68 protein-coding genes, 1 other RNA gene and 2 pseudogenes (1 of these 71 only partly in view) are annotated in these 56,309 nt (G+C 49.3%); 3 read left to right on the top strand and 68 right to left on the bottom strand.

What is annotated here, in order from left to right:
• Positions 1-620 carry the 3' portion of a hypothetical protein gene (locus OYT88_RS06390; protein WP_274398706.1) on the top strand. Its footprint begins 334 nt before the window's first position, so 620 of the gene's 954 nt are visible here — the last part of the coding sequence; the start codon falls outside the window, past its left edge; the stop codon is at positions 618-620.
• Positions 621-692: 72 nt separating this feature from the next.
• Here OYT88_RS06390 and OYT88_RS06385 read toward each other — a convergent pair whose 3' ends face one another.
• The 47 genes and pseudogenes from OYT88_RS06385 to OYT88_RS06155 form a co-directional block, all read right to left on the bottom strand.
• Entirely contained in the window at positions 693-971 is a 279-nt protein-coding gene (locus tag OYT88_RS06385) for a phage holin (protein ID WP_274398705.1), read from the bottom strand.
• A 15-nt stretch (positions 972-986) separates the two neighbouring features.
• Positions 987-2,123: a LysM peptidoglycan-binding domain-containing protein gene (locus tag OYT88_RS06380; RefSeq protein WP_274398704.1), complete on the bottom strand. Its 1,137-nt coding sequence runs from the start codon at positions 2,121-2,123 to the stop codon at positions 987-989.
• A gap of 18 nt (positions 2,124-2,141) precedes the next feature.
• Complete coding sequence (locus tag OYT88_RS06375; RefSeq protein ID WP_274398702.1) at positions 2,142-2,450, bottom strand: hypothetical protein; 309 nt, start codon at positions 2,448-2,450, stop codon at positions 2,142-2,144.
• A gap of 107 nt (positions 2,451-2,557) precedes the next feature.
• The gene (xerA, locus tag OYT88_RS06370; RefSeq protein WP_274398700.1) at positions 2,558-3,562 is read right to left on the bottom strand and encodes a site-specific tyrosine recombinase/integron integrase; all 1,005 of its coding nucleotides are present in this window, start codon (positions 3,560-3,562) and stop codon (positions 2,558-2,560) included.
• A 278-nt stretch (positions 3,563-3,840) separates the two neighbouring features.
• A complete protein-coding gene (locus OYT88_RS06365; protein ID WP_274398698.1) occupies positions 3,841-4,017 on the bottom strand; it encodes a hypothetical protein in 177 nt (58 codons plus the stop codon).
• Position 4,018: 1 nt separating this feature from the next.
• Positions 4,019-4,648 (bottom strand): acyltransferase, encoded by a 630-nt coding sequence (locus OYT88_RS06360; protein ID WP_274398696.1) that lies wholly within the window; start codon positions 4,646-4,648, stop codon positions 4,019-4,021.
• 125 nt (positions 4,649-4,773) lie between these two features.
• Positions 4,774-5,061 (bottom strand): hypothetical protein, encoded by a 288-nt coding sequence (locus tag OYT88_RS06355; RefSeq protein WP_274398694.1) that lies wholly within the window; start codon positions 5,059-5,061, stop codon positions 4,774-4,776.
• A gap of 15 nt (positions 5,062-5,076) precedes the next feature.
• Positions 5,077-6,747: an SGNH/GDSL hydrolase family protein gene (locus OYT88_RS06350; protein WP_274398692.1), complete on the bottom strand. Its 1,671-nt coding sequence runs from the start codon at positions 6,745-6,747 to the stop codon at positions 5,077-5,079.
• Between the two features lie 6 nt (positions 6,748-6,753).
• Positions 6,754-8,346, bottom strand: coding sequence for a phage tail protein (locus OYT88_RS06345; protein WP_274398691.1), 1,593 nt, complete (start codon positions 8,344-8,346; stop codon positions 6,754-6,756).
• An 11-nt stretch (positions 8,347-8,357) separates the two neighbouring features.
• On the bottom strand, positions 8,358-9,185 hold the full coding sequence (locus OYT88_RS06340; protein WP_274398690.1) for a phage tail domain-containing protein: 828 nt from the start codon (positions 9,183-9,185) through the stop codon (positions 8,358-8,360).
• Between the two features lie 4 nt (positions 9,186-9,189).
• Positions 9,190-12,357 carry a phage tail tape measure protein gene (locus OYT88_RS06335; protein ID WP_274398689.1) on the bottom strand — a complete coding sequence of 1,056 codons (3,168 nt, stop codon included), beginning with the start codon at positions 12,355-12,357 and terminating at the stop codon, positions 9,190-9,192.
• A gap of 18 nt (positions 12,358-12,375) precedes the next feature.
• Positions 12,376-12,513 (bottom strand): hypothetical protein, encoded by a 138-nt coding sequence (locus tag OYT88_RS06330; protein WP_274398688.1) that lies wholly within the window; start codon positions 12,511-12,513, stop codon positions 12,376-12,378.
• Positions 12,514-12,593: 80 nt separating this feature from the next.
• On the bottom strand, positions 12,594-12,941 hold the full coding sequence (locus OYT88_RS06325; RefSeq protein WP_274398686.1) for a hypothetical protein: 348 nt from the start codon (positions 12,939-12,941) through the stop codon (positions 12,594-12,596).
• A 13-nt stretch (positions 12,942-12,954) separates the two neighbouring features.
• Positions 12,955-13,764 (bottom strand): major tail protein, encoded by an 810-nt coding sequence (locus tag OYT88_RS06320; protein ID WP_274398684.1) that lies wholly within the window; start codon positions 13,762-13,764, stop codon positions 12,955-12,957.
• On the bottom strand, positions 13,764-14,099 hold the full coding sequence (locus OYT88_RS06315) for a hypothetical protein (RefSeq protein WP_274398682.1): 336 nt from the start codon (positions 14,097-14,099) through the stop codon (positions 13,764-13,766). The genes OYT88_RS06320 and OYT88_RS06315 overlap by 1 nt, the downstream gene beginning before the upstream one ends.
• Entirely contained in the window at positions 14,096-14,446 is a 351-nt protein-coding gene (locus OYT88_RS06310; protein ID WP_274398680.1) for an HK97 gp10 family phage protein, read from the bottom strand. The genes OYT88_RS06315 and OYT88_RS06310 overlap by 4 nt, the downstream gene beginning before the upstream one ends.
• Positions 14,436-14,738: a phage head closure protein gene (locus OYT88_RS06305; RefSeq protein WP_274398679.1), complete on the bottom strand. Its 303-nt coding sequence runs from the start codon at positions 14,736-14,738 to the stop codon at positions 14,436-14,438. The genes OYT88_RS06310 and OYT88_RS06305 overlap by 11 nt, the downstream gene beginning before the upstream one ends.
• Complete coding sequence (locus OYT88_RS06300; RefSeq protein ID WP_274398678.1) at positions 14,735-15,061, bottom strand: head-tail connector protein; 327 nt, start codon at positions 15,059-15,061, stop codon at positions 14,735-14,737. The genes OYT88_RS06305 and OYT88_RS06300 overlap by 4 nt, the downstream gene beginning before the upstream one ends.
• On the bottom strand, positions 15,051-15,212 hold the full coding sequence (locus OYT88_RS06295) for a hypothetical protein (protein WP_274398677.1): 162 nt from the start codon (positions 15,210-15,212) through the stop codon (positions 15,051-15,053). Before OYT88_RS06295 ends, OYT88_RS06300 begins: the two co-directional genes overlap by 11 nt.
• Positions 15,213-15,226: 14 nt before the next feature.
• On the bottom strand, positions 15,227-16,495 hold the full coding sequence (locus tag OYT88_RS06290) for a phage major capsid protein (RefSeq protein WP_274398675.1): 1,269 nt from the start codon (positions 16,493-16,495) through the stop codon (positions 15,227-15,229).
• A 2-nt stretch (positions 16,496-16,497) separates the two neighbouring features.
• Positions 16,498-17,196, bottom strand: coding sequence for a head maturation protease, ClpP-related (locus tag OYT88_RS06285; protein ID WP_274398674.1), 699 nt, complete (start codon positions 17,194-17,196; stop codon positions 16,498-16,500).
• A gap of 13 nt (positions 17,197-17,209) precedes the next feature.
• Entirely contained in the window at positions 17,210-18,316 is a 1,107-nt protein-coding gene (locus tag OYT88_RS06280) for a phage portal protein (RefSeq protein ID WP_274398762.1), read from the bottom strand.
• 59 nt (positions 18,317-18,375) lie between these two features.
• Complete coding sequence (locus tag OYT88_RS06275) at positions 18,376-20,049, bottom strand: terminase large subunit (RefSeq protein WP_274398673.1); 1,674 nt, start codon at positions 20,047-20,049, stop codon at positions 18,376-18,378.
• On the bottom strand, positions 20,046-20,411 hold the full coding sequence (locus OYT88_RS06270) for a hypothetical protein (RefSeq protein ID WP_274398672.1): 366 nt from the start codon (positions 20,409-20,411) through the stop codon (positions 20,046-20,048). Before OYT88_RS06270 ends, OYT88_RS06275 begins: the two co-directional genes overlap by 4 nt.
• 113 nt (positions 20,412-20,524) lie before the next feature.
• Complete coding sequence (locus OYT88_RS06265; protein ID WP_338000541.1) at positions 20,525-20,815, bottom strand: HNH endonuclease; 291 nt, start codon at positions 20,813-20,815, stop codon at positions 20,525-20,527.
• Between the two features lie 68 nt (positions 20,816-20,883).
• Complete coding sequence (locus OYT88_RS06260; protein ID WP_274398670.1) at positions 20,884-21,363, bottom strand: sigma factor-like helix-turn-helix DNA-binding protein; 480 nt, start codon at positions 21,361-21,363, stop codon at positions 20,884-20,886.
• A pseudogene (locus OYT88_RS06255) lies at positions 21,350-22,723 on the bottom strand (DEAD/DEAH box helicase family protein). Before OYT88_RS06255 ends, OYT88_RS06260 begins: the two are co-directional and overlap by 14 nt.
• Positions 22,720-23,001, bottom strand: a complete 282-nt coding sequence (locus tag OYT88_RS06250) for a VRR-NUC domain-containing protein (protein ID WP_274398669.1) — start codon at positions 22,999-23,001, stop codon at positions 22,720-22,722. Before OYT88_RS06250 ends, OYT88_RS06255 begins: the two are co-directional and overlap by 4 nt.
• 310 nt (positions 23,002-23,311) lie before the next feature.
• Complete coding sequence (locus OYT88_RS06245; RefSeq protein ID WP_274398667.1) at positions 23,312-25,720, bottom strand: virulence-associated E family protein; 2,409 nt, start codon at positions 25,718-25,720, stop codon at positions 23,312-23,314.
• 16 nt (positions 25,721-25,736) lie between these two features.
• Positions 25,737-25,907 carry a hypothetical protein gene (locus tag OYT88_RS06240; RefSeq protein WP_274398666.1) on the bottom strand — a complete coding sequence of 57 codons (171 nt, stop codon included), beginning with the start codon at positions 25,905-25,907 and terminating at the stop codon, positions 25,737-25,739.
• 181 nt (positions 25,908-26,088) lie between these two features.
• Entirely contained in the window at positions 26,089-26,838 is a 750-nt protein-coding gene (locus tag OYT88_RS06235) for an N-6 DNA methylase (protein ID WP_274398664.1), read from the bottom strand.
• A complete protein-coding gene (locus OYT88_RS06230; RefSeq protein ID WP_274398662.1) occupies positions 26,835-27,323 on the bottom strand; it encodes a terminase gpP N-terminus-related DNA-binding protein in 489 nt (162 codons plus the stop codon). The genes OYT88_RS06235 and OYT88_RS06230 overlap by 4 nt, the downstream gene beginning before the upstream one ends.
• Positions 27,324-27,334: 11 nt before the next feature.
• Positions 27,335-27,967 carry a beta clamp domain-containing protein gene (locus OYT88_RS06225; RefSeq protein ID WP_274398661.1) on the bottom strand — a complete coding sequence of 211 codons (633 nt, stop codon included), beginning with the start codon at positions 27,965-27,967 and terminating at the stop codon, positions 27,335-27,337.
• Positions 27,967-28,620, bottom strand: a complete 654-nt coding sequence (locus OYT88_RS06220; RefSeq protein WP_274398660.1) for a hypothetical protein — start codon at positions 28,618-28,620, stop codon at positions 27,967-27,969. The genes OYT88_RS06225 and OYT88_RS06220 overlap by 1 nt, the downstream gene beginning before the upstream one ends.
• Positions 28,617-28,826 (bottom strand): DUF7167 family protein, encoded by a 210-nt coding sequence (locus OYT88_RS06215; RefSeq protein ID WP_274398658.1) that lies wholly within the window; start codon positions 28,824-28,826, stop codon positions 28,617-28,619. The genes OYT88_RS06220 and OYT88_RS06215 overlap by 4 nt, the downstream gene beginning before the upstream one ends.
• A complete protein-coding gene (locus OYT88_RS06210; protein ID WP_274398656.1) occupies positions 28,823-29,041 on the bottom strand; it encodes a DUF3310 domain-containing protein in 219 nt (72 codons plus the stop codon). The genes OYT88_RS06215 and OYT88_RS06210 overlap by 4 nt, the downstream gene beginning before the upstream one ends.
• Positions 29,034-29,369, bottom strand: coding sequence for a nucleoside triphosphate pyrophosphohydrolase family protein (locus OYT88_RS06205; protein WP_274398655.1), 336 nt, complete (start codon positions 29,367-29,369; stop codon positions 29,034-29,036). The genes OYT88_RS06210 and OYT88_RS06205 overlap by 8 nt, the downstream gene beginning before the upstream one ends.
• Before the next feature lie 19 nt (positions 29,370-29,388).
• Positions 29,389-31,362, bottom strand: coding sequence for a DNA polymerase (locus OYT88_RS06200; protein WP_274398654.1), 1,974 nt, complete (start codon positions 31,360-31,362; stop codon positions 29,389-29,391).
• 76 nt (positions 31,363-31,438) lie between these two features.
• Entirely contained in the window at positions 31,439-32,008 is a 570-nt protein-coding gene (locus OYT88_RS06195; RefSeq protein WP_274398653.1) for a DUF2815 family protein, read from the bottom strand.
• A 19-nt stretch (positions 32,009-32,027) separates the two neighbouring features.
• Positions 32,028-33,206, bottom strand: coding sequence for a DUF2800 domain-containing protein (locus tag OYT88_RS06190; RefSeq protein WP_274398645.1), 1,179 nt, complete (start codon positions 33,204-33,206; stop codon positions 32,028-32,030).
• Positions 33,203-33,661, bottom strand: coding sequence for a hypothetical protein (locus OYT88_RS06185; protein ID WP_274398643.1), 459 nt, complete (start codon positions 33,659-33,661; stop codon positions 33,203-33,205). Before OYT88_RS06185 ends, OYT88_RS06190 begins: the two co-directional genes overlap by 4 nt.
• Positions 33,662-33,674: 13 nt before the next feature.
• Positions 33,675-34,085 (bottom strand): hypothetical protein, encoded by a 411-nt coding sequence (locus OYT88_RS06180; protein ID WP_274398641.1) that lies wholly within the window; start codon positions 34,083-34,085, stop codon positions 33,675-33,677.
• A 71-nt stretch (positions 34,086-34,156) separates the two neighbouring features.
• On the bottom strand, positions 34,157-34,327 hold the full coding sequence (locus OYT88_RS06175) for a hypothetical protein (protein WP_274398639.1): 171 nt from the start codon (positions 34,325-34,327) through the stop codon (positions 34,157-34,159).
• Entirely contained in the window at positions 34,327-34,614 is a 288-nt protein-coding gene (locus OYT88_RS06170) for a hypothetical protein (RefSeq protein ID WP_274398637.1), read from the bottom strand. The genes OYT88_RS06175 and OYT88_RS06170 overlap by 1 nt, the downstream gene beginning before the upstream one ends.
• Positions 34,615-34,657: 43 nt before the next feature.
• On the bottom strand, positions 34,658-34,882 hold the full coding sequence (locus tag OYT88_RS06165; RefSeq protein ID WP_274398635.1) for a hypothetical protein: 225 nt from the start codon (positions 34,880-34,882) through the stop codon (positions 34,658-34,660).
• A complete protein-coding gene (locus OYT88_RS06160) occupies positions 34,879-35,154 on the bottom strand; it encodes a DUF771 domain-containing protein (protein ID WP_274398634.1) in 276 nt (91 codons plus the stop codon). The genes OYT88_RS06165 and OYT88_RS06160 overlap by 4 nt, the downstream gene beginning before the upstream one ends.
• 4 nt (positions 35,155-35,158) lie before the next feature.
• Complete coding sequence (locus tag OYT88_RS06155; RefSeq protein ID WP_274398633.1) at positions 35,159-35,407, bottom strand: helix-turn-helix transcriptional regulator; 249 nt, start codon at positions 35,405-35,407, stop codon at positions 35,159-35,161.
• Between the two features lie 160 nt (positions 35,408-35,567).
• Here OYT88_RS06155 and OYT88_RS06150 point away from each other — a divergent pair, with 160 nt between their 5' ends.
• The gene (locus OYT88_RS06150) at positions 35,568-36,209 is read left to right on the top strand and encodes a LexA family protein (RefSeq protein WP_274398632.1); all 642 of its coding nucleotides are present in this window, start codon (positions 35,568-35,570) and stop codon (positions 36,207-36,209) included.
• 6 nt (positions 36,210-36,215) lie between these two features.
• Complete coding sequence (locus OYT88_RS06145; RefSeq protein ID WP_274398631.1) at positions 36,216-37,379, top strand: tyrosine-type recombinase/integrase; 1,164 nt, start codon at positions 36,216-36,218, stop codon at positions 37,377-37,379.
• 123 nt (positions 37,380-37,502) lie between these two features.
• Here OYT88_RS06145 and ssrA read toward each other — a convergent pair.
• The 21 genes and pseudogenes from ssrA to OYT88_RS06040 form a co-directional block, all read right to left on the bottom strand.
• Positions 37,503-37,860: a transfer-messenger RNA gene (gene ssrA, locus OYT88_RS06140) on the bottom strand.
• Positions 37,861-38,071: 211 nt separating this feature from the next.
• Entirely contained in the window at positions 38,072-38,356 is a 285-nt protein-coding gene (locus OYT88_RS06135) for an SsrA-binding protein (protein ID WP_274398630.1), read from the bottom strand.
• Between the two features lie 233 nt (positions 38,357-38,589).
• Positions 38,590-38,772 carry a hypothetical protein gene (locus OYT88_RS06130; RefSeq protein WP_274398629.1) on the bottom strand — a complete coding sequence of 61 codons (183 nt, stop codon included), beginning with the start codon at positions 38,770-38,772 and terminating at the stop codon, positions 38,590-38,592.
• A 60-nt stretch (positions 38,773-38,832) separates the two neighbouring features.
• On the bottom strand, positions 38,833-39,687 hold the full coding sequence (locus OYT88_RS06125) for a Cof-type HAD-IIB family hydrolase (protein WP_274398627.1): 855 nt from the start codon (positions 39,685-39,687) through the stop codon (positions 38,833-38,835).
• A 360-nt stretch (positions 39,688-40,047) separates the two neighbouring features.
• Positions 40,048-40,242: a GntR family transcriptional regulator gene (locus tag OYT88_RS06120; RefSeq protein ID WP_274398759.1), complete on the bottom strand. Its 195-nt coding sequence runs from the start codon at positions 40,240-40,242 to the stop codon at positions 40,048-40,050.
• A 647-nt stretch (positions 40,243-40,889) separates the two neighbouring features.
• Complete coding sequence (gene rnr / locus OYT88_RS06115) at positions 40,890-43,232, bottom strand: ribonuclease R (RefSeq protein ID WP_274398625.1); 2,343 nt, start codon at positions 43,230-43,232, stop codon at positions 40,890-40,892.
• A gap of 20 nt (positions 43,233-43,252) precedes the next feature.
• Complete coding sequence (locus OYT88_RS06110) at positions 43,253-44,002, bottom strand: alpha/beta hydrolase (protein WP_274398623.1); 750 nt, start codon at positions 44,000-44,002, stop codon at positions 43,253-43,255.
• A gap of 266 nt (positions 44,003-44,268) precedes the next feature.
• Entirely contained in the window at positions 44,269-44,499 is a 231-nt protein-coding gene (secG, locus tag OYT88_RS06105; RefSeq protein ID WP_274398621.1) for a preprotein translocase subunit SecG, read from the bottom strand.
• A gap of 116 nt (positions 44,500-44,615) precedes the next feature.
• Positions 44,616-45,350, bottom strand: coding sequence for a twin-arginine translocase subunit TatC (gene tatC / locus OYT88_RS06100; RefSeq protein ID WP_274398620.1), 735 nt, complete (start codon positions 45,348-45,350; stop codon positions 44,616-44,618).
• 38 nt (positions 45,351-45,388) lie between these two features.
• Entirely contained in the window at positions 45,389-45,643 is a 255-nt protein-coding gene (locus OYT88_RS06095; protein WP_274398618.1) for a twin-arginine translocase TatA/TatE family subunit, read from the bottom strand.
• A 113-nt stretch (positions 45,644-45,756) separates the two neighbouring features.
• On the bottom strand, positions 45,757-46,761 hold the full coding sequence (hypE, locus tag OYT88_RS06090; protein ID WP_274398616.1) for a hydrogenase expression/formation protein HypE: 1,005 nt from the start codon (positions 46,759-46,761) through the stop codon (positions 45,757-45,759).
• 3 nt (positions 46,762-46,764) lie between these two features.
• Positions 46,765-47,874 (bottom strand): hydrogenase formation protein HypD, encoded by a 1,110-nt coding sequence (gene hypD, locus OYT88_RS06085; protein ID WP_274398614.1) that lies wholly within the window; start codon positions 47,872-47,874, stop codon positions 46,765-46,767.
• On the bottom strand, positions 47,849-48,082 hold the full coding sequence (locus OYT88_RS06080; RefSeq protein WP_274398613.1) for a HypC/HybG/HupF family hydrogenase formation chaperone: 234 nt from the start codon (positions 48,080-48,082) through the stop codon (positions 47,849-47,851). The genes hypD and OYT88_RS06080 overlap by 26 nt, the downstream gene beginning before the upstream one ends.
• A gap of 71 nt (positions 48,083-48,153) precedes the next feature.
• On the bottom strand, positions 48,154-50,466 hold the full coding sequence (gene hypF, locus OYT88_RS06075) for a carbamoyltransferase HypF (protein WP_274398611.1): 2,313 nt from the start codon (positions 50,464-50,466) through the stop codon (positions 48,154-48,156).
• On the bottom strand, positions 50,451-51,110 hold the full coding sequence (hypB, locus tag OYT88_RS06070; RefSeq protein WP_274398610.1) for a hydrogenase nickel incorporation protein HypB: 660 nt from the start codon (positions 51,108-51,110) through the stop codon (positions 50,451-50,453). The genes hypF and hypB overlap by 16 nt, the downstream gene beginning before the upstream one ends.
• Positions 51,111-51,117: 7 nt before the next feature.
• Entirely contained in the window at positions 51,118-51,471 is a 354-nt protein-coding gene (locus OYT88_RS06065; protein WP_274398609.1) for a hydrogenase maturation nickel metallochaperone HypA/HybF, read from the bottom strand.
• Positions 51,464-51,892: a Rieske (2Fe-2S) protein gene (locus OYT88_RS06060; RefSeq protein ID WP_274398608.1), complete on the bottom strand. Its 429-nt coding sequence runs from the start codon at positions 51,890-51,892 to the stop codon at positions 51,464-51,466. The genes OYT88_RS06065 and OYT88_RS06060 overlap by 8 nt, the downstream gene beginning before the upstream one ends.
• Entirely contained in the window at positions 51,889-52,389 is a 501-nt protein-coding gene (locus tag OYT88_RS06055) for a hydrogenase maturation protease (RefSeq protein ID WP_332239095.1), read from the bottom strand. The genes OYT88_RS06060 and OYT88_RS06055 overlap by 4 nt, the downstream gene beginning before the upstream one ends.
• A 57-nt stretch (positions 52,390-52,446) precedes the next feature.
• A pseudogene (gene cybH, locus OYT88_RS06050) lies at positions 52,447-53,190 on the bottom strand (Ni/Fe-hydrogenase, b-type cytochrome subunit); the annotation flags it as partial.
• A 13-nt stretch (positions 53,191-53,203) separates the two neighbouring features.
• The gene (locus OYT88_RS06045) at positions 53,204-54,931 is read right to left on the bottom strand and encodes a nickel-dependent hydrogenase large subunit (RefSeq protein WP_274398607.1); all 1,728 of its coding nucleotides are present in this window, start codon (positions 54,929-54,931) and stop codon (positions 53,204-53,206) included.
• Positions 54,924-56,015: a hydrogenase small subunit gene (locus OYT88_RS06040; protein ID WP_274398606.1), complete on the bottom strand. Its 1,092-nt coding sequence runs from the start codon at positions 56,013-56,015 to the stop codon at positions 54,924-54,926. Before OYT88_RS06040 ends, OYT88_RS06045 begins: the two co-directional genes overlap by 8 nt.
• Between the last annotated feature and the right edge of the window lie 294 nt (positions 56,016-56,309).

Here is a 56,309-nt window from a genome sequence, read left to right as displayed (position 1 = left end):
AGTATGTAAAGCGCAAATGGTACCGAAAAATTATCGGTTTCCGCTCAGGCAAGCGATGGAAAATGGTCATGGCCAGTATAGGCTATTTGCTTATTATCTTGCTTATTATCGGATTGGCTGTTCCAAATGGTGATCAGCCTAAGGCACAGGCAGATAAACCGAAGACAGCGGCAACTTTACCGGCAAAACAGACACCAAAAAAACAATCAACAGAAGATAGGATTAAAGCCGCGATCCAGACAAATAACGCCTTCGGTACGACCAATTCATTTAATAATAAAAGTTCACTGATCAGCCTGAATTATAACAAAGATAACGGCTTTGTCTTCGCTCGTGTCTATGGCCAGGATAACTTATCCAATAATTCAATCAAAAAAGGCATGTGGATGAGTACGACCGCAGCCCTGAAACATTTAAAACCTGTAAAAGAAGTCAAAGAAGTTTATCTGAATATTGTCTTTCCAATGCAGGACGCTTATGGAAAAAAGACAGATTCTACTGTTATGAAAGTTGATTTTAAACGCAAAACAATTGATAAAATTGATTTCAGTAATTTTCAATCCGACAATGTTCCGGTTGTATCCGATCAATATTGGCAACATCCTAGTTTCAACAATTAAAATAATCTGATATAATATTCTTGTGAGTGAGAAAGCCATCTCTGCGTCCAGGAAGCGCAGGGATTTATTTTTTTATTTATCTTTATATGGTGCCTTGTATTTCAACGCCAGATCACTATCAGACAGTCCGGAAGTGGTCGGGTCATTGACCGTATGCCAGACACTCACGATCACCAGTGCCAGTACATAAGGATTTTTGACGGCCGCTACGATCAGACCGATCAGAATTGGCCAGCTGGTCACGTCAGCGCCGGTCAGTCCGGCATAAGCCAGGATCGGCAGAAGAACAGAAATGACAAGCTGAGCGATGAATACAGGATTTTTTAGACGGACGATCCAATTAATTTTCATGGTTACGTCTCTCCCTTATAGATAAATTTTTTGTCCCGGATAAATGGTATCCGTGGACAGATGATTCTTATTTTTCAGTTGCTGCACCGTCGTGTGATGTCTCTGGGCGATATCCCATAGCGTGTCACCGCTGGCAACTTTGTGATACGGACGGCCGGCCCGTTTTGCTGCGGATCCGGACAGCTTCAGCACCTGCCCGACACGGATCACGTTCGGGTTTCTGATTCCGTTCAGGGCGGCCAGCCTGCTGACAGTCGTCCCGTGTTTTGCGGCAATCGCTGATAGCGTATCTCCGGATCGGACGGTATACGTACCCGATGCCGCTGGCTTGGCTGGATGATTTGTCTTTTTAAGCCGCAGCACCTGACCGGGCTTGATCAGGTTGACGTTGCGGATACCGTTTAGCGCCGCCAGCGCCTGAACGTTTGTCCCTAAGCGACCTGCAATAGCACTCAGCGTGTCGCCCGGGCGTACCTTGTACGTTCCAGAGGATGGTTTGCTTGCTGGCTTCGGTTTTGAAGTTGGTTTATTGGCCGGTTTCGCCGCCGGAGCGCTTGCACTGGCGACCGCTGAGGTGTAGGCGATATTCTCGTCTACTCGGCCATTAATTCCTGGTACGCTAGCGTCTGAGCGGTGCTGCCAGATGTCTGCCTTGCGGTCGCAGTGATCGTTGTACTGGGCAATCCATTTAAGCAATCCCGGACGCAGCGCTGACTCAGTGAGACGATCACGGAAGAAATATAGTCCACTATAAATACCAAGTTTCGCATGCCCTGCTTTTGCCAGCTGGTCAAAAAATGCATTAACAAAGCCGGTCAGCGTTCCAGCATTCGGATTCAGATTTTTCGCTTCGACATCGCAGAACAGATACCCTTTGACGTTGATTCCGGCCAGATTTTTCAGGAACCAATCAGCTTCGGAACGCGCATCACTATCGGAAATTCCTCGGAAAAAGTGATAGATGTGGACGGCCAGACCGGCCGCCTCAGCGTTCCTCACACTTTCCCGGAAATAGGGGTTGATGTAGTGCGACCCTGCTTCGCTGCCTTCCGTTGCCTTGATGATAACGAATGAATACCCTGCTGCCTTTACTTTGTTAAAATCTACATGGCCCTGCATCGAAGCGATGTCGATGCCTTTGTACTGTGCCAACATGAATCCCTCCTATTTTTATTTGCTGAAAAAATAATTGACAATGATTGTGGCCAGCGTGACAACCCCGCCGATCGGTATGGCCAGTTTACCAATCGCTTGCCATGTCCAGATATGCGCTTCCTGCTTTTTTTGCTGAATACCTCCGAGCATCCGGATAACTTCCGTGTTTTGCTCGCGCAGATATTTATTTGATTCGTCATTTCTGGCATTTCCATCCTTGATCTGATCAGACAGGCTACTGATCCTTGCCTTTATATCCTCTTGCCCGTCCTCCAGCCGCTCAATGCGCTTTTCATGGTCTTTCAGCTGCTCCTGTGTATCCACCCTGCCACCGCCTCTTTTAAGCAAAATAAAAAGACCCTGATTCGGGTCATAAACTATCCTCCTTTAATGGGATGTGCGTATTAAAAAAGAGCCCGAAGGCTCTTATATTACTGCACCAGGTACTTCCGATGCTGATTATGTTTGTTTTCTTCAGTAACAGTCGCATATCGCTGGGTTGTATCCGGGCTGGAATGGCCAAGCAATTGTTGGACTCCGGCCAGATCTGCGCCATTGTTAAGCATCAACGTCGCAAAAGTGTGACGCATGACGTGCGGCGTAACTTTTTTACTGATCTCGGTACGTGCGGCAATGCTCTTTATTTCCCGTTCAATGGATCTGCGACCAAGACGCCGTGCTGGCTTGCGCTCAGTCACGAAAAGCGCAGGACAGTCATCTTCGCGGCTCTTTAGATATTTTCTAAGATGATACAGTGCCCTGAAGCTCAAATACACGATCCGTTCCTTGCTTCCTTTACCGAATACCTTTGTTGACATATTCGGCACATCAATGTCGGATATATTCAGTTGCTGAACTTCGGAAAGCCGGCAACCTGTTGAGTAGAAGAACTCAATGATCGCGCGCTCCCGTTCGTTTTCACATGCCTCACGCAGCATCTCCAGACCTTCAATATCCAAGGCTTTCGGCAGTAGTTTCGGCATTTTCGGTGCCTTGATCTTCTTGGCCGGATCACGGCTGATGATCTCTTCATCGGTCAGCCATCCAAAAAAGCTCCGAAGCACGAACAACTTTTTTGCAATCGTACTCATCATCACTTTGTCGCATCCGGCCAGATATACCCGAATATCTGCTGTTGTAATGTCGGCCACTCGCTTTTTGACATGTTCAGCAAAAGCAATCAGTTCTCGCTTGTATCCGTCAATCGTGAGTTCTGACATGCCTTCCAGTTTCTTCGCACTGAGGAAAAGTTTCAGCTTCTCTTCAACATCCGGATGAAAGACGTTCTCCGGTGTCCTGGTGATATGATACTTGGTCATGACCTGCGAGAACTTGCCCTTAATTAGTCGCAGATCGATACCTGGAATCAAATCCGTAAGCACACCGACAAACTCCGACAGCATCTGTTCGCCTGCAGAAAATTCTACCATATCCATATTCAATTCCTCCGTGGAAAGGAATAGTCGCTTTAGGATCGCACCGCAAAATAAAGAAGCAGGCGCGCTCCACGGTGCGCTGACGAACGGTTAGCTAGACCGTTCTACCTGCTTCTAAAATAGCATAGCATATTAAGCTGTCAACGCAAGCCCAGCATGGGTTTTGACAAAGTCAGATGTATGGTCGGATACTTTGTAAAAAATAAAAATTTTACTGCTTTCGGGTCCGCCTATGTCGCAGTAGCGTCCTTATTGGACATACTTTTTAATTGCATTCATCAATATAACGAATCGGTAACTGGCATTGTAAATAAAGGTATCGGGTAATTATTGCTTTTTACATCATCTTCTTTAGCCACAATAAGCATGCCACTGCTTCCTGTATCTATTATTCTATAAGCAACACCATCATGCTGTATCACCATATCTGTTTCCATTTTTTCACTATCAAACATTTTACATACCCCCGCATATTTTTTTGATGACTTTCGCAGGATTTCCAACCGCAATGGATTCTGCAGGAATATTACTTGTTACAACACTGCCAGTTCCAATTATAGAACCTTTTCCTATTGATACGCCTTTTAAAATTGATACATTTGCACCAATCCAGACATCATCCTCAATTATAACTGGCTTTTTCCCTAAAGAACAAAAATTTCTTCTGATTCCATTCCATATAATGTCTTCTGCATCCAGTCTGCGTTCTTTAATATCTTTTGGATGTGTATCATTATCAAATATATTGCAATTATGCGCAATTAATACATTATCACCTATTGTAATGTTTTCCGCTGACCATATTCTAGTTCCATCTCCTATGTAACATTTTTTACCAACATTGATTATACCGCCAGCACGTTGCACTTCAAGGTTTCCTCTAATAAAAGACTTATCTCCAATTGTAATTTTCCCAGATTCTTGCGTAGACAAATTTGTTTCTAAACATATTACTGCGCTCTCTGATACAAAAATACTTTTAGATGCTTTGTATGAAGCCCTTTTTCCCTTTATAATAATGCGTTGGTCAATATTAGTTATTTTAAACCTTATTTTTCTATATACCCTCCAAAAAAACTCAAGCATAGTACGCCTCCCTCAAAAAATATATAATCTTAGATTATCATATCCCTGCTCTCTAAAATATTATCCTAATTTTATCACTAATTTTTAGGCAATATAATATTTTTTTGAGCGTATCTTATAGATTATCATGTTTCTAAGACATCCGTTGCACCGTTAAAATCTGGCAGTGTCTTGATATAGTTATATCCCTGTGTAATAAAGTCCCCCGCTGTCGCACTCAGTGTCGGTACAAATACCTCTGTCCTATTATATCCATCAATCTGTGGTGCCCCCGCCTGCATGGACGCCTGATCCTTAAATGCAGCGAGTCGTAGTTGGCACTGATTTTTATCACCTTGATAACCTACAATTTTTACATATGCGTTTGGCACAATAATACCGCTCGGTAAAGTGATAGTAAGTTGTAAAGCCATATGTTCAGTCTCCTTTTAATTGGTTGCCAAATAAGATATTTGGTCGAGAGATAAATAAGTCGTCGGTGTGCCACTTTGAAGCACCACATTTCCTCCAGGACTAACCGTCACACGACATGTTCCACCATTGCTATCGACTAGAAACCATCGGTCAATATATGGACGAAATCCTGCAGGAATGTTAAATAAAATAGTACCTGCTGTTGTTGTTCCAGGTTTAATAAGCCCTTGAAAGTGTACCTGATTATCCCGGCTGATATAATACTCCGCTTGCGAAACACCTGCTGAATAGTCTTGCCAACTATTTTGCAATGCTGGACGGTTTATGATTGAGTTCGAGCTCCACACGCCCCATGTGTCACTTCCGTATCCACCATTTCTTAGTCTTGAAGCGATCTCATTGTCAGTATGATAGCCAACGTTTAACTGATAGACGACATTATCAGCTGATTTAAGGGTCATTAATCCACCGTTATAGAGTGCACCAGAACCGCTTACACGATAGAACGATAGTCCGAATGGAAAAAATGATGGTGGTTCATTCCCTGTTAAAATACCGTCGATTGTGCTTAGACTGCTTTTAATTTGGGACAGACCGTACATATCCCGAATTGATTTTGGAAAAATCACATCGAATATCAAATTAGCAATCCAAAGATTACGTACATCATTCGGATGGATATGCCGACCGTCTCCATATGGGTTATCCATATTATCAGCAGCATTTTGAGCATCGTATAGATATTGATACGTATTGATAAATACACACTGATAATCACGTGCTGCCTGTTTGATATAAGGTATTATTGCCTCATACCATTTTGCATCACGTCCGTTCGGAACATCATACGTAGCATTTGGAGCCATGAGAATTATTGTGAGCTGTGTGTAGTCTCGTTGATTACGAATCTGTTGCAATCCGGCTCTCAAGCTTATATTAAAGTCCTCTGGTGTCCGACGTAATACATCGATACTTGGATTTACAGAAGATTGATCAGGGAGAGCAGAATTATCCGTATGTGCGTAATACGGATCATTAATGCCCCACCGAGGGATGTAGAGATCTGGAGTTTGTGCCAAGTCCTGCGCGACATAAGTTTGATTCCAGTGTTCCGTATCCTTACCACTGTGACCGGCATTGATAACGTTAGTCATTAAAAGACCATTTTGTAGGGAAAGGTTCTTTATCAGTTGGTCAATGTGGAAAGCGGAAGAGCTTGTACTGTCGCCTGCTGTTGTACTATCACCTGAAAATATTACTTTTAAAAGGTTTAGCGCCTGCCCGTCTGATAAAACATTCCAGGCCATCAATTTTTTATGAAAATATGACATGTACTCACGTCCGAAGATAATGCCGCCTGCATTGTGTGCTGGGTTCGCAGTTTCTGCCAACTGCGACGTAAAGCCGGTATTAATTGTTCCCTGATCCGTCTTGTTCTGATCAATATTATCCTGCAGTGCGTTTCGATCTGCGGCGATCCGATCCCTGGCTGTAGGGTAGACAGTCCCGTCCTGAGCGGTCCGGATATCAACGACCTCAGATGGTTGCGGAGCGTTTTGCACAAGATTGTCGACCCGTGATTTTTGTTCCTGCATGTCGTCCCCGACATTTTTGAACAGACCGATAAGCTGGTTATAAAAGTCTTTCATGTACTCTGTTACGTTAAACACATATGGCCATTTCATTGATTATCAACCTCCTAAGGCGGTTATTCGATCATTTAGACTCTTTATCCAATCAGCGAGTGGCATATCAATCATTCCGTCGGGCTTAACGGTTGGATTAAATATTTGTGGCACAATGTCTGGATCACTTGTCCAACTTTTGAGCAGATTAAGATATTTTTTATCGATAGGTGCCATCAAACCGGGATCCGTAAGTGTGACTAAAGTGATCGCCCAATTCGTATCTTTTGGAATGCTGTTCCAAGTCTTATACATCTCCGGGAAAGCCAATCCTTTATCTGTAGCAGTAACGTTTAGCGCATTACCTTGTCCAGGTATGTCATCAAGTTTGTTTTTATCATCGGATGAAAGCAATCCGTCGCTGCTTCCTGTCGCAAGATCGTAGTAAGGGATATTAATCTGACTTGGATCATATCCAGCCGCAAATGTTGTACCCGGTCCAATCTGTGATTGATCTTCCTGCAGCTTTCCCTCAGACTTGGTCAGATCGAGTTTTCCATCCGGAGTAGTTAAATCATTGATTTTTATAACAGATTCCGATACCGTTGGACTTAACGCTGTGTCTTTAATTGACCCGCTGCTGTCGATCACCTTATTAACCGTACTAGCCGCGGCCGAAAATCCAGACATGACATTGACCGCGTCTTTAACGGTATTTGATGATGTGACTTCCGGCGGTTTATTCACGGCCGGATATTTTTTATAGGCAATAATCTGGACATCGATATCCAGATCCATCGGCTCATAGATCAGCAGTCGGTGCTCACCGCGCTGCACGTCTTCTTTCACCTTCAGTGGAGCCGTGATGCTGACATCCGGCTCATCATTGAGCTGCGACGGCAAGTAGGCACGCATCGAATCCTCATTTGTAAACCGGTCATCTCTGATCGGGTCAGCATGGCGTTCACCATATATACCAATATTCGGGCTTTCATAGGTAACCGGAGGAAACACATAGGACCCGTCTTCATTCTGTTTTCCATAGCCGCGAATGACCGTTTTTATGGCGCTTGTATCAATCGACATCTGAACTTCGTCTGTGTTGTACTGATACCTGATTTGCTTATCGGTCATCATGCCCCACTCAGCTTCTGAATAGATGATCAGATGCTTGTTATCAGCTTCGAGGACGCCGCCAAACTTTGAAAGAATATCGCTAAGCATAGATAGGGCATTCGCGTCGCCAAAATTGTCGATCTGTACTGTCGGAAAGCTTCCGACAGTCTCCCAGGTGAAGCCGTGCACATTTCCGCCAAAAGCCCAATCCATCGCTTCATCAATTGACCATATTTTTGACTGCTTATCGTACTGCCGATGGTCCTGGCAGGTAAAATAAATATGCGGTGCCGAAATATCTATCGTAGACAACGGACCTGTGCCCTTCGGGTCAGTATGATTAATGACAAACTGCTGTCCCTGGTAGATGATCTTGGATTCATTTTTCAGCATGGCGTAAGTGATCGAATTTCGGGCTGTCTTTAGTGCAGTAAGGCTGAGCGACCAGGCTGAGTTTTTCTGCCATTCTTCAGTCAGGCTGGCCGGATCATAATCGATTAAAATTTCTTCGTTTGTCCCATCGTTAACCAGCAAATCATCCAAAGTCGTTCACCTCACTTATATAGAAAATAAAATCCAAAAGTTGACTCCGGATTTGTGAGTCCGGATAGCTGCATATCATTCCAGCCAGGCGCCATACTGATCAGCCCATGATTGGTATCACGACCACAGCTGACGCCGTTTAACTTCGGATAAATACCGTCGATCGTCAACTCATCGCCGGAGGATAGCGCCGGAAAATACTGAAAAACTTCTCCGGTTGTCTGGTTCGTCAGTATCGGGCTGCCTGTCCCTTTTATGCTTATCAGGCAGAAGTGAAATCGTGGGTTAACTCGGACATTCCCGGCGTTAAATATCCGGAAACTGCTTTCCGTGTGGTGATAGATTAGGTCTTCATCCATCGGGAAGCCCTGGCCGATCATCTGATATTTTTCGGACTGCATATTGATCGGGTCAATATCCGTGCGTCCCTGGCTTTCAGCGAAACCCCGAAAGGCTTCAAACTGTATCGTGAATGTCCCGGATCGAAGATTACCTATTTTCGTAAACTCGAACGGTTTGCATTTGACTAAGTAGCGGAATCCCGGCATCCGTGACCAGCTGATATAAAACGGGTCATAATCAAATATTTCTGCCCATATCGCGCGCATGGCTAGCGCATAGTCCCAGCGGTCTGTACCGGAATAGAGAAAATCAGCCTCAATGATCCGAAGATCAAAAGTCGTCCCATTATCCTGCCGTCCGTCTACGCCGGACATCTGACCATAATCCGTCGCAGGCTGTGGGCCCATATCGCGAACGCTGAGGAGATGCGCGCCTTTAATATCCGTGACAGCCTTTTTTGTCCCATCCAGTTTTTCAATAATTAATGTTTCTGCCATGCGATCAGCCCCTCATATACGCTAACTGATTCAAGCGCTGAGCCTGAAGCCGGCTAACCGTCGACTCCATGGCTTTTTTGTCGATTATCACGTCGCTCGGCTTAACAAGCAATTTCATCAGTAAATCATTCTGCTGCTGGAGAAGATTGACCACTGCCGAATTGGATCCAGACAGCGACGAGTTATCGACAGCGCTTGATCCAGTTACTGATGGAGCGGTTACTGCCGGAATTGACGGTACCGCGGCCTGTGCCAGCTGTCCGGCCGCAGACGAAACAGAACCCGCCATTCCAGCAATACCATTGACCAGGCCTTGCCCGGTCATTTGGCCAACCCATGCCATGACCTTCGATGGCGAGTGGATGCCGAGCATGCTCATGATCTTCGATTTGATGCCGCCGGCAACCCGTTTCACCGCGTCCCAGACAGCGCCAGCCATTGATCCGATACCATTGACCAGGCCCTGGATGATGTTTTTTCCAATATTCCAGAGATTGATTCCGCGTAGAAATCCAATTGCCGCATTCCAGCCCCGAGAGACGGCACCGCGTACGCCGCTCATGACACTGCTGACGACACTGCGCATCGCATTGAAAGCACCGCTGACAGCTCCCCTGGCGCCGTTGACGGCTCCGGATATAGTTCCCCTTATTCCGCTCCATACGCCGGAGATAAAACCACGTATGCCGCCCATGACGCCGCTAACGATAGCGCGGATCACATTAAATCCGCCGGATACTGCGCCCCGTATGCCATTGATCGCCCCAGAAAAAACGCTTCTGATCACGTTCCAAACGGACCGGATGATTGATGATATTCCGCTCATACCAGATCGTGCAAGTCGTACATAAGCGCTAAAGCCACCGGTTACGAAACTCCTGATTCCGTTAAGGGCGCCCATAAAGATTGATTTGATCAGATTCCAGGCACCACGTATAAAGCCACCAGCAAGCCCGCCAAACGCTCTCAATGGCGCAAGAAGTTTAGATACAAAGAACAGATTAATCAGCCCCCAGATCAGCTGCAGTGAGCCGGAGAGCAGGTTCTTGATGCCAGACCAAAGTTTGCCCCAGTTTCCAGTAAACAGTGCCGCGAAGATCTGAATAATCGACATGATCACGGTCACAGCGCCCTGAATCGTATTCTTGATTGCGTCCCATGTGGACACAATTAAAACGCGAATAACTGGCCAGATCAGGCGCATAATCGACATAATAATTGTCATCACGGTACGAATGATCGTACTGATCACATTCCATACATTCATCGTCGCCTGCATAATCATCGCGCCGTTCTGCTGCCAGAAGGCCCTGATTTGGTTCCATATTGCCATGACAAACGGAAGAACGGCAGCCATGACCTGTCGGATCACATTTATAATTGCGTTCCAGACAACTGTAGCTGCTGCCTGAATTGATTGCCAGATGGCAATCACGCCATTTCGGAAAGCCTGGTTCCTGTTGTATAGCGTTGTAAAGGCTACCGTTAAGCCAACAATTACAGCTATAACCGCAGCGACAATTCCGATTATCACGCCAACTGGACCGGCAAGCGCGGTAAATCCAGCCATTAAGGCCGGAAGCGCCCCGATTAATAACAAAATCGGTCCGATAAGCAGGAGCAGAGCCGCTGTCACCGCCGCACCAATGGCGATAAAAGACTTCATTCCAGGCGATAACTTATTAAATCCATCTATGACAGACTGGACGACCTGGACAACAACTTTCAAAGCCGGAAGCAGTGCATTTCCGAGTGAAATACCTGCTGTTTCCAGCGATCCTTTCAGCTGTTCGACAGCGCCGCTGAAGGTATTCATCTTCTGGGCGGCCACATCTGCCGCGGTCACTTTACCCATCGCCGTAGACATATCAGTGGCACCCTTGGCGCCTTCATGCATCATGATGTTGGCTGCACGGACAGCATCAGTACCGAACATCGTCTTCAGTGCCTGCTGCTGTTGCGCAAGCGTGAGCCCTTTCAGACGGTCCTGCAGGATCTGCGAGATGTCGGACAGGCTCTTAAACTTCCCGTTCGCCCCGACAAACTCATTTGATCCGCTTTTTGTGATAATGCCTAGCTGCTTCATTTCATTTGCAGCTGCTTTGCTCTGCGGCTGTAGATTCAGCAGCATCGTTTTCAGCGAAGTTCCGGCATCCTGTCCTTTCAATCCGTTCTGCGCAAATTCTGCCAGAGCCGTCGCCGTATCTTTAAACGTAAATCCAGCACCAGAGGCAACGGCAGAGACGGCAGACAAGCCAAACTGCAGTTCACTTACATCAGTGGCTGATGCATTGGCTGCGCCGGCAAGAATATTCCCAGCCTGTGCCACAGACAAATTATCATTTTTAAAGGCGTTCAGAGCTGTCGAAGCGATCTGAGCCGCGTCAGCCAGATTCAAGTCGCCGGCAGTCGCCAAGTCAAGGGCACCTTTCAAACCGCCATGCATGATGTCTGTGACCGACACGCCGGCTTTCAGCAGCTCTCCAATACCATTTGCCGCCTCAGTGGCCGAATATTTTGTCTTGGCGCCCATCTGAATAGCCAGATCCTGCAGAGCGCCTTTGAACTTATTGACTTCATCCGGAGCCATGACTGAATAAGCATTGGCCATTGCCTGGTCAAAGTCTGCAGCACTTTTGACAACCAGACCGAGACCGGCAGCCATGCCCGCACCGGCAACCGTTACGGTACTACCGGCAGATTTTAAACTATTAAAGGTATTGTCTGAGGACTTTTTAGCGTCATCGAAGGCTTTTTTATAGTCCTGAGACAATTTTCCAGCCGCCCGGCCATTGTTTGCGAGTTCGGTATTCGTCGTTTTCAGTTTCCCGTCAAGATCCCGCAGCTTCTGTTCGGTATTAATGACTTCACGCTGAAAACCGCGATACTGAGATTCGCCGATTTTTCCGGAAGCAAACTGCTGTTCAACCTGAGACTGTGCAGACTTCAGCTGATTCAGCTTGTTCCGTGTCGCTTCAATCTGCGCCGTCAGGATCTTCTGCTTCTGCGCGACTAGGTCGATATTCCCCGGGTTAAATTTCAGCAGACGTTCGGTATCTCGCAATTCGGACTGTAGCCTGTTTGCCTGAGCATTGACGGAAGACAAAGCCTTTTGCAATCCGACTGTTGACCCGTCAATTTCAATCGTTATGCCTTTAATTCGTCCGGCCATGCTTCTACCTCCCGTCTGTTAAAATTGATCAAAGTCTGCCTGTGTCGCATCGCGTGTATTGCTATTACTGTTACTATCCGGATCGTCTGACTGCTGCATCATGTCGACGTACTCATTTACGTAATCAAGCGCTCCGCCAATCTCTATGTCGTCCAAATCCGCCCGCGTCAATCCGGTTTTATAACAAAGAACAAGGTACTGTTCAGTCGTGATCGGATCGTCAGTATCTTGTTCCTTTATACGTTTTTTTTGGTCTGTACCATCGACGTCAGCATATCCTGAATCTCAGGGATAATTTCCACAATGGGGAACGTCTCGAAGCCATCCAGCCAGGTCATCGGCTCCGGAATAGAAGGATCAGCTGTCTTGGCCATCGTCCAGACAAGATCATAAAAAATGTCAAAATCAACCTGGGCTAAATCGTCCGGAGTCAGTTTTTTCTTCTTTCCCAGCTTCTCAAAGGCTGTCATCCCCATTAATTTTGAGAAGAAGTCTTCATGAAACTGGGCCTTAAAACGCAAAGGAAAAGCGCCCGACGTTTTCAACCGGACGCTTTTTCCATCAATCGTTATTGTTTTTTCCAAATTTAATCGCTCCTTATGCCACAGTCACAGCGCAGGTATCGGTGAAGCTTCCATCGGCAGTCTTCGCTGTGATCGTTGCCGACCCTACAGCGACTGCAGTAATAAGACCTGTATCTGATACCGTCGCAATGGTCGGGTCACTGGAAAGGTAGGTGACATTACGGTTCGTCGCATTAGCCGGGCTGACCGTTGCCGCCAGCTGCTGGATTGCCCCAATGGCCAGACTAATTGTATCCGGAACGAGCGTCAGTCCGGTGGCAGGGACGAGCGTCGGCTCATAAACAGCATCATACCAGCCGTTATATACTGCATCCGAAACCGTGCTTGACGTATTCGCCTTAACGATCCGGTTATCGGGGCGCGGAGCGGACGTAAATTCAAGCGTCGTCGTCTGGACTTCTGTCTTGTCCGATTTCGTCGCACTAGCCTGCTCCGGACGGCTTGCCGAGCAATAATAAACAACATGGCGAGTCGCTTTCTTATCGCCCTGAAATTCAAACAGCAGCGCGAATTTGCTTCCGTGACTATCCGCGTTTTCAATCATGGCCTCGCCATTATTCGTCTCACCCAGACAATCTTTGCGGAAGTCCTCTGTCAGTCGAGAAAGTTCAAACTTTCCGTCGTAGCCGTTATTTGTGTCTTCCTGGTAATAAGTCGTGTCATCTGCAAAAAACTGAATCGGGTCGCCACTGGCCGTCAATGTCAGATTGACAGAACCGGGTAGCGGCTTCGGAATACCAAAAGAAAGGGTTCCGTCTGCGTTTTCGGTGATTTTAGAATAATGCGCATTTCGCAGGCCATATCTTACCTTATTTTCAGGCATTATCGAATCAACTCCACTTCATAAATTTTTTCAAAAAGCTTTTCTGTATCAATCCAGACCTCAGATGAGGTATAAGCAATGTCGTTGTCATCTAGCAGCTGTTCCAGAATAGCCTCGGTTGCCGGATCTTTCTTATCGGTATAGAGTTCAATCTCGACATAGTCGATTTTCTGATATACCCTATCGTCGGCAATCATGTTTGGAGAATCCGGCACCCAATAGCAAATAAACGGCGGAGGAGGACATACCGGATACTGCTGAGACGGCATCCAGTGTGAATAAAAGACCGGTTTCCCGGTCTGCAAAAGAATCTGATAGAGTTCAGCAAGTGTCATCCCCTCACCGCTTTCTCCGACGCGCTGGTAAACTTATCAATCACTTTCTGTTCAACCGGTGCGATGTGCGGATAAGCCCGCACACGACCGCCGTTACGCTTTGCATGTCCATACTCTAGCAGATGCGTCAGTTGATAATCGGTCCGGTTATGGACGACATAACCATATTTTGTTTTCTTCCGAGTCCAGCCTTTTGCATAGTCTCCGGTCTTTTTCGGACTCGTCGTCCTTAGCTCGGAAACAGCCTCTTTCGAGATTTTATCCTTTGCATCGTCGAGTTCCTGAGTCACGTCATCCGTGTATTCTTGCAAAGCCTGAGCGATTTCATCAGCTAGATTAATGGGCACCGGATCTCACCTCGCAGTACAGCTCAATCGTCTCGTCATGCGTTTCATACTTCCGATAGATCGAGTAGACAACGCCCTCAAACTTCACCGTTTGCTCATTCTGATAGTCGAACTGCCCGACGATCAGACAGATTTCCGGTTTTATTCCCTGCTGACCGCCGGCGAAAAATTCGCTTTGCGGAATCGGCTTCCTGTCGCAGAATATTTGCCGCGAATAGTCAACAGTTTGCGTCGGCTGCCCAAGCTCATCGGTCGTTTCTGTGATTACAGGAAAGAACAGAATATAGTTCATGGCGTCGTCGTCCCTGTCGTCGTGGTATCCGGATCCTGATAATCACCAGACAGTGCGAGATGCGTTTTCAGAAGATCGTAGGACAGCTGAAAGCGTTCCGTATCGGCCACATTGTCCAGAAAGTTTGCTTTGCAGTATACAACAATGGCCCGCTTAATCAGCGGGTCAATTGAGTCAGTAGCTTCTGAGACCGCCTGTCCCACGCCGCTATAAAATAAGTCCTTCCGGGCTGCCAGAATCAGGTCATTAATCTCGGAATCAAGCGCCGTATGAGTTACTCGAAGCGCCGTTTTCACATCAGGAAGCAGAACATCAGTTGCCATCAGGAATCACCCTCAGGGCGGAAGGCTTTGCGACAAAACCTTTTTTAGCGAGATCATTAATTCTTCTACTCTCAGCAGAATACTCATCCCCGATCTCGAAGATTTCACCGGTTTTCTTATCCTGAAAAGGTTTAAGCACCATTCCGGTCATATGTCATCACTCCCTTACGCATTCGGAAGATTGCGGATGAGCGCGAAGGCCTGTTCGTCGATAACATCACCGTCAACAACACCATAAACCACATAATCGGTCGTACGCTCTTTGGCGTGGTCTTCAGTAACCAGAGACAGCGCTTCGTTGACGTTGAAGATAAGGCCCTGACGAGTAGCGCCGAACAGGATATTTCCAGCAGAGAGACCCGCGTCAGGCTTAACGGTCATGCCAAAGATCCGGCCGACGCCGCCGCTCGTTACGTCTGGGATAAACAGCGGGCGTCCCGTGTTGTCTTTAAGCGTTGCCAGCTGATTCCAGATTGTCGCATTGTTGGCATAGATTGAAGCGCTGTTTGCATAAGACGAATGCAGCTTAGCCACCGCCTGGACTAGCATGTCATAGGTCAGCGGTACCGGTGTCGTTGCATTGTCCGGATCGTAGGTCACGATCTGCGGTGTACCCGCCTGGGCAATCAGAGCCGTTTCAACGCCGCGCGGTTCCGGAGGTGTTGCCGTGGATCCTTTGCCCTGTGCCGCTGCATAGCCGAGGGCAACGCCGCAACGATCGCCGAGCTCATTCTGCAGGAACGGAAGAAAAGCATCCATGGCCATCGATTTCAGTTTCCATGACACGGTTGCGGCTTTCGACAGCTCGCGGCCGTCAAGGTCAAAGGTGCCAAAGGTATTCTGCTCGTCTTCTGTCGGTGTCGGTTCGTCATACCACTTTGCGTCACCGGCGGCAATTCCTGTGTGTTTCGGGATGGAGAATTTACCGGAAACGCCGAATTTCTGGGCATCGGCATACAGCGGATAGGCCTCTTCAGCCCGCTTCCAGATAGCCGTAGCCACTGTTTCAGGAATCAGGATACCAGTGTTACTTGTATCGTGGGTAAATGCGTTCTGGGGCTGTCCAATCTGTGGCTGAATATTTTTGGCTTTGTAGATATTTTCTTCGTCCGCATTCATGGACCGGTTAGTCAGTTTTTTGTAAAAGGCGACCTTGTAAAGACCAGATTCATCTTTCGGCTTGATTCCCTCAATTTTCCCCACCTGCTTTGCCCCCTCAACAGCTACGCTCTTGTTTTCCAGTACAAGGCCTTTTGTTTTGTTCTGCAGAGCAGCCAGATTCGCCTGTTCCAGCTTGATATCATCCCACTGCTTATCCAGTGCTTTTACCTCTTCCATTTTAGCTTTGGCTTCTGCAGCTTTTCCGTCATTGATCAGGGTCTGTGCGGCAGCCATCAGCTCATTTCGCTGTTTCAGATACTGTTCTTTATTCATTGTCAGTCACGCTCCTTAAGCGATAGTAGATTAAATTCAGCGATTAAAAGGTCCGTCGTATCAGCCGGTTTCGGCTTAACGATCGGGCCCAATTTGTTACGTATTTTATTAATCACGGACAGAGGCAACATCTGCTGAACGGATGCTGTCGCAACCAGCGGCGCGGGCTCGCTATTTAGAAACATGACCTCATCGGCAAACCCTTTTTGAACAGCGTCAGCCGGCGTCATCCAAGTTTCGTGATCCATCATGGCCTTTAATTCCGCGTCATCTATGCCTGTCTTCAGCTTGTAGGCGTTGCGCGCGGTCTCATTGGTCTTCTGAAGCCATTCGGACGCGTGGTCCATTGCACGGTAATCGCCGTCAGCTGGCATCGACGCGTTGTGGATCATCATCTGTGCCGTTGGAGACATCAGCACTTTACTCCCGGCCATAGCGATTAGCGACGCTGCAGAAGCTGCCATGCCGACAACTTTCACGACGACATTACCCGGATACTCTTTCAGAGCTGTATAAATCTCGCTGCCGTCGAAGACTGATCCGCCTGGAGAATTGATCTCTACTTCCAGATCGTCGCCGTTTGCCGCCATCAGCTGGCTATGCACCGAATTCGGGCTTGTCGCATCCATCTCCAGCCAGTCATAAACCCACTGATAGTCGTTCGGGATAATGACGCCCTTAATACCAATCTTTGTTGTCACATTTGATCACCTCCTACTGTGAGCTGGGCGGCTGCGATGTTGGCTGAGTATCTAGCCGGCGGATCATCGTGTCGCCGCCATCAACCGGAGCCATGTTCAGAATGGACCGGACTTCATTCGGCGACATAATACCGCGATCAACAAACTGAACAAGACCGAGCTTGGTTTGCATGCTGGCAAACGTCAAGTTTGAGCTTTCAAACACGATCCGGTTTCCAAAGCCGCGTTCACGCCGGTTAAATAATTTTCTGGTATATTCACCGCTTAGCTGCATGGCATCCGGTTCAATCGTCGCCTCGTAATAACTGATCCATTCGTCTTCGTTATAGGTGCTTTGAACGATTTTATCGTTCGTATTGAAAAAAGAATAAATCCTCTGTTTGGCTAGATCCATCTGTTTTTCATTTGGAACGTAGTCTTTCGGGTCAACCTGTTTTGCATCCGCCTTGGCGTCCGTGGCAGCAACTCCGACCGTATCGCTTTCAGTGTTCAGATAGTCATCGACGAACCGCTTGACCTCTTTCTTCTGGTCCTCTGGCCTCAGCGTCGTTGTAAACTTCAGCAGCCAGCGGATCACCGCTGAATTTTTGATCGCGTAGACAATACCCTGGTCGGTTGTATTCACGACCTCCATGACGGAAGTCAGCGCCTGTGATGGATTCTCGCCAAACAGATCATCCGTATTAAAATCCTTTCGGAGATGTATGATGTCCGTATAGTGAAAGGTGACTGTCCGGCCATTCAATAAACTGAATTGCAAGAAAAGCTCTCCGGAATCATCAACCAGACCTTGTACGCCAATTGCCGTGATCGGGTAAATCTCCATCGGTGTGCCGTTCGGATCACGATTAATATAGGCAAACGCGTTATTGTTCAGTTCCAGCTGCACGGCCAGCTTTTCTTGCAGCATTTGCCCGGTCATATAGGGATTTGGCTCTTCGAGCAGCATCCTCATATAGACATCCGGATTGACTGACGAGCCTGTCGCCGAATCCCGGATATGCTTTCCAATCAGCTTACCCATTGCCCGCGCTTTCGGACGTATAGCCGCGCGCACAATATCGGACTCATACAATTTCCCAGACCAAGAATAAAATCCGTTGCCCTGATCAGTAATCATTTTAAACTTCTGAGTTACCTTGACAGCTCGATTAAACGGCCACAAGCCATCACCTCCCTTCAGATCATGTTGCTGTACTCATCAAACATATCTTTCAGAACAATGTAGCCGTCAGCCAGGGAAGCCACGCCGTCAATACGTTTACGGTTGTCCATTCCCTTCACCAGCTGAATATTCCCGTTGATATCCGCCTTAATCTCCGCATTGCTCAGGCACCACATATCAATTGGATTTCCGTTATGGACAATCTTTCCGGCATGCAGGTCTGCTTTCAATTCCTTCAGCGGCTGGGACATCGTGGCCGGTCCCTGCCGGATCGGAATCATGCTGTTCGGCCCGAACTCTCCCTGAAACATGCGCAGTGTCGCATCATCGACATGCCAGGGATCGTAGCCGATGTACAGGATATACAGGTCGTCGTCGTCCCGCAGCTCTTTAAACCAGTTCAGAAAAACGATCTTGTCCACTTTGTTGCCCGGATAGGATCGAAGTAGCCCCTGACGTTCCCAGAGCAGATATGGAACGCTATCGCGCTCCCTGCGGTTGCCGTCCTGCGTCATCTGATTGAGCACTTCTTCAGGCAGCCAGTACATCGACTTCAGATAAATCTTGTCATCGTTCGGTCGCATGCACAGCGCATGAGCACTGTTTAGGTCCGTCGTATCGGCAGCATCGAAGCAACCGATACCATAGCGGAAACCCATCTTGTCAAATTCGAACCGTTCCTTATTCTCGATCTCGTCCCAAGTGAGCCAGGCGCTTGCCGAGTTTTCCTTGATGTTAAAATCCTTGACCATGACGGTCGGCCGGAATCCCGGATCCTGCTTTGCCTTTTCAACGTTTCCTTTCAGGTACTCAAACGACTTGATGGTTCCCAGCCCCGGGTTCGCCTTGATCCACATTTTCGAGTTGTCCCACTCATCGCGATCATCCAACTCATAGATCAGCGGCAGGAAACGATCGTCTTTGATCTTCCCATCCAAAACACCGATTGCGTAGTCATACTGAGCATCAAAAATACTGCCACGGACAAAACCGTTTGTCGTGATACAGGTCAAAAGCGGCTGACGACGTGAGGACATCGACTGCTTCATTAAGTCGTAAATATCGCGGTTCTTAATGGCTGCCAGTTCGTCGATAATCACCGCGCTGGCGTTCAGGCTGTCCAGAGTATTCGTATTACTGGCCAGCGCCTTAATCGATCCGAGATTAAACGACGAATATAAATCTGACTGCCGCTTTCTCAAATGCCGGCGAATATCTGGGCTTTGCTTCGTCATGTTCCAGGCTTCGACGAATCCTTTTTTCGCCTGGTCCTGCTTCGTCGCAATGAAATAGACTTCCGGAGCACCTTCGCCATCGGCAATATCGAAGTACAAGGAATCGGCGGCAAGCTCTGTTGTCTTACCGTTTTTCCGTCCACGGATGTCCAGCACTTCCTGATACTGCCGCTCTCCTGTCTGCGAATTGACGAAACCAAAAACCGCCTGATGCTTCGCCTTTTGAAAAAGTTGAAGTTCAAGCGGTGCTCCAATTGTACCTTGAGATTGTTTGCAAAACTTTTCGATGAACTCAATCGGCCGGTTCCCGGCATCTTCATCAAAGATCCACGGTTTATATTTCTCCGGATGCTCCAGCTTGTCCAAAAGCATCTTGTAGACCTGCTTAATACGGTGGCAGGCGACGATCCTGCCACTCAAGACGGCGCGTGCGTACTCTTCCAGGTAGGTCATGACTTGATAAAGTCCATCAGTGCGTCTTGCTTTTCTCCATTCTTTCCGATTCCCTGATCGGGAAGGAAGTCGCAGAGCTGTTTGACGACCGAGGAATAATTTTTAATCATCGTGTTGTACACATCAACTTCGGGGCTCTTTTTCGTCCCCCATTGATTCTCGCCGTTTTGATATTTACTGATCACGCCGTTTTCATTGATCGCTTTCTGCAGGTCTTCCAAAGTCACCGCCATAAAAGCTGCATTATTCATCAGCGACTGAACCGATGTCAGCTGATTTTTTGGTAAACCTTTGAAAATTCGCTTCAGGCGATTATACTCTTTTTTTATCCGGCCATCTTTCGACAACTCCTTTGATGTCATGGTAAAAACTCCTTTATCAGACTACACCCTCGCATATAATTTCATATCCAGCTAAATTGTTGTCCGTTCACCGGTCTCCGTGAGGTGCCAACGTTTTTCTTGACAGGGGGGGTCTATTTGTGTATCAAGTTACCTTCATTGTCGAATGCAAATCCATTTCTCGTCGCTGAATATTTTTCAAAGTGTTCTTTGTTATGACAATCTTTACACAACAATTCGAAGTGTTCATCATTCAGTGCAATGCTTGGATTGTTTATGTTCTTTGGACTGAGATATATCTTGTGGTGGACGATCGTTCCCGGTTGCCCACATCGTTCACATAATCCATAGCGTTTAACGATATATGCATGCCTGGCCTTCTGCCATGCTGCTGACCGATAGAACTTCTTTGCCCATGGCTTCATGATTTATCACGCCCATAATAAAAAGCGCCCTCATCAGGCGCTTAAATACCCTCTCACTAATAGTGACGCTATGGGCGACAAATGGGCGACAAGTATCTATTTATTTTTTCTTTTGCTCGATCAAAATATGTTCTGACTGTGCGGCGAGATAAATTAAGCTCATACGATATCTGGCGTTCTGTAAGTAAGTAGGCTTCATGCAAGATATAAATGTCTCGTTCTCTCTTGGTCAGAATCATCAGTACCGATGAAATCATTCGCTTCTCATCCTCGGTTAGTTCTTTCTCTGGCTCTGCCTGTAGCGATGGGAATAACTCGGTATCATAAATGACTGTTGTCTGATAGTTCCGTTCAGCACCACGACGACTTCCCGGCTCGCGTCCATGCTTCATCCAGGTCAGGCTGTACGACAGGTTCGAGATCAGGCGGTTCACCGCTGACCGTTCTTCAGCGCTGTCTATCTTTTCGTGATAATCCTGAAGTTCGTGCATCGTGGTCTCATATTCGTCAATTAATTTCCCGACCCACGGCATCTTACTGATGGTCACTCTTGACCGCCTCCAATCGCGCCTTTACCGCTTCAAGCAGCGCGTTCTGTCCAGCTGCCTTTTTCTGCAGCACCTTCATGACCTGTTCATCGACGGTCCCTTCAGCTACCAGATGATGCACAATCACGCTTTGCGTCTGACCTTGCCGGTCTAGTCTGGCATTCGCCTGCTGATAAAGTTCCAGTGACCAGGTCAGCCCAAACCAGACAATGATATGGCCGCCATCCTGAAGATTCAGGCCATGACCGGCACTCGCAGGATGGACCAGCAGCATCGGGATCCGGCTGGCATTCCATCTCTCGATATCCCTCGAGTCTGTCAACTCGCGCGCATCTTTGAACCTTGCTTTCAATCGTTCCAGATCATGCTTGTACTGGTAGAATACGAGAATCGGCTGACCGTTCGACTCTTCGACGATGTCTTCCAGCGTGTCCAGTTTTGCGGAATGCAACTCCTGCACCTGACCATTCTCGTTATATATGGCTCCATTCGCATACTGCAGCAGCTTGTTCGACAGCACCGCCGCATTGTTCGCGACGATATCGCCGGTAGAAAAGGGAAGCAGGAGATCACGTTCCAGCTGCTTGTACTGTTTTTTTGCCGCCGGACTCAGCCTGACCGATACGACATTATCGATGCGCTTCGGAAGGTCTAAATAATCAGCTGCCTTCATGCTGACACAAATATCTGAAATCTCATTCTGGATCACCTCTTCGGCATGATCCTTCAAACGCCAGCTGTAAACAATCTGCCGGTTACGCTGATCCGGTTCAAAGTATCGGGCACGATAGGCGCTGATCGTTTTTCCCAGTCGCTCGCCGCCATCCAGAAGATATATCTGTGGCCATAAGTCGATCAGTGAATTCGGTGCCGGCGTTCCGGTCAACCCAACAATCCGATGGATCAGCGGCCGGACTTTCTTCAGTGCCCGAAACCGCTTGGCTTTTGACGACTTGAAACTCGACAGCTCGTCGATCACCACCATGTCGAATGGCCATTTTTTTGCGTAGTAGTCAACCAGCCAGACGACGTTTTCCCGGTTCGTCACGTATATGTCCGCCGGCTGCATTAATGCCCGGATCCGCTTGTCCAGCGATCCTAAAACCTTCGACACACGAAGACTTTTCGTATGATCCCATTTTTCCGTTTCCCGTGACCAGGTATCTTCAGCCACCCGCTTTGGCGCGATCACCAGCACTTTCGCCACGTCGAAATAGTCATATAGCAGTTCGGATATAGCCGTAAGAGAGACAACTGTTTTGCCTCAACCTAAGCCCATATCCAAAAACAGTCCGGACGCTGGCATCTTTTCAACTCGATCAATGCAGTAACTCTGATAACTGTGGGGTATGAACTTCATCGTGGCATCACCTCCTGAATTAAGTCGTCAATTCCTTTGTCCGAATCTATTTTCACGGCTTTAAAGCCAAGACCGTTTAACTGTTTTTTTCGATATTCCTGCAGCGCTCTCAGATTTTTTCCCGGTGCTTTCATCTCGACAAACACGATCCGGCCACCTGGAAAAAGTAGAATCCGGTCCGGTACTCCTGCCAATCCCGGAGACACCCACTTTGCGGCTATGCCTCCCAGTTTCCTGACCTCGCGTCCCAATCGTCGCTCCAATCTGCTTTCCTGCATTGATGCCTACCTCCCCTGAAAATCTTTACAAGGACCAAGGACCAATCTTTTGAAAAACATATATAAACCCTGTTTATAGAATATAGATTATAATCATTCTAATCTATAATCTATATATCCTATTATTATTATTATTATTATTATTAAGGTCCTATGGTCCCTTATATAGGTTTAGGTACTGATATACTAGGCTTTTACTCTGGACCAAGATATAGACCATGACCGGGACCTTAGAGGTCATGGTCACCATACTGTAAATTTATTACTTTTTATTACATTTTTTACTAGGTCCCTTTTTGACCTTGGTCTCCTACTGTTGGTCCTCCAACACATAGGCCTTTTGCTTTCCATAAATTTTAAATTTCATGCGCCCTCTGTTTTTGTCATAAGGCACCCAGCCGCTGATATTTTCCAGAATGTCGCTGATCTCTCTGGACCGCATCGGATTCATATCCTCCGGTCTGTTCCCGAAGCATTCAGCCCAGATTTCCATCGCACAGGTTTTGTCGCGGATGTTTACACCTTTTTCCCGAATACTCGGATTTTCAGACAACCATGCCCGGCGCTGACCGAGTTCCCAGTCGTCCCAGCTGGCCGGCGTGTTCGTGTTCAGGTATTCTTCCACCAGGCCGAACTTGTCGTCCTCTTCCAGGTGCGCTTCCTGCATCGCCTGGGCGGCTTTTTCAAGTTCAGGAGACAGCAGCAGTGACTCGTGCTGATCCCAGGCGTGCTTTGCTTCCGCCCATATCTGATCGAGCTCGTCGCCTTTAAGATCGTTCCAGACATCCTTTTTGTGCGCGCATTTCTTAATTGTGACTGGCCACCAGCGGCGGTTTCCGGTCTTGTCGATCAGGAACATACTGATGTTGGTTGTCCCAAAAAACACGCACTGCCGCGGAAACTCCTCGACATGATGGCCGTAACTGACCCGGAACCGGTCAACCTGCTTTGCCGTGAAGTGTTTGACCGCTTCTGTCTCTGCACGTCGTGTCGCCTTGAGCTCGGCCAGTTCGATCAGCCAGGTTCCCTGCAGCTGCTCGTAGGCATCCTTGCCCTTAATCGTATCCAGGCTGTCGCTTGTCCAGCCATGGCCAAGGCGGCGAATGAAATAGCTTTTCTTTGCCCCCTGTGGACCAACCAGGACAAGAATCTGGTCAAACTTGATGCCCGGCTTCATGATCCGTCCGACCGCGGCAATGAGCATCTTCCGTGTCACGGCCCGGACATACGGCGTATCATCGGCGCTGAGATAGTCGATAAGGATCGTGTCCAGTCGCGGCGTTCCATCCCACTCGAGCCCGTTCAGGTAGTCACGGACCGGATGAAAGGCGTTGTCCTGGTTCACTTCATCAACAGCGTCAGCGACGTTCTGCTTATGGCTGATGCCGTAAATGTCGCTGAGGTAGTTACGCAGGCAGGCATCATCTGAGTCCTTCCAGGCGACGCCCCGGCTGCGCTTTCGCCATGGCAGATCGTCGATCAGTTCTTGGCGGTGCGTGAAGTCATTCAGCGCAAACTTGCCGGCAAGATTTTCATCGTTGCGCAGAATGATCTTGATATTCTTCACCGATTTGTCAAAACTGCCGTCCTTGTTCTGGTCCAGTCTCTTAATCCAGTCGCTATTATCCTTGAAATCCTCACTCGCTTCAGCCAGCCGCTCTTTAATATTCGTTTCCTTGACTTTTCCGTCCTGACGGGCAAAGTCGATCATGGCACTGTAGCTTGGCAGCTTCACCGTCGGCGTCCCAAACTCGGCATCGTCGTCTAGGTCATGAAACTTGTGGATCCGGACCAGATCGAAGGCATTGACCAGCTGTCCGCCCATCGGATCCGTTCCGTGATGGCTGTACGCGAATAGGTCATCGTCATAGACAATCATGCCGCCGGTCGTTGATCCGGCCGTGTATGTGTACCGGTGCGCGCCGGCTGCGGGTGCATAGACATCCGGAAGAAAAGTTTCGAGTGCTTCGGTGATCGTGTACGCCCGGCAGAAAGCGCCGACCATTCCCGGCTTCTCCAGTGGGTTTCCCTGCTTGTCGGCCAGTTTCTGCCGCTGCTGTTTCTGCCGGCTGGATTCCGGCCAGTAGGACGGATCCTTCCAGTCCGGATACCGGGCAAGCACACTGTCAGGATCCAGCCAGGCAGTATCCTGGAAGCGGAAGAAGTAGGGCACGTCAGACGGCGATGACGGCCAGTACATGAGGCGCTCTGCTTCATAAGTCGTGTCATCGAAGAAATCAATGCCCAGGTCTTCCGCGATCTTCCGTGCGAGCGGCTGGTATTCATCTGCCGTTACTGGACGCGACAGTGGGATGATCAGCCGAAGCCGCGGTCGAGCTGGCGTGTGCTTGTGCGTACTGTAGGCGACAATGGCGCAGTCTAGGGCGATTTCGACCATGTCCCATAAGTCGCCTTTGATAAAATCGGCGTCCAGCGTCAGCAGGCTTCTGAAAGCCACCTGTCCGCTCTTGCGCCGGCCACTTTTAAGCGTTCCGCCTACAAAGCCACCACGGTCTTTCACAGCGTCCTGCTGGGGCTTTGATAGTTTCATATAATCGCTGTGCGTTTCGCCCGTGACGGCTGTCTTGCGCAGTCTCGCGACAAGATCTGACCACAGCAGCTGTTTATTTTTCCAGTGCATCTCTTTCCGGCTCTTACCGACAGCGATCGTCAGCTGGCCGTCATGCTGCACCTGTTGTTGTTTTGCAGGATCGTTCATTCGTTCTCACTTCCTGTCATCGTTCATTTCTATATAGCTTAAAAAATAGTTCATTACGTTCGTCTTGCCATTCTTTTCTTGGCTCATAGCCGGCCGCATAATAGCGGTCAATGGCTTCGAGCAAATCGTCAAGCCTTTGCTGTAACCAGATATTTTTAGGCATAATGCCAAGTGGTGGCTTAACCATGACCTCCGCTCCTTTCTTTTATGGCGCATCCGTGTCGAACTGCGAATTAAAAATATCCTGAACAATCCCAAAGGCTAAGTTGTCCTTTAGCTTTTATTGGACTCAGTAATGCTTGCACCGGCCTTGTACGTTTCGATCCAGTCATCGTAGTAATCGACAAAGTTGATTACCCTTTTTCTTGTCATTTTGCTGTTGCTCCTTTCTCTATTTGATAAGTTATCTTTTTAAGCTTTTCAGCAATTTTGTGCTGGTGATCTTTCCATATTTTGTGTTTTTCATAGTCTTCCAGGAACAGTGGTACCTCCGGGCTCTCAATATGATCCAGATACCGCTGATCTTTCCAATTCACACCGAGTTCCCGGGCGTTTGCGTCGGTATATGGAATCACGTTCAGACTGCTGAACTGCAGGGCATCGTCGTTGTCATTTTGAATAAAGAATGCGCCTCTAGCTTCCCTTGTCAGCACATCGCAATGGACAACGCAGGCGTTGACACCACGGATTATCAGGTTGAATAATAAAAATGGAATTGCCCTATCGCTTAGATCCTCACAGTGGTAAAAATGATCTGATGGGAAGTAGTCCATCGGCGTGTATTGCATCCGATCATGCTGCCACTTTTGAATGGTCAGCCCGCCGGTACCGGCCGCGCAGTCATAATTAGTCCCTTTATCATGCCCGATGAGTGTTGACAGCACACGACTGACTGACACCGGTGTAAAATCCTGTTTTTTCTTTACACGGTCGGCTGCTTCGTCCTGAAAATATTGATAAAACCAGTCATAGCTGACATCCGATTCGATCGTTAGGAATTCACGAAATAACTTTTCTCTACGTTCACGGTCAAACAGGATCTTCATTAGTCGGTCCGGGGCCTTCCAGCTATCATCAACGCCGAAGAGCTCATTTATCTTTTCCGTCGTCAATTTCATTTTTTATCTGCTCTCTTTCCGATACCGTGTTTATTCAAAATTTTGTAGATATGAGGTCTTCCGCAATGCATTTTCTTTTCTATTTTGTTCATAGACAATCCGCTCAGATAGGCGTCGATGATCTCCTGATCAGATGCTGGAAGTTGTCTTTTTCGTATACCATTTCTATGTTTCCAGCTGCTAAGTGTCGTGCGATGGATACCGATTTCATCAGCTATCTCTTCATCACTAAATCCCCGTCTTCGGTAGTCAAAGTATTGTCCGCGCGACATGTTTAATTTTGTCGGATTTCCTACCTTTGGCTTTTCCTCAATCGCGGCCAGCCTTTCGCCGGCATCCCTGATCTTCGCGTACAGCTTGCAGGTGCCGCACTTTTTTTCCGGCCGCGTGTGGCTGCTGTACGAGTAACGTTTTGGACAGGTTCCGCACTGATCCAGAAGATGGCATATTTCCAGTCGCACCTGCGCTGCTTTTTCTCGGTCCATAAGCGATCACCTCAGAACGTCCACACTGGCATAATTAGTGCCAGCAGCTCGTCGTGTATAATAACAATTGGTCGCGTCTCGCCAAAATACTGCAGCGTTGCCCCGTCGTATCCGGCATCCCGGAACAGGTCAAGCGCTTCGAGCAGGTAAGTAGCCCGTAAAGTCTCGCTGACTGGTGTATCTTCGCCATTACTTCCGCCAATAACGAGTTTTGCAGGTACATAGTTTTTACGTGTCTTGGTAATTAAGTCCTTAAAAGCAGTCACGAGGTCGATCAGCTGATCTCCTTTTTTATCCGGTTTGTCTTCATATCTGGAGTATCGGGCAAGCTCGGAAAAAGGCTTCAGCATAGGCACGATTCGGTCAATGCTTTCCAGCTGAAATTCTGCCTTAGGGTTGTCGGGTATGATCTTGTCCGTATCCGGATAAACTCCGTCGATCGTTTCACCTGTCACCGGATTAATCACGGCATCCGTACCGCCGCTGTAGACGCCGGTTGCTTTATACAGACGATGGCTGTCAGTGGCTATCAGAGCGCCACCTTTTGCTCGGTGAAAAACGCCCTGAAGAACTGGTCTTGCTTCGCCGACATGCTTTGTAAGTTTGCTAGCGTGCTTAATAAAAGTTGTGTAAGAGATGGTCATTATTCAATTTCCTCCTTTCTGTAGCCAAGCTTGATCGAATTTAATTCGATCTTTTTAAAAAATTGATTAATAATTTTTCCCGCCCATGATCTGTGGATGCTAAAGTATCTTGCTACGGCTGCCTTGCTTTCGTTTGTGTTTAGGTATCTGATAATTATTTTTTGATGGTCAATGCTAAACTCACCAAGCGTCTTTTTGACAACGTCCCCAGCGAGAAACATAATATTTATTTTTTCTGTGCCGCCGGGCTGAACGATGTCAATAAATTCTGATCCATCTTCATCGGCGGCAGCATTGAGGCTTAGAGTGATTCCGTCGCGCTTTTTCCTTTTTTTAGCTTTTGCCTCATTCGCAAAACTGTGATCCATAGCGGTGCTGATCGTTTTCAGAAAATATCTGAACCGATGGTCATAGTCAGCAGTCTGATTAATCCTGTAGCTCTTTAAACGGATCAGGCATTTATAGCATTGGAGTCTGCCAATGTTGACAGCATCGTCGAGTTCCATGGACCAAGGCTTTAACCGGAGTGCTCTGGACTTAATAAAGGGCTCGCAGGTTTTAATAATCTCGTTGTTTATGTCTTTTCCCGCGTCGTATGATTTTAAAAGGTCAATTCCTGAATAAAGCATAATGTCAAACTCATTTTTCTTCATTTTTTCTCCGCCTCTCTGATTTCCCATCCACCGTCGATATACTCATTGCTCCATTCCTGCCATTTCTCCTCAAGAAGCTTATCAATATCGGTATTGGTATCAATTTCCGGGTCATATCCGAGTTCGTCAAGTGTGAACGTTTCTTTCTGATCGCATCCATAGAGGCCAATATTCAGGTTGAAAGTTACCTTAGTTTGCGGATTCATTTTTTCTCCGCCTCCCGAATCAGTTTGTTAAGATAAACCCGTGCCTTTTTCAGATCCTCGACGCCGTTTTTCTCTTTCCAGCGGACGACGTATTTGACGACGTTCCCCTCGAGAAAATCGAGTCGTTTGTCAATGATAAAGTCCCAGGTATCGATCTTGCCGCGCGTGTAGTAGGCGGGTGCGTTAATATCTTCCGCCTTGATGACATTACTCATGGACATCCACCCGCTTTATGCTGTCGGCACTGTTAAACCCGTCCGGATACCGTGTCATCAGCTTGGCAATGTTTGACTCAGCGACTTCGTTAAAACTGATTGCCGCCAGCTGAGCAATCAGTGAGGCGTACCAGAGGACGTCACCCAGCTCCTTGATGAGGTCCTCCTGTTTCAATTCGTGGCCGTGAAACCGGTACTTCTTGATTAGGTCGGCGACTTCTCCGGCCTCACCAGCCAGTCCGAGCGCAAAGTTTGCCAGCAGGTCACGACCCTTTTCATCTGAGTTTGCTGTTCGGCTTGATAATTCCTGATATGTGTCAAATTCCATCGTTTATCATTCCTTTGATTTAATCTTTTTTATAGTAGTCAGTTTGATAACTGTCGGCCTTCAGCGGCAATCCTTCCATCCATGCCGCTTTCCGGCACATGATTGCTGACATCTGATCCGGCGTGATGCTGCCTTCCCCAACTTCAGCGACCAGTTCGTCGTGAACATGGAAAACGATAGGAATCCCGGCTTCATCAACGTGTGTCATGGCATTGGCTAGAGCGTCCCGGGCGGTTGCCTGGACAATGTTCTCGACCAGTTTCCCGCCATACGTCCGGAGCCGGACCCAGTTTGTTGGCATGCCCGGGATCCGCTGCTTACTTTGTCCTGTTCCCTCATACGTCAGGCTGTCCCTTCCGTGCTCCGGATCCTCTTCGATCCGGGGCTTAGCAAAAGCAATCCGCCGTCCGCTGGGAAGTCGGATGAACAGGGTTCCGGCTTCATAGCTGAATTTCAATCCCCTCTGAAGCGTTAACGATGTTTTTTTCTTCACAGCTTCAAGCGCCGCAGCGTCGCAATCTCGCCATAGTTTGACAATCGCCGGGCTGGCTTTCCGCCACTTGGTGACAATGTCTGGCAGTTCATCCTCTGTCAGTCCCATGGAGAGAGCGCCCATAGTAATCAGCGCATGCGGTCCGCCCCCGTAACCCAGCGCGAGTTCTGCGACTTTGCCCTTCTGCCTTAGAGGATCACCCTTGTGGATCGACCCGATCGGCACGTGAAACATCTGAGACGCCGAAGCTTCATAGATTTTCCCGTGTCCGCGGAAGACTTCGAGCCGCCATTTCTCGCCGGCAAGCCAGGCAATTACTCGCGCTTCGATCGCTGAGAAATCAGAAACGATGAATGTGTGCCCTGATGCCGGCACAAGCGCTGTCCGGACCAGCTGAGAGAGGACATCAGCGGTGTCGTCAAACAGTAAGCCAATAGCTTCCTTGTCGCCGGCCTTGACCAGCTGGCGGGCCGTATCCAGATCCGTGTTACTCATGTGATTCTTGGATAGATTCTGCGGCTGAATAATTCGTCCCGCCCAGCGCCCCGTGTGTGATGCGCCGTAAAACTGCATCGTCCCGCGCACACGGCGGTCATGGCAGGCAGCTTCTTTCATCCGCGTGTATTTCTTCACGGACGTTTTTGATGTTGCCTGACGGATCCTGAGGACTTCACGAACCGTCTCATTCGGTGCCTTTTTGATCAGTCCAGGCATCAGCTTTTTGCCGAGGCTGCCAACCTTTTGCATGCCCTGGTCTTCCAGCCAGCCTTTGATCTGAGCCGGGCTGTTCGGATTCGGCAGCCCCGTCAGCTTCTGCGCTTTTTCGAGATAATAGGCACTGTTTGCCGCATCGATCCGGATTGCGTTCTCGACCAGCTGCGGATCGATGCCGACGCCTCGATCGTTAATCCTCTGATCGATTGCCCACAGATGATTCTCAAAGTCACTCGGTGCGTATTTTAAAAGCCGGTTCCGGATCCCGCGTTCAACTTCAGTGTCCTGGCCACAGTAATACTTGAACCGCTCCCAGCCGTCCGGATCATCATGCGGCAGATGCCGCGTCCTGCCTTCATTCAGCAGGTCCGGCTTGCACGGCATAGAGAAAAACTTGATCAGCGCTTTGCCGGCAGCGTCTTTCTGCGCGTCCAGCTTCAGCACTTTAGCCACTCCGTCAAGGCTTGCCGGCAGGCCCAGCGTCAGGGCAAGAATCATACTGCAGCGCCATTCGTCCGGGTCCATGTAGTGAAAAGATCTGCCCAGGCAGGTGCGTTCAAAACTGGCGTTGAAAGCAGTCTTGATGACGCCTTTCATCGTCAGCGCGTCTCTCACGTCCTTTGGCAGATTATCACCGCGGGCCAGGTCGACGACTTCAACCGGATCGCTGTCAAAGGCAAACGAGCAGATCAGGATCCGAAACTCTGGTGTATCGACATACTTGTAAACGCCGTTGTCAATGCTGTTGTCACTGTATGTTTCTAGATCAATCGCCAAGGTTGTCATGATCTCTTAAGCTCCTTTCCTATAAAAATGAGAGGGAGAGCGTATGTGCTTTCCCTCTCAGTCAATTTGCTAGATTTTATCCGAGAAAATCTTCTGTTTCCTGCTGAACGTCTCCGGTATCGATCGCGTCGAAGTCGTCTTCAGCCTTCGAACGTCCGCCGAGATAGTCGCCGTCTTCCATCTTCTGCAGATTGTTCAGTCCGGCGGCAATACCTTTATTTCCGGCTGCGTTATAGGCATAGAAGTTCAGGCTTGCGCGGCCGTAGCAGCCGCTGTACAGGTCATCTGAATCGATGATCGCGTTCAGGTGCTGGTCGACCACGCCAGGCTTCGTCTTGCTTGATGCGTTTAGGAAGTAGCAGCCCTTGTATTCTTCCTGGTCCGGCCGTTCAGCGTCGCCGTCACGTAGTGGCGTTTTCAGGTTGGCCGGAATCTTTCCGCCCCACTTGCTGGCTCCGGCTTTCTTAGCGGCATCAGTGGCCGCTTTGATCTTCCGCAGGGTCGTTGTATCTGATTTCGGGATCAGCAGAGAAACCGAGTATTTCGGATCCTGCCCGTCCTGGATAGCAACGGCCTCAAAGCAGTGCAGATAAGAGAAACGTACTTTTCCGGTAACGACTTTCGTGTCAGTGTTTCTTGTAGCCATAATTCAATCAATCTCCTTTTTATTTAAAATCTTCAGCGGCTGAGGCAGTGGATCCGATTTCCGGGCGCTTGTCCGATTCCGGTACCAGCGTCGGTTTTCCGGCCGGCTTCACGATCAGATCACCGAGCAGCGTTTCAAACCGTTTCTTACCGAGCAGCTTCTGCATTTTCGTGATGGCCAGAATCTTTTTCTGGTAAATATCGTCTTCCGTGTATTCTTCAGCGATCAGCCGGACTGCGACCTGGTCTTCATCGGTGTATTTCCGATTGCTTCGACCCTCGACCAGCTTCCATCCGGGGAACTTCTCACCGTTCTCTGCATGGACCAGAGCATAGTTCTCAACATCTTCCGCCCACTTCCGGAGCTCGTCTGCCTTGGACAGCACATCACCAATTTCCTCATTGCTGAGTGTTGGTGGATCGGCAAATTCTTTCTTGGCGAGTTCCAGATTGGCTTCAGCGCGGACTCGGCAGACCGCCTTTGCCCGGCAGAACCGGCACCAGTCACCGGCTTTGTATTCGCCTTTGCCAGCAGCTGCTTTCTCCGCAGTTGGCTTGGCAACCTCTGCCGCCCATCTGGTCAGCTCTTCGACCGTCAGCTGATCGGTGGATATGCTGTCAAGTCTGGGCTGTACGATAGTCATACGGACATGATCGGGCTCATATAATACGCCGTACCCATTGAGTGCCCCTAGCGCATATAGTCTCATCTGGGTGTTCCCGACTGCACTGACGGGGACACCTTTGCCATACTTGAGGTCGCATATTTCAATGGCTTTATCGCTGATAATCAGTGCGTCACCGGTACCGAATCCACCGGGAACCCAGGGCGAGAAGTCCAGTTTCTGTTCGATCATGACGAACGCGTCTCCGGATTCTGCCTTGGCCGTGTTCAGCCGTTCCATAACCGTCGTAATGTAGCTGTCGATGTAATCGATCATGTCCGGACTGAACAGTTCATTCTTTTCCAATGCCTTCCGCTTCCGGTTGAACTCAGGCGCCTTGATCTGATGGGTCGCGTAAAGCAGATACAATTCCGCAAACTCATGTGCAAGCGTGCCTTCCTGGGCAAAGACGCTTTCCTTACCGTCATCCGGGAATTGCTGTTCCAGCTGTGCCGATGGCGGGCAGGAAAGCCAGCGTTTGGATCCGGATGCGGACAGAACCGCATGTGCCCGGAGTTCGTGATGGCCACTCATGCGATCTCTTCAGCTTTCTTCAGGACCTCAGCAAACTTCTCAGCCGGGATCGCTGACAGCTTCTTAAATCCAAAACTGGTAATCAACGCCTTGACTTCCTTCTGCTTTCCTGCCTGGGCAAGCTTGGCCAGTTTCGCGCGGACAGTCTCCAGTTTGATCGGCGGTTCAGCTGTTTCTGTAGCAGGAGCAGCCCCGCCGTGTCCGTTTTTACAGCTAATTCCTGACGGTGTATCAAATTGGAGCTCACCGCAAACGCTGCATTTTGTTCCGGTGTATTTTGGCTTCGGGTCTTCGTCTGGATGCTGTAATGGCTTTTCTTCCGGTGGGAAGCTTTCTGTCTTTGCTTCGCTCCACTTCTGCTCACGAGCCAGTGCTTCAGCGCTTTTATCGCTCAAAGCTGCGGCCAGTCGGTTTAAGGCTGTAGCCAGGTTATCAATGGATTGTTCCAGTGCCATGCTTATCTCCTCCTCAGATCTTGTTCCGGAATTGTTCGATCTCCTGCTTGTGCGCTTTGCGCTGATGCAGGACGTAGGTCTCTTCGTCGTACTTGTACTTTTCAAAGTCTTCCGCCGTCAGCTTGCCGGCTTCAACCAGTTTCGCAATACCGGGAGCATTCATATCAGAAACAGCTACATTGAGGTTCAGGGCCAGTGAGCTGAGATCAAGCTTGGTCGTGACACGCTTAACTGTCTGGATCATGGTCGGTTTGTCTTCATCGTTTACCGGATTGTAAACAAGCGTTGGTCCCTGGGTCCGGCAGTAGTCGATCAGTGCCTGCTTCCGTTTTGTGATGGACTCGCTTGTCGCCCGTCTCTGGCGTTCCAAGTCTTTCATATCCCGGAAAACACCATTTGCTTGTGCTGCGTTTTCAATTGCCATGTCTAAAAACCTCGCTTTCGTGGTACAATGACCACAGGTAGGATTTGAGCCGCTTTGCAGAGCGGCTTATTTTAGTTTTCAATCATTTCCACATCGGCGCCGCAAACTTCAATAGTTCCGTCGGCCAAATGTTTGAATCTGAACTTCACTTGATCAAAGTCAAGATCAGGGCTTTGCACATATTTCCTGATCGCGTCTTCGAGTTCATTCCGGTTGATTTTTAACAGAATCACTTTGTCCATCACTTATCGCCTCCTTTAATGGGATTCGCCCAATCGCCCATCATATTTCTCACAAGCTCATAGCGACCACGTAAATCCGAGTTCAACGGCATTCCAGCTTTGATGTAGCAATCCGTGCAAAGAAACAACCTTGTGTTTGGATCAAAGGTACCCTCATCAAGTAACACAACTTCCTGCGCACTGTTAAACGACTCAGGTTCTTCTCGCGCCCGGTCACGATATTCCGGGATTTGCTCTGGCCGTTCCCCACAGCCGGCACAACGTACAATGTAATTTTCATAGCCCATATAGCTCCACACCCTTTCACCCTTAGTAACGTTTGAAATTTGATTACTGACCCTTCTTCATGGCCCGAAAATACTTTGACTTCATCCGCAGTGCCCATCGGGCCATCTGCATCCGGTGTTTGGCCACGGCATGATCCTGAACACCCTGAAAAAACCAGTACAGCTGAACAGCTGTTTCAGGCGAAACAGTGGCTACTCGACGAATGGTAGGCACCGGAGTATCAGATAAAACTACCCTGATTGTCTTGATCCTTCTAACTGCTCTCATTTCGTTCTCACCTCCTTATGGCGGCTCCATTGGTGCCTATGGTCAATTCGAAGAATCTCAGCGAAGTGTATTTCCAGAAATTTCTTCATCGAAGACGCCAGGAACTGCCACATATCACCTGGTCGATCCGGATAATAAACAGGTCCGCCATTTTCGATGTCAAGCTGATCACGGTATTCTGGACGATAGAGGATATTACTCAGCAGCCATTTCCGCTTAAATCCCGTTGCACTTTCAAGGTCCTTCATGTTCCACCAGAGTTTCTCTGCCATATGATCATCCCTTTCTTACTTTCGTGTTACGTAAGTTACGGACAAAAAAAATCTCCGTCGCTTCCTGAGGATTTAACTTTAACGCATGATAAATCAAGTTCATCGCTCTAAAGGACGGAGATGTTTTGCCGCTGATGATCAGACCGATCGTGTTGCGATCAAGTCCAGTCGCCTCAGCAAGCGTTTTTCGATTGTAACCAGCAAGAACCATTTTCGCTTTCAGCTTGTTTGAATTAATGATAGGTGTATCCATGGGTTTTCAGCCTCCTTTCGTATCACGTAAGTCAGTATATCATGGCTTATTTTGTCGGTCAAGCATGAAACGTAAGATTTAAGGATTTAATATAGAAATATCTTGCATGGTGCGTACTATTAGTATAAAATGAAGGCATCAAAGGAGAAGAAAAACTACTATGATAATATCCGATCGAATCAAAGAAATGCGATTGAAAAGAGGCTTTACTTTAAAGCAGCTTGCAGAAGCAATCGGTAAAACGGAAGCAACCGTCCAGCGCTATGAAAGCGGGAATATCAAGAATTTAAAGAGCGATATAATTTCACAAATTGCAGACGTTTTACACTGTGCACCTGCATACCTTATGGGATGGTCTGATGTTGAGCAGTCTGACATGGATGTGAAATTAGATCCTAGGGTGAAAAAAATTTATGTCTATGGAACGGTCAAAGCAGGACCAAATGGTTTGGCTTATGAGGAGGTTGAACCGGATCCGGAATTTTTTGACTATGAGTATATTGTAGGCGATTATTTTGCTCTCCGAGTGAAGGGCGATTCGATGATTGGCGATGGAATAAATGAGAACGATATTGTTTTAGTAAGGGAAACCTGTGAGATTGCATTTAACGACCAGATTGGAATTGCGATTGTTAACGGTGAAGAAGGAACAATTAAGCATATTATTAAAACGGAAAACTCGCTAATACTCCGGGCATCAAATCCAAATGTTAAGTCTCGCGAATTTATCGGGGAAGAGATGAATAAAGTGCGAATCGTTGGCGTTGTCGTCGAAATGAAGCGCAAATTTGGAAGGAAGTGAAATGCAATGGCAACAATAAAGCAACTTGAAGACGGATCCTGGGAATTCAGGGTCCGTTATTATTCAGGAGGAAAGCAGAAAGAAATTCGCCGGCGGGGTTTGAAAAAACGTGAAGCCGTAAAACAGGCGAATGAAATGGAAAACAAGGTACTTAAAGGCTACGATTTGCAGGGTGGTAATGTAGAATTTGGTCCCTATATGCGTGACTGGTACGAGACTTTCCGGAAGGGCGAACATTCTGCCTATAATGATGAGGAAATAGAACGATCGGTACGGTTTGCCGAAAATAACTTTTCTGGCGTGAAGCTCAGAGACCTAACTAGAAAAGAATATCAGCAAGCCATCAATCAATATGCTTCCGGGCATTCAACAGCCAGCGTGCGAAAGATCCACATGTATATGAAAGCCTGCTTACAGGATGCCATTCAGGACGGCGTGATCTACAAAGACCCTACCTATCGCATAAAAACAAAGGGACGCATTAAACCAAAAGATGAACAACTGAAGTTTCTCAATCTGGCCGATACGGAAAAGCTGTCCCGTTATATTCTGAAGGACCTGAAATGGCGTTATATTAGCCGGCATATGATCCTCTTTGCTCTGGCGACTGGCTGTCGTTTCAGTGAAGTATCCGGGATGACCTGGGATTGTATTGATCTGGATAATAAAACTGTTCGAGTAGATAAGAAATGGGATTGGCATAATACGCACACCTTTGGCCCGACAAAAACAGCGTCCTCGAAACGATTGATCACAATTGACGATGAAACAGCTAAATGGCTCGAGCATTTGAAGGTCGAACAGTCAGCGCAAAAAGCCAAGTTGAAAGAGGATCCGAATCCGAACAACCTGGTCTTTGTAGATAAGACTTATCATCTTGTCTCCGATAATGCGGTTAATAAGACATTGCGCCTTCTTGCCGATAAGCTGTCCATAAAAAAAGTGACTTTTCATGCACTCAGGCACACACATGCGAGCATTCAGCTTTACAGTGGCCGGTCGATCAGCTGGCTTTCAAAACGACTAGGTCATGCCAGTATTATGACAACCTATAAAGTTTATATCCATATCATTGATGAATTGTTTACTCGCGAAAATGAAGAATCAAATGAAACCATGAGTACCATTTTCAAACTTGATGCCAAGCAAAAAGTCGTGAATATCCGCTGATGCTTGCCCTTGTTTTGCCCTTATTGATCATAATTAGTACAGTGTGGCATACAATGGTATGTACTAAAAAATCCCTCTATAAAGGGATTTTATGGATCATCAGATCACTGTGTACCAGCGAAATAATGGAGACGGTGGGAGTTGAACCCACGTCCAGAAGCATCGTAATTAAAGTTTCTACGAGCGTAGTCGATGTATTAGCAGTTCATCCCGGCGTCGGCCCGTCGACAGGCTTCCGCGGGACTATCCCGATTGATCTCTTCCCTGGCCCTCAGGATGCGGGCTTCCGGCGTATCCCACTAAAGTGAGTCCCTTACCCTACCACATGGGCGATGGAGGGAGGAACCGCTAAAGCTGATTAGGCAGCTAAAGCGAGGTTTTCGTTCTTTTTGCCAGTTATGGCTTTGGCGTTTTTACGAGGCCGACCCCCTCGGCTCGCCGCTTAAACCCGACCTACCCCTGTCGAATCCGAAACGTCCCCGAGTTAAACAATATTCCCTGCTGACAATTTTATACCAGTCAGCGCATGTATTATAGCAGATAATATTTTAAAATGCAACTTATAATTTTTGACGTCCATAGAACGATTTCTTAATTTCGTGTCGGGCCGTTTGTTTTTTTCAATGGTTTCGCGCTTATCGCAGCTTCTCTTATCCCGACCCAGTCCGACAGGCATTTTTGCGACTCTGTTTTTACATATACATTAAGCGGAATAAAGGCATAGCCTGCTTATCTGCAGCGGCGCCAAATTTATAGATTTCTTTCTGATCCATGAGAAGCTTGCGTATTCTGAGCGGATCATAGTCATAGCGGTTGGCCCTGCCCGCCGGCGGCCGCTTATCGGTCCGGACGATGGTTTCGGTCTTCTCAGCCGGTTTTTCGGTCAATTCAGGCTCGCTTTCGGTCGGCGCAAGCAGTTTTTCGGTCGGGAGCCATCCTTTTTCGGTCGGTTGCGGCCGCTTATCGGTCCGAAGCAATGGTTTCGGTCTTCTCAGCCGGTTTTTCGGTCAACTCGGGCTCGCTTTCGGTCGGCACAGGCAGTTTTTCGGTCGGGAGCTACCCTTTTTCGGTCGGGAGCCATCCTTTTTCGGTCGTCCGCAGCCGCTTATCGGTCTGGGACGATGGTTTCGGTCTTCTGCCGCACTGAACAAGCCCATCAGTCAGCGCCGGATAACCTGGCAAGCAATCCGCAGTCGAAACCGGCCGGTCATTATTTTATTCTTTTTTTCGGTACAAGATCCAATAGCAGAAAAACAACGATAAAAACGACTGAGGAAAGAATCAGTTCAAGCAGTGTTTTTGTTTTGTCCGGCTTGATATAGGTAAACCAAATCCATTGAGCCGCGAAAATTGCAATAAACAGGCCTACATAATTAAGCACTTTTTTGATCATTCCGAGTCATCCCTCTTCAGTTTCATCATAGGTCAGCCGTTTCATCGTTTCTACTGTTATTCAATCATGTTCAGCGTTGCCGAGTACCTGATATATGGCATGGGCAACCCCATTCTCCTCACAGCGGGTCGTCACAAGATCGCATTTTTCCTTAATCGCGTCGTCGGCATTGCCCATGGCAACGCTGAGGCCTGCGACATCGAACATGGACAGGTCGTTATAATTATCGCCGACGGCCATGACATCGCTGAGCGGGATTCCGAGGTAATTGGCCAGATGGTCGAGCGCGTTGCCCTTGGATGCATTCGGAGGCATGATCTCAAAGTTGCCGGTACCGCTTGTCACAATGCTGTAACGGTGCTGCGCTTCATAAACATCGCGGGCTTTCTTCAGTTTCACATCGTCAAAGGAAAAGACAATGATTTTATAAAATTCTGCCCCTGTTTTTTCAATCTCACGCCAGTCGCCGAAGAATCGATAAAAATCATCACGCGTCGCACCCTGGAAACCGACCGACCGGTCCTCATGAATGTTCAGGCGCTTCAGCTCTTCGTGAAGCCATTTCGTTCCGTCCTCCGGGACATAAATATTCTGCTCCGTGTAAACGCCGATATAGTATTTTTGCCTGACCAGCTCGGCAACAATCTGCAGCGTCCGTGTACGATCAAGGAAATCGGCACCCAGCAGTGTTCCGTCGGCCGAGTGAATTGTCGCTCCGTTCGTGCCGATCGCATGCGTATCTATATCGACATCTTTCATCTTGCTCTGGATGTCAAAAAAAGCTCTCCCGGAAGCGATGACCAGAGCGATTCCCTTTGAACGGGCGAACCTCAGCGCTCGCAGATTTTCCCAGCTGATCTCTCTCTCATTATTTAACAGAGTTCCATCCATGTCCAAAGCTATCAGTTTTATCATTTATTTCCTCCTGAACAATCATTATTGAAAAGACAGACGCCTACAAATACTCACGGCGCGCAAAGCCGGCAAAACGGAATTTATCCGCCCGATTCCGCCGGGCATTATCCAAATATACGAAACTGCGGACAACAACGGCACTTGAAACGGTCGATAAAGTCAAATATTGCCTTGTTTCTTCTGTTTGTTGGAAGCCTATTTTCAGATTCAGTTCATTCTCAATATAATCTTACAGTGAGTACTCGCAAATATCTGCGGTCAGCTTCGGCACAACGTCCATCAGCAGGAAATCTTCGTCCAGAATCACCGTTTCACCGCCGACCCATTTAAATAAGCTGATGAACCGTCATCTCCCAATGTTTACCGGAGTGCTTGGCAAGCCCCCGGAAAATCAAAGCGGCCGACGTCAAGCCAAACCGAATCTTTCCCCCGTATCTTCTGAATATAGCCATTGCGTGAAAGGAGCGCAAGAGTTTTGCGGATCGTTTCACGGGAAGCCTTGTACTGATCGCCCATCTCATTTTCCGAAGGAAGGAGCCGACCGGCCGGTATCATTGCCTTACGGATTTTACTCGCAGGATTCTGATAAATGTTTGTAAAATTATTTTCATGAACGATCGTCACATTCCCTGTTCGCTTCAAGTCCCGGAACAGTATCCAGGACAAACCGCACCTTTACGCCATTCAGTATATATTATAGCAAATCTTTTTCAACTACCACTGGTTAAAATCAGTGGATTGACAGAGCGGTGCCCAGCAAGCAAAACCAAAGCTGAGCCGGAGCTTGACTTCCGTTATGCCTCACAGGCCGTGATCTGCCTGACCGTCTCAAAAGGAACTGTCAAAAAGTACATCCAAAAAGTACATTGAAGATCAGTACAGCAACGGAGCCAAAAACAAAAAATGAAGAACAGGGCTTATATCCATGGATTGAAATCCGTGGCATTGCGTCAGTTTTTCGGTAAATGAACGCTCGCTAATCGTTCCAGCCATTGACAATGTCCTGAAAGTTCGCGCTTTACAGAGCGGCCTATTGCGCTTTCCGCCAAACAATAAACTCTTTTTGCGGTTGTTGCAGTCCCCTTGAAGTCATCCATTCATCCTAATTATATTATACCTTATGAGGCCGCACGTTTTGAGCGTGCAGCCCCCTAGAAAAAGTAAGACTCCTGAAAAATTTCAGGAGTTCGGTCGCAAACGGATTATTTATTTCTGCCCTTGTTCTTGACGTACGATTTGTTTTTTCCGAAATTACTGTTGCCATGGCCGTTTCCCTTGTACGTCGGGCGATGATCTGCCCCGCCGCCCGGCTTCCCGGCCGATCGTTTTTTCCCTTCATTTGCCGGCTTGACCGGTGCCTTTCCTTGAATGATCGTCGGACGCGATTTCCGCTGTCTCGGCTTCTGCGGTTTCATGCCGACGACCTCGAAATCGACTGCATGCTCGTCGAGGTTGACGTCAAGAACACGTACCTCGATTTCATCGCCGATCCGGTACAGATGGCCGGTGCGTTCGCCGATCAGCGCCATATTCTCCTCGCTGTAGCGGTAATAATCGTCGGTCAGATAACTGATGTGGACCAGTCCTTCGATCGTATTTGGGAGTTCGACAAACAGGCCGAAATTGGTCACACCGCTGACTACCCCTTCGAAGTTCTGGCCGATTTTATCCTGCATGAATTCGGCCTTCTTCAGGTCGTCGGTGTCCCGTTCCGCTTCAACGGCCCGCTGTTCGCAGGCCGACGTATGCTTGGCAATTTCCGGCATCCGCTCTTTCCAGTACGCCTGCGTCTTATTATCTGTCTGACGATCGAACAGGTACTTACGGATCAGCCTGTGAACCGTCAGATCGGGATAGCGGCGGATCGGCGATGTGAAGTGCGTGTAATATTCGGTTGAAAGGCCGAAGTGTCCGAGACACTTGTCGTCATATTTCGCTTTGGCCATCGAACGCAGCATCACGGTGCTGATGACCGCTTCTTCCGGCTGCCCTTTGACTTTTTCAAGCAGCGACTGCAGCGTACGCGGGTGAACATGATCCGGCGAGCCTTTGAGAACGTACCCGAAATTCACCGCGAAATCAAAAAACTTCTCCAGCTTTTCCGGATTAGGCTCTTCATGCACGCGATAGAGGAAGGGAAGATGCAGTTTTTCAAAATGTTCGGCGATCGTTTCATTCGCCGCGAGCATGAACGATTCGATCAGCCGTTCCGCAACCGTCCGTTCCCGCACAACGACATCAATCGGTTTTCCCTGTTCGTCGACAATAATTTTCGCTTCCGTAAAATCAAAATCAATCGCTCCGCGCTCGTTCCGTTGTTCTTCAAGAATATGGGCGAGTTCTCCCATCAGGTCGAAGAAAGGAATGAGATCGTGATAGCGTTCCAGTACTTCATCATCCTCACGCTGCAGAATCTTTCGGACATTTGTGTAAGTCATCCGTTCCGTCGTCCGTATAACACTTGGAAAAATCTCGTGGCCGACGACGACTCCCTTAGGCGTGATTTCCATTTCACAACTGATTGCAAGCCGGTCAGTCCGGGGATTCAGGCTGCAGATTCCGTTCGAGAGCCGGTGCGGAATCATCGGAATCACGCGGTCGACCAGATAGACACTGGTGCCGCGCTCGTAGGCTTCCGCATCGAGCGAGGATCCTTCCGTTACATAATGGCTGACATCGGCAATATGTACGCCCAAGTGATAATTTCCGTTATCCAGCCGGGTAACGGTGACGGCATCGTCCAGGTCTTTTGAATCCTCTCCATCAATCGTTACAATCGTTTCATCGCGAAGATCGCGGCGGCCGACAAAATCTTCAGGCCGGATTTCATCGGGAACGGCTTCGGCTTCGGACATCACTTCCGGGGGATAATCGAGCGGCAGGCCGTGCTTGTAGATAATCGAAAGAATATCGATGCCCGGATCATTCTTATGTCCCAGAATCTGGGTGATCATCCCTTCGGCGTTTTTTCTGCCTTCGGGATATTTGGTGATCTCGGCGACCACTTTGTGTCCCTCCATTGCCCCGTGTTCCGCATTTTCCGGAATGAAAATATCCCCGTTGATCCGGTTATCGTCGGGGATGACAAATCCGAAGTGTTTTCCCGCATTATAAGTGCCGACAACCTGCTTCACGGCGCGTTCAAGTATACGGATGACGGTGCCTTCAGGACGGTCTCCCCTGTCGCTGCTCTTTGCAGAAACCCGTATAATGACCGTGTCTCCGTTCATCGCCCCGGCCAGATCATTGGGTCCGACAAACACATCGTCCAGTTTTTCATCCTCCGGAATGATAAAGGCAAAGCCCTTGGCATGGCTCTGTACCCGGCCCTTCATCAGATTCATTTTCTCCGGAAGGCCGTAACGGTCCGATCGTGTGCGGATGACGAGCCCCTGCTGTTCCATTTCATTCATTGTTCTGACAAAATCGGCAAAGTTTTCTTTGTCGCTCGCGCTGAAGGCTTCCTCCAGCTCCTGCAATGTCATCGGCCGATAAGTTTCTTCCCGCATATAATCCAGAATCTCCTGAATGCGTTCTTCTGCCATGTACATAAACCTCCCTGTTCTTAGGAAACAGACCAATCCAGGCTTTCAAGAAACGCATAGATATCCTGGTCCAATTGCGCTTTTTCTGTTCCTAACGTGATCACGTGTGTGGACTGTTCATACCAATTCAATTGTTTTCTTTCAGACTGGATTTCATCATAAATAATCTCTGCACTGTTCGTATCAATCATTTCGTCAAGACGCCCCTGGACGACAAAAGACGGAACGGTAATGCGGTACAAATTAAGCCTGACATCACGGATCAAATCACGGACGGCGGCGAGCAGTTCCGGAACCTTCTTCCTGATTTCCGACATGTCCGCAGCAATTTCCCGATCATTTTCTCCCTGATAAATCTTATAATTCTCCGCATACTTGAGAACTCCTGCATAGATCCTGTCCTGCTTCCGGCTGCCCGCCGGCGCGCACATCGGTATTAATCCCTTCACTGGAAAAGTGTATCCACATTTGAGGGAAAATACCCCGCCGATCGAAAGGCCGCAAACGGCAATTTCCCGATAGCCGAGCCGATTCAGATAGCCGTAAGCCTCGCGGACATCCTGCCACCAGTCGGCCGGCGTCGTTTTCATCAGCTCTTCGGGAGGCACCGCATGCCCTTTGTAGTGCGGTCCGTAGCACGTATACCCGCGCTTGTACAAATAACGGCCCAGCTGGCGGACATCCGTTGAATTGCCGGTAAATCCGTGCAGGAGAAGAACGGCACGCGTTCCGCCTTCAAAAAAGAAAGGTTTCGGAGGCCTGACCTTCATTTCCCGTCATCCTCCCGGCAATTTTCTGTTTTCAGCCGGCTGGCCGTCTTAATCAACAGAAATTGCCATTTTCTCTGTTTCTTTACACATATTATACGCTATAATACGGAGCAGGTCTAAAGATCGCCGAAAAGCCGTGAAAACCGCGGCACGGCTTCACGTTCAGGGCTTATTCTGCGATTGTCCGGACTGCTGCGAAACAGCAAAACCGGAACGGCAATCCACCTCCGATTACCCCTCCGGTTCATTAAGTCCTGTATCCTCTTTTAAAAGTAGTAACCGAGCAGAAATGCGGAAACAAAGAATACGACTGAAAAAAAGACCGTCAATCGATTCAGACCGACCTCAATGCCTCTCGATTTCTGCTTGCTGAACAGTTGTTCCGCGCCGCCTGTGATCGCTTCAGAAAGGCCGTCTCCGCGGCTTCTCTGCATCATGATCAAAACCACCATGACCAGTGCGGAAACAAGCAGCACAACCAGCAAGAATGTATGCATGAACTAACGCTCCTATCTTCACGTTCAAGTTGCCTTCATCTTTAATTTAACATATGCTGTGCCCCGCCGCAACCGAAACGGAAAGAATCATGAATAAAGACGGCCGCGCCGGCCTTTTATAAAGTCGACAGCTCTTTTTCGGCTGCCCGCATCCTTCTTTGTTTCCGCCGGAATGCCACGGAGGAAAATGTGACACTGATCTCATAGAGAAGGAGAAGCGGAACAGCGACAAGCGAATGCGAAACAAAGTCCGGAGGAGAAATCATCGTTGCCAGTATAACCAGGATGAGATAGGCAGCTTTCCGCATTTTCCGCATCCGGGCAGGTGTCAGAATGCCGAGATTCGTCAGGAAGACAACGACAACCGGAAGTTCGAAAAGGAACCCGAACGGCAGAACAATATTCAGTAAAAAGCCGAAATATTTTTCGGTCGTAAACATCACAGTGAACATGCCCGCATTCATGGCTACCAGAAAATGAAGGATATTCGGGAAAACAACGAAATATCCGAAAAAAACGCCGCAAAAGAACAGCAAAAAGATAGAAGGGATATAAGCCAGTGCGATTTTACGCTCTTTTTCCGTCAATGCCGGCGCGACAAATACCCAGAGCTGCCATGCCGCAATCGGAATCGTGACGCCGATCGCAACGACCCCGGCCAGCATGAAATAGACCCAGATGATATCCGTCGGACCGAGAACTGTCAGTTTCCCGCGTATGCTCAGATCATTGACCAGCCAGCGGTAAAGAGGGCGTACAAAGACGAGCGTACCCGCAAAGCTCAAAACAAACGTCACAAGTACAACAATAAATCGCTTGCGCAGATCATTCAGGTGTTCTAACAATGTCATCTTCTGACTATTCTTCATTTGATTTCACCCGAATTCTCTCAGTCTTTTTTTTCTCCCTCTGGTGTTTTGCTTTCTGTTGTTTCGCTTTCCGTTACTTTGCTCTCCGTGATCGTCTGCTTGTCTTTTTTCGGTTCGTCCTCTGTCGATGTCAGGCCCTGAGTGGCGCTTTTAAATTCCTTCAGAGACTTGCCGAATGCCCGGCCGATTTCCGGAAGTTTCGACGGTCCGAAAATGACAAGTGCCACAATCAGAATCAGGATTAAACCGGGAATACCGATATTGCCGATACCCATTTTTACCAGCTCCTTTTATAGTTGAAAGAATTGCCTTGATTCACTGCTTCTTAAGGTACTCTTCTGTGCCTCCGAAATCGTCAGGCGGGACCCGCATGCTTCCGGGCCCGGGTTTAACAGATTCTCGGAAGCATCATTCCGGACAGCCGGTGCAGGCGCCTTTTGCTGCCGAGCGGCGTTTCAAGCAGCAGCCGTCCTGCTTCTTTCCCGATAACATGCCCGATCACCTTGGCATTGCTTCCTTCGGGAAAAGCGCGCAGAGCGTCGAGCGTCTTTTGCCGATCTTCGTGGGCGACAATCAGGATCACTTTCCCCTCATTTGCCAGATAAAGCGGATCGAATCCAAGAATGTCGCAGGCACCTCTGACTTCATCCCTGATCGGGAGCGCGGCCTCGCTGATTTCAATGGCGGTGCCGAAATCTTCGGCGATTTCGACGAGCGTCGTCGCTACGCCGCCACGCGTCGGGTCGCGCATAATCCGGACATGTGCCCCGCTCTCCAGTACCTTGTCAATCATCCGATTCAGCGGCGCGCAGTCGCTCTTCAGATCGGTCATCAATCCGAGTTCCCCGCGGGCGGCCAGAATCGCAATGCCGTGATCGCCCAACGTCCCGCTGATAATCACATCGTCGCCTTCCTGTATCTCTTCCGGTCGGATGGCATGCTCCGTGCGCTGCAGGCCGATCCCCGTCGTATTGATATAAAGGCCGTCGGCGCCGCCCTTTTCCACAACCTTCGTATCGCCGGCAACGACGCGGACCCCGGCGGCCGCCGCTTCTTCCGCCAGCGACCGGACAATTGTCCGGAGATCGCCGAGCGGAAAACCTTCTTCGATGATAAATCCGGCCGTCAGATACAGCGGAACCGTGCCGGCAACGCTCAGATCATTGATCGTTCCGGCAACGGCAATCTTGCCGATACTGCCTCCGGGAAAAAACAGCGGATTGACAACGAAACTATCGGTCGTCACCGCGATGTTCCCGCTTCCCAGCGACAGTAAAGCAGAATCAAAGCGGGAAGCATCCTGATTCCCAAAAGCGGAGACAAAAACTTGCTGAATCAGTTTGTGGGCGAGTTCTCCGCCGTCTCCGTAAGCAAGCGTGACCTTGCGCTCCATCGGTCATTCATCCTCTCTCATATAAGCGTAATGTGCCGCGCAGCTGCCTTCCGTCGATACCATGCATGGCCCGATCGGATGCAGCGGCGTACAGGCTTTCCCGAAAAGGATGCATTCCTCCGGAGAAGCAATTCCGCAGATCATGTCCCCGCAGCGGCAAAGCGTTTTTTTCGGTTCTCCGACCTTGATGTTGAATCTCTTTTTCGCATTGAACCGGTCATATTTTTCACGGATGTCCAGTCCGCTCTGCGGAATTACGCCCAGTCCGCGCCACGCTTCATCGCACGGTTCAAAAAACTCGTACATGATTTTCTGCGCGGCCGTATTGCCTTCCGGCCGGACAACACTTTTATAATTATTGACAATGGCCGGCCGGTCTTCAATGATGATCTCCAGCAGTTTATAAATCGCGCTCAGCATTTCAACCGGCCCGAAACCGCTGATTACACCCGGCATGCGGAACTCATCGATCAGGAATTGGTACGCTTTTTCTCCAAGAACAATCGAGACATGTCCCGGAAGCAGAAATCCGTTAATTTTTACCTTTTTGACGGTCAGCAGTTCCCGAAGCACGGGCTGAACCAGTTTGGTTGTCGCCCACATCGAAAAGTTGCCGACATTTTTCTGCGCGGCCAGCTGGATGGCGGCAGCCAGCACCGGAACCGTCGTCTCAAATCCCACTCCGAGAAAAATCACTTCTTTATCAGGATTTTCTTCAGCAATCCTGACAGCGTCCAGCGGTGAATAGACGATGCGTACGTCGCGCCCATCCGTCTTCGCACTGAGCAGGCTTCTTTTTGATCCGGGAACGCGCATCATATCGCCGAACGTGCAGACGATCCGGTCATCGGACTCGGCGACTTCGATCATGGCATCGATCTGTTTCTGATCGGTGACGCAGACCGGGCAGCCCGGTCCCGAGATCAGCCGCACATGCCCTTTAAGCATCAGTTTGATACCCGTCCTGGCAAGTGCCATCGTGTGTGACCCGCAGACTTCCATAAAAGCGGGCACAATTCCTGTTTTTTCTTTATAGCGGTCGGCAAGCTGAATCACTTTCTGCGCCAGTTCTTTTGCGACACCGGGATCAACGGGTTCCAATAACGCCGGCACGGGCTATCTTCCCCCATTCATTCAGGCTATCGCGCGCGAAATCCTGATCGATGATCGACATTCCCTGCCCGGCGTGGACGATGACGTATTCGCCGACTTCCACTTCCGGTACAAAGAGAGTGCCGACTTCCATCTTTGTCCCCATCACGTCAACCAGAGCCGTATATTCTTTCTTCTCAATTACTTTTGCAGGAACACCTACGCACATGCTGTTCATCCTCCTAAAGTCATAATTTCTTAAATGATTCTGCCGGGACCTGAAACAGCCTTTCTAATCTCTCAATCGGCATTTTTTTCACCGGACACTCTGTTTTTCGCGGCGGCGATCATCAGCTGGCCGAGACACAGCCCGCCGTCGCCGCTCGGGAGCAGATGGTGCGTATAAACCGAGAAACCGCCGGCTTCCAGGCTTTCAGCAAGCCGACGCGACAGAAACGGATTATTCATACTTCCTCCTGACAGCACGACCCGCCGGCCAAGTTCAGGATGTTCTCCGGCGATGTCTTCCAGCAGGCTGCGGCACGCAGAAACTATCGTTTCATGAAAGCGGCGGATAATCGGCCTGAGCGGATCGCCGTCTAGCCGTTCGACAGCAATCTGTTCAATCATCGGTTTAAAGTCCAATTCTTTTAAGCCGTGTTTTTCAGTGACGATAAAGGGATAGGGCACTGCATCTTCAGCCGTCTGCGTCAGGCATTCGGACAGCCGGATGGCCGCTTCGCCGTCATAAGTGGATTCGCGGCAGATGCCCAGTATCGCGCTGACCGCGTCAAACAGCCGGCCGCATGTTCCTGCAAGCGGGCTGTTCAGTTTCAGCGAAAGCATGCGCGAGATCACGGCAAGGACCGATTCTTTGTCCGGAAAAAGGCGTCCGGCCAGACGGCGTCCCCGCTCGCCGAGAAGTTCGATCAGCATCGCCGCCGCATTGCGCCACGGTTCGAGAACGGCCCTGTCTCCGCCCGGAAGCGGCGTGTAGCGGAGATGAGCCAGCCTGCGGTAGCCCGATGCATCGCCATACAGCACTTCGAATCCCCAGATATTGCCGTCCTCTCCGTACCCGGTACCGTCAAGAATAATCCCGAGAACGGGCCCTTCCAGTTTGTTCTCCTCCAGGCAGGAAACAAGATGCGCATGATGGTGCTGTACGGGAACGATCGGCTTATTCATCTTTTCGGCGACTGATCGGGTGCTGTATAACGGATGCATATCCACGGCCACGGTTTTGACTTCAATCCCCATCCACTTCATCAGATGCGACAGCGTTTTTTTATAATGCCCGAGGCTTTCCTCGGCGGACAGATCGCCGAGATGAGGGCCGATAAAAATCTGACGGTGCCGTCCGAGCGCGAATGTGTTCTTCATTTCACTGCCCAGCGCAATCACTCCGTCCACATCTGTCCGCGCCGACAGGGGATCGGGTACATAGCCTCTGGAACGCCTAAGGAAAAAAGGAGCACGTTCGCTCAGGCGGACAACCGAATCGTCAATGGCATGCAGGATCGGCCGATTGTGTGTCAGAATCCGGTCGGCAATTCCGGCCAAGTAGACGCGCGCCGGTTCATCTTCATAAAGAATCGGCAATCCGGACGGATTTGCGCTGGTCATGACCAAATAAGAAAAACTTCCGTCATCGAAAAGCAGATGATGCAGCGGCGTATAGGGCAGCATCACGCCGATTGTCCGGACTCCGGGAGCCAGCGTTTCGGGAAGCAGCCGGTCATAATCAGCGCCTTTTTCAAGCAGGACGATCGGCGCCTCCGGCGAACGAAGCAGGCTTTCTTCCCGATCCGAGACCACGGCAATCCGTCGTGCCGCTTCAACGGAGGCCGCCATGATGGCCAGAGGCCTCTCCGGCCTGTTCTTGCGTTGCCTGAGCTTTTCAACCAGCTCCCGATCGGCCGCGTCGCAGGCAAGATGGTAGCCGCCGATACCTTTGACCGCCACAATCATGCCGGACTCCAGTGACCGGACCGTCAGACGAACGGCATCGTCGTGCCGTCCGAGAACATTGCCGTCCATATCGATCAGCGACACATAGGGCCCGCAGGTATCGCAGGCAATCGGCTGCGCATGATGGCGCCGGTTGGACGGGTCGCTGTACTCCGCCGCACATTGATCGCACATCGGAAAATCTTTCATCGATGTGTACGGCCGGTCATAAGGAAGCGCGGCGATAATCGAATAGCGCGGACCGCACTGCGTACAATTGATGAACGGATAGCGGTAGCGAAAATTGCCGGGATCACGCATTTCACGCAGACAATCGTCGCAGACGGCCGAATCCACCGGTATGACCAGGGTCGATTTTCCGCCCCGGTCGCTTTCGAGGATCGTAAAATCCGTCAGGCCCGCTGCTGCGACATGCTCACAGGTCATCTCGTCAATCCGCGACAGCCTCGGCCTTTCCGAGACCAGCTTTTTCATCGCCAGGCGGATCGCTTCACGGGTCCCCTCCCAGACGATGCGGACACCGTCCATGTTATTCTGAACTGTCCCTTTCAGGCCGGCCTCCTGAGCAAGACGGAAGACAAACGGACGGAAGCCGACTCCCTGCACCCTGCCTCTGACGAGAACTTTTACGGCTTCGCACACGTTTCATACGCTTTCCTGAGCCAGTTCAGCCAGTTGTCGAAGCCGGCTCCGCTCACTGCCGAAATCGGCATGAGCTGCGAATCCGGATTGATTCCGTGCAGATCCTCTTCGGCTTTGTCCATATCGAAAGCGACGTACGGCAGCAGGTCGATTTTATTAATCAGAGCAAGTTCCGTCACATGGAACATCAGCGGATATTTTGTGATTTTATCGTTTCCCTCAGGAGTACTGAGGACAACAATCCTGTGATTCTGGCCGAGATCGAATTCCGACGGACAGACCAGATTGCCGACATTTTCAATAAATAAAATGTCGACTGAATCAAGGTCAAGATCCGGAAGTACTTTGGCAACCATCCGCGGATCAAGGTGGCACTCGCCCTCGGTCGCGATCTGAATGGCTCTGACGCCTGTCCGGCGTATCCGGTCGGCATCACGTTCTGTGGCGATATCCCCTTCAATGACACCGATTCGGAATTCAGCCGCGAGCGCCGAAATGGTTTTTTCCAGTATCGTTGTTTTTCCCGCCCCCGGTGAACTCATGATGTTGATCGCCAGCGTACGGGTTTTGTGAAAAAGCTGTCGATTGAATTCAGCCGCCCGGTCGTTATTCTCCATCACGTTCTTTTCCAGTGTGATTTTCATCCTCTTCTCAGCTCCCTTCGTATGATTCTATTTTAAACGTTTCTCCGGCAAGAAGCACTCCGAAAGGCAGTCCGCAGTCCGGACAAGTTGCAAGCAGCTGCCGGGGTTCATATTCCTTGCCGCAGACCGAACATCTGGCGCGCCCTTTCTCTCTGATAATCTTCAGCGATGCATCTCTTTTCAGAAGCGGAATTTCACCCGACAGCCGAAACGCATCAAAAGCGAAGCAGAGCGCATCGGGCAGGACATTGCTCAGATCGCCGACAATCATCGATACCTTTTCCACTGAACGGATCCCGTGCTTTTCAGCATCTTCCGCAACCATTTGCAGCGCGTCTCCCATCAGCCCCATTTCATGCATCAGAAAAGACCCCTTTATCCGGCAGACCGACCCACCATTTTTGCTGCTCATTTTTTACCGGGTAGATCGCAAGGTTCAGTGAACCTCCTTTTTCCCGAAACGAAAAAGATTTCTCACAGCCGGGACATACCAGCTGTTGATCGTAAGCGATCCACTGCGCCATTTCATGGCATTCCCGGCATTCCTTACCGCACGCCGCCGCCTTCTGCCCGTCAAAAAAAAAGCAGACCAGCCGGCCGCTAATCATCTGTTCACCATAGCCAAGGCTCAGATGGTCAACCGGGTACCAGCTGATCCCCTGCAATACATCCGCGGCGCGCTCTATTTTTTCTATATCATTTTCAAAGAGCGGATAGATAACTTCCTTGCCCGTTTCTGTCAGACTGCGTGCCACTTCTTTAAAAAAAGAACGCCGATTCATTTTTCACCACGCCAGCTGTCGATCTGCTGCTTTACCCGTTCAACCAGCTCTGGTACAGCTTTCTCCGCCGTGCCGGTAAGACTCACGCCGAGTTGCAAAGACGCCGGCTGGATGCCGAACATTACCATTCTCTCTGGAAGCCGGTCGCGAAGCTGGGCGGCAGAAATGACTTCCTGAAAACCGATCTGGTGCACCGACATTTTGATCCCGTTAAAAGAAGGAATCTGTTCTTTCTCCAATTTAATGATTTCCCCCGGCTGCTTTCCGGCATTAACGGCATCAATAATAATCAGCGAATCCGTTGCTTCAACAGGGCCGAGAAGCTGCATTCCTTCCGTCGTCCCGTCAATAAATTCAAGATTTTCAACGCCCTTGAGCGCCTTTATCAGGCGGGGAAGAATCTGAACGCCAAGCCCTTCATCGGAGTAGAGCGAATTTCCGATGCCGAGAATCGTAATCCTTTTCGCCCGATTCTCTTTCTCTATCGCAGTCGGCACGCCGGGCCGCAGATTCCGGGCAGCTGCCCCGGCCTGTTCTTCTGCCCGGTGCAGCGGTTCAAATTTATAACCGGTAAAAATCGACGACATGGTGCCATTTTTATCCAGCCAGTCTTCGCGGAAAGACAGGTAGACATGGACAACGATAAAAAACATGAAGGCCCAGGCAACCAGATGGTGCCAGGAGCGCACAGTAAAATCCGAGCCGCCGAAAATGAAGGGCACCCATGCAAAAGCCTTGCCGTAAATCGTATCCGGCTGCGGCTGAAACAGCATATAATAGCCGGTAAACACCATGATTACCGAGCCAAGTCCGATGAAGAGCCAGTAAGTGAGCTGGGCAAGCGGATTGTGGCCGATATAGTGCGGCTTATGATTCGGAATAAACAGGTAGCCCTTGATCGTCTCAACCATACCGAGCCAGAAATCTTTCTGGAGAATCTGCGACTTGGCGTAGTGATTGCCCTTGAAGGTCCAATACGCCCGGAAGATCAGATTCATCGTGAAAATGAAAGCCGTAAAGAAGTGAACATCCCGCACCCAGCCCATTGTAAAGCTGTAATAAGCATCGCCGTTCGTGCTCGGTGTGATGAACGGATGGCCGATATAGATCCCGGTAATCATCAGAACCACGATCGCTAAAGCATTCACCCAGTGGAAAATGCGAACCGGCCGTTCCCAGACATACACGGAATTGGTCACCCGCTCTTTTACAGCAAGGCGGTCCGCCTGACTCGTTTTTTGATTTCTCAAAGCCCGATTCGTTTTAATTAAGGGTCTCGCATCCGTTAGCGTTTTCATTCTTCTCCCCTCCTTATTCCTCCACCTGAATCGATGTCAGTTTGTTGTTTTCCAGATCCGTCAGATGCACGGCGCAGGCGAGGCAAGGATCGAATGAATGAACCACACGCAGGATTTCAAGCGGCTGATTCGTATCGGCAACCGGAACATTTTTCAGTGAGGATTCGTAGGCTCCGATCGTACCGGCATTATCGCGCGGCGAAGCGTTCCACGTCGTCGGAACGACGGCCTGATAGTTCTTTGTTTTGCCGTTCTCGATCTCGATCCAATGGCCGAGGGAGCCGCGCGGAGCTTCTACCGTACCGACACCGAAAGCATGCTGCGGCCATGTCTTCGGTTCCCACTTCGAATTGTCGAAAGTCGTCTGGTCGCCGCTCTTCAGATTGGCAATCAGACTGTTATAATCATCGCGAAGCCATCCGACGGCCATTACCGCGTCCAGCCCGCGGGCAACCGTCCTTCCGAGTGCGGAATGCATGGCACTGATCGGCACGTTCAGTTTTTTCAGCGTGTCATCGACAATCGCCCGATAATCGCCCTTGTTTGCTGCATAGCCGACCATAATCCGCGCCAGCGGCCCGGTTTCCATCGCATGGCCCTTCCAGCGCGGCGACTTGACCCAGCTGTACTTCCCGTTTGTATTCAGGTGCTGATAAGGCGGCTGCGGTCCGGTATAATTCAGCGCCGTTTCGCCTTTCCATGGATGACGGCCGCCGCTGGACTGTCCGCCGTACGTATACCAGGAATGGTCGATCCGCTCGCTGACCTGATTCGAATCACGCGGGTCTACGTCGAGAACTTCATTCATGTTGCCGTTGAGGATGATCCCTCTCGGCACCCTGTAAAGTTTCGTATCGCGGATGTCCTTTGTCGAAAAATCGCCGTAACAGAGATAATTGTTCAGACCGCCGCCGATCTGCTTGCTGCCCCAGTCTTTATAATACGAGCCGATCGCCAGCAGATCCGGAATGTAGACCTGGTTGACAAAGTCGTTGGCCTGCGAAATCAGCTGATCGATCTGATCCAGTTTCTCCGAGTGAATGCCGTTGTCCATGTTGAGATCCAGCGGTGTCGCCATGCCGCCGACCAGATAATGCGGATGCGGATTTTTCCCGCCGAAAATTGTATGGATTTTAACGATCTCTTTCTGCCAGTCCAGTGCCTCCAGATAATGTGCGACAGCGAGCAGGTTAATTTCAGGCGGCAGTTTGTAGGCGGGATGGCCCCAGTAGCCGTTCGCAAATACACCCAGCTGGCCGCTGTCCGCAACCTTTTTTATTGTCTGCTGAACACTTTTGAAGTAGCCCGGCGAGGAATTCGGCCATGAAGAGATGGACTGGGCAATCCGGCTTGTCTCATTCGGATTAGCTTTCAGAACACTGAGCGCGTCCACCCAGTCAAATGCATGAAGATGATAGAAATGAACGACATGATCATGAACCATGATGGTTTCATTCATCATATTTCGAATCAGATTGGCATTTTGGGGAACATGGATGCCGAGCGCGTCTTCCGCCGAACGAATGCTGGCGAGAGCATGCACCGTTGTACAAACGCCGCAAATACGCTGGGCAAAAGCCCAGACATCGCGCGGATCCCTGTTTTTGACGACCAGTTCAATGCCGCGGATGGCGGTCCCTGAACTGAATGCATCTGTAATTTGTCCGTTCTGCACGTCTGCTTCGATCCGCAGGTGTCCCTCTATTCTTGTCACCGGATCGACAACTACACGTTTACTCATTCTGATCACCCTTATCCTGCTGCTTGTTTTTGTGGTGCTTGACAGCGGCCGTTATCCCGGCATGCGCACCGACACCGACAGCTGCGGCACCAACTGCCACTGTGCCCCATTTCTCCGGATTAACCGTCGTCTGCGTCAGCGGAAGTTTTGCGTAACGCGTATAGAACGGACCGTTGTCCCAGAAGTCGGCTTCCGAACAGCCGATGCACGGATTTCCCGACTGGATCGGATAGCTGACGCCCCCGTTCCAGCGCAGTTCGGCGCATGCATTATACGTTGTCGGGCCTTTGCAGCCGAGTTTATAAAGGCAATAGCCTGCTTTCAGATTCGGATCGTCAAAAGACTCCGCAAAAAGGCCGGCATCAAAGTAGGCTCTTCGGTTGCACTTATCATGAATACGGTGGCGATAGTAAGCTTTCGGTCTGCCCAGCATATCGGTTTCCGGGAGCTTATCAAAAGTGACGATATGAGCAAGAACGCCGGTCATGACTTCGGCAATCGGCGGACAGCCGGGGACACGGATCACCGGAATTCCCTGAAGTACCGACGCTGCAGGCCGCGCCCCGGTCGGATTCGGATTCGCCTTGGCGATTCCTCCCCATGAAGAACACGTGCCGAAGGTCAGCACCGCCTTGGCATTGGCAGCCGCCTCGCGCAGGAGATCCGCACCCGAACGGCCGCCGATCGTCAGATATCCGGCCGCCTGAGGCACACTGCCTTCTACGACGAGAGCATACTGGCCTTTATACTTTTTCAGCACATTTTCCTTTGCCGTTTCCGTCTGGAAGCCCGCCGCTGCCGTCAGAAGTTCCATATATTCAAGAGAAATCATGTTGAAGATGACACTTTCCGCTTTAGGGTATGAAGAACGGATAAAGGATTCCGAACAGCCTGTGCAATCCTGCATCTGCAGCCAGATAACCGGAATGCGAGTTTTTGTTTCCATGGCATGAGCAACCTGGCCGGTCTGGGAAAAATCAAGTCCCATTGTAGCAGCCAGCGTCGCACACATCTTTAAAAATGTTCTTCTTGAAAAGCCTTTGGCTAAAACGCTTTCATAAATTGTTGGCTCCCCATTTTTCAAGTTAATCGCTCCCCCCCGAATCCTATTGACTCTTAGATAAAAGCTCAGTGGACATTGAATCTTTTTGACCTTGCTCAAGCGGCATAAAGACTGACAGAACCATTTGAACGCAGCATGGATCCCGAAATACGCCCTTATCCTTTCATCACAAAACAGCTCAGGCGCGGCGATCATTTATCCACTCCGGTTCAAATATCGGCTAACCTATTTGGTTACCAATTAACTTAATGATAGTAAAATGCAATTTTATTTAATATGACATTTATCACATACAAAAATTATTATATATATTAA

Origin of the sequence: Sporolactobacillus sp. CQH2019, assembly GCF_028765345.1 — a bacterium.
Classification (GTDB): Bacteria; Bacillota; Bacilli; order Bacillales; family Sporolactobacillaceae; genus Sporolactobacillus.
The sequence above is the reverse complement of the archived record's forward strand: the minus strand, read 5'-3'. Positions and strand labels throughout refer to the sequence as shown.

Coding starts and splice junctions, on each gene's coding strand:
- OYT88_RS06385 (WP_274398705.1), bottom strand. CDS start 971: ATGAAAATTAATTGGATCGTCCGTCTAAAAAATCCTGTATTCATCGCT.
- xerA (WP_274398700.1), bottom strand. CDS start 3,562: ATGGATATGGTAGAATTTTCTGCAGGCGAACAGATGCTGTCGGAGTTT.
- OYT88_RS06365 (WP_274398698.1), bottom strand. CDS start 4,017: ATGTTTGATAGTGAAAAAATGGAAACAGATATGGTGATACAGCATGAT.
- OYT88_RS06360 (WP_274398696.1), bottom strand. CDS start 4,648: ATGCTTGAGTTTTTTTGGAGGGTATATAGAAAAATAAGGTTTAAAATA.
- OYT88_RS06355 (WP_274398694.1), bottom strand. CDS start 5,061: ATGGCTTTACAACTTACTATCACTTTACCGAGCGGTATTATTGTGCCA.
- OYT88_RS06350 (WP_274398692.1), bottom strand. CDS start 6,747: ATGAAATGGCCATATGTGTTTAACGTAACAGAGTACATGAAAGACTTT.
- OYT88_RS06340 (WP_274398690.1), bottom strand. CDS start 9,185: ATGGCAGAAACATTAATTATTGAAAAACTGGATGGGACAAAAAAGGCT.
- OYT88_RS06335 (WP_274398689.1), bottom strand. CDS start 12,357: ATGGCCGGACGAATTAAAGGCATAACGATTGAAATTGACGGGTCAACA.
- OYT88_RS06320 (WP_274398684.1), bottom strand. CDS start 13,764: ATGCCTGAAAATAAGGTAAGATATGGCCTGCGAAATGCGCATTATTCT.
- OYT88_RS06315 (WP_274398682.1), bottom strand. CDS start 14,099: ATGACACTTGCTGAACTCTATCAGATTCTTTTGCAGACCGGGAAACCG.
- OYT88_RS06305 (WP_274398679.1), bottom strand. CDS start 14,738: ATGAACTATATTCTGTTCTTTCCTGTAATCACAGAAACGACCGATGAG.
- OYT88_RS06300 (WP_274398678.1), bottom strand. CDS start 15,061: ATGGCAACTGATGTTCTGCTTCCTGATGTGAAAACGGCGCTTCGAGTA.
- OYT88_RS06295 (WP_274398677.1), bottom strand. CDS start 15,212: ATGACCGGAATGGTGCTTAAACCTTTTCAGGATAAGAAAACCGGTGAA.
- OYT88_RS06290 (WP_274398675.1), bottom strand. CDS start 16,495: ATGAATAAAGAACAGTATCTGAAACAGCGAAATGAGCTGATGGCTGCC.
- OYT88_RS06280 (WP_274398762.1), bottom strand. CDS start 18,316: ATGATTACTGATCAGGGCAACGGATTTTATTCTTGGTCTGGGAAATTG.
- OYT88_RS06275 (WP_274398673.1), bottom strand. CDS start 20,049: ATGACCTACCTGGAAGAGTACGCACGCGCCGTCTTGAGTGGCAGGATC.
- OYT88_RS06270 (WP_274398672.1), bottom strand. CDS start 20,411: ATGACATCAAAGGAGTTGTCGAAAGATGGCCGGATAAAAAAAGAGTAT.
- OYT88_RS06265 (WP_338000541.1), bottom strand. CDS start 20,815: ATGAAGCCATGGGCAAAGAAGTTCTATCGGTCAGCAGCATGGCAGAAG.
- OYT88_RS06250 (WP_274398669.1), bottom strand. CDS start 23,001: ATGCAGGAAAGCAGATTGGAGCGACGATTGGGACGCGAGGTCAGGAAA.
- OYT88_RS06245 (WP_274398667.1), bottom strand. CDS start 25,720: ATGAACGATCCTGCAAAACAACAACAGGTGCAGCATGACGGCCAGCTG.
- OYT88_RS06240 (WP_274398666.1), bottom strand. CDS start 25,907: ATGGTTAAGCCACCACTTGGCATTATGCCTAAAAATATCTGGTTACAG.
- OYT88_RS06235 (WP_274398664.1), bottom strand. CDS start 26,838: ATGAAATTGACGACGGAAAAGATAAATGAGCTCTTCGGCGTTGATGAT.
- OYT88_RS06230 (WP_274398662.1), bottom strand. CDS start 27,323: ATGGACCGAGAAAAAGCAGCGCAGGTGCGACTGGAAATATGCCATCTT.
- OYT88_RS06225 (WP_274398661.1), bottom strand. CDS start 27,967: ATGACCATCTCTTACACAACTTTTATTAAGCACGCTAGCAAACTTACA.
- OYT88_RS06220 (WP_274398660.1), bottom strand. CDS start 28,620: ATGAAGAAAAATGAGTTTGACATTATGCTTTATTCAGGAATTGACCTT.
- OYT88_RS06215 (WP_274398658.1), bottom strand. CDS start 28,826: ATGAATCCGCAAACTAAGGTAACTTTCAACCTGAATATTGGCCTCTAT.
- OYT88_RS06210 (WP_274398656.1), bottom strand. CDS start 29,041: ATGAGTAATGTCATCAAGGCGGAAGATATTAACGCACCCGCCTACTAC.
- OYT88_RS06205 (WP_274398655.1), bottom strand. CDS start 29,369: ATGGAATTTGACACATATCAGGAATTATCAAGCCGAACAGCAAACTCA.
- OYT88_RS06200 (WP_274398654.1), bottom strand. CDS start 31,362: ATGACAACCTTGGCGATTGATCTAGAAACATACAGTGACAACAGCATT.
- OYT88_RS06195 (WP_274398653.1), bottom strand. CDS start 32,008: ATGGCTACAAGAAACACTGACACGAAAGTCGTTACCGGAAAAGTACGT.
- OYT88_RS06190 (WP_274398645.1), bottom strand. CDS start 33,206: ATGAGTGGCCATCACGAACTCCGGGCACATGCGGTTCTGTCCGCATCC.
- OYT88_RS06185 (WP_274398643.1), bottom strand. CDS start 33,661: ATGGCACTGGAACAATCCATTGATAACCTGGCTACAGCCTTAAACCGA.
- OYT88_RS06180 (WP_274398641.1), bottom strand. CDS start 34,085: ATGGCAATTGAAAACGCAGCACAAGCAAATGGTGTTTTCCGGGATATG.
- OYT88_RS06175 (WP_274398639.1), bottom strand. CDS start 34,327: ATGGACAAAGTGATTCTGTTAAAAATCAACCGGAATGAACTCGAAGAC.
- OYT88_RS06170 (WP_274398637.1), bottom strand. CDS start 34,614: ATGGGCTATGAAAATTACATTGTACGTTGTGCCGGCTGTGGGGAACGG.
- OYT88_RS06165 (WP_274398635.1), bottom strand. CDS start 34,882: ATGAGAGCAGTTAGAAGGATCAAGACAATCAGGGTAGTTTTATCTGAT.
- OYT88_RS06160 (WP_274398634.1), bottom strand. CDS start 35,154: ATGGCAGAGAAACTCTGGTGGAACATGAAGGACCTTGAAAGTGCAACG.
- OYT88_RS06155 (WP_274398633.1), bottom strand. CDS start 35,407: ATGGATACACCTATCATTAATTCAAACAAGCTGAAAGCGAAAATGGTT.
- OYT88_RS06150 (WP_274398632.1), top strand. CDS start 35,568: ATGATAATATCCGATCGAATCAAAGAAATGCGATTGAAAAGAGGCTTT.
- OYT88_RS06145 (WP_274398631.1), top strand. CDS start 36,216: ATGGCAACAATAAAGCAACTTGAAGACGGATCCTGGGAATTCAGGGTC.
- OYT88_RS06130 (WP_274398629.1), bottom strand. CDS start 38,772: ATGATCAAAAAAGTGCTTAATTATGTAGGCCTGTTTATTGCAATTTTC.
- OYT88_RS06125 (WP_274398627.1), bottom strand. CDS start 39,687: ATGATAAAACTGATAGCTTTGGACATGGATGGAACTCTGTTAAATAAT.
- OYT88_RS06120 (WP_274398759.1), bottom strand. CDS start 40,242: ATGATACCGGCCGGTCGGCTCCTTCCTTCGGAAAATGAGATGGGCGAT.
- rnr (WP_274398625.1), bottom strand. CDS start 43,232: ATGGCAGAAGAACGCATTCAGGAGATTCTGGATTATATGCGGGAAGAA.
- OYT88_RS06110 (WP_274398623.1), bottom strand. CDS start 44,002: ATGAAGGTCAGGCCTCCGAAACCTTTCTTTTTTGAAGGCGGAACGCGT.
- secG (WP_274398621.1), bottom strand. CDS start 44,499: ATGCATACATTCTTGCTGGTTGTGCTGCTTGTTTCCGCACTGGTCATG.
- tatC (WP_274398620.1), bottom strand. CDS start 45,350: ATGACATTGTTAGAACACCTGAATGATCTGCGCAAGCGATTTATTGTT.
- OYT88_RS06095 (WP_274398618.1), bottom strand. CDS start 45,643: ATGGGTATCGGCAATATCGGTATTCCCGGTTTAATCCTGATTCTGATT.
- hypE (WP_274398616.1), bottom strand. CDS start 46,761: ATGGAGCGCAAGGTCACGCTTGCTTACGGAGACGGCGGAGAACTCGCC.
- OYT88_RS06080 (WP_274398613.1), bottom strand. CDS start 48,082: ATGTGCGTAGGTGTTCCTGCAAAAGTAATTGAGAAGAAAGAATATACG.
- hypB (WP_274398610.1), bottom strand. CDS start 51,110: ATGAAAATCACACTGGAAAAGAACGTGATGGAGAATAACGACCGGGCG.
- OYT88_RS06065 (WP_274398609.1), bottom strand. CDS start 51,471: ATGCATGAAATGGGGCTGATGGGAGACGCGCTGCAAATGGTTGCGGAA.
- OYT88_RS06060 (WP_274398608.1), bottom strand. CDS start 51,892: ATGAATCGGCGTTCTTTTTTTAAAGAAGTGGCACGCAGTCTGACAGAA.
- OYT88_RS06045 (WP_274398607.1), bottom strand. CDS start 54,931: ATGAGTAAACGTGTAGTTGTCGATCCGGTGACAAGAATAGAGGGACAC.